The sequence below is a fragment of the Acinetobacter sp. 251-1 genome, assembly GCF_030329305.1.
In the GTDB taxonomy this organism is placed as follows: domain Bacteria; phylum Pseudomonadota; class Gammaproteobacteria; order Pseudomonadales; family Moraxellaceae; genus Acinetobacter; species Acinetobacter piscicola_A.
In genome coordinates, this window is sequence record NZ_JACANS010000003.1 from 57672 (window position 1) to 115342 (window position 57671).

At 36.9% G+C, this 57671-nt stretch carries 48 protein-coding genes and 2 pseudogenes (2 of these 50 cut by a window edge); 16 read left to right on the plus strand and 34 right to left on the minus strand.

From position 1 onward, the window contains the following. The 5 genes from HX129_RS02845 to rsfS all read left to right on the plus strand — a co-directional run. Positions 1–961: the final stretch of a GacS-like sensor histidine kinase gene (locus HX129_RS02845; protein ID WP_286433694.1), read on the plus strand. The gene continues 1844 nt to the left of window position 1, outside the view; 961 of the gene's 2805 nt are visible here — the last part of the coding sequence; the start codon falls outside the window, past its left edge; its stop codon occupies positions 959–961. A 115-nt stretch (positions 962–1076) separates the two neighbouring features. After that, entirely contained in the window at positions 1077–1865 is a 789-nt protein-coding gene (locus tag HX129_RS02850; protein ID WP_286433693.1) for a crotonase/enoyl-CoA hydratase family protein, read from the plus strand. A gap of 51 nt (positions 1866–1916) precedes the next feature. Further along, positions 1917–2786, plus strand: a complete 870-nt coding sequence (locus tag HX129_RS02855; RefSeq protein WP_174493715.1) for an NAD(P)-dependent oxidoreductase — start codon at positions 1917–1919, stop codon at positions 2784–2786. 45 nt (positions 2787–2831) lie between these two features. Then, positions 2832–3626, plus strand: coding sequence for a hydroxypyruvate isomerase family protein (locus tag HX129_RS02860; protein ID WP_174493716.1), 795 nt, complete (start codon positions 2832–2834; stop codon positions 3624–3626). Positions 3627–3727: 101 nt separating this feature from the next. Further along, a complete protein-coding gene (gene rsfS, locus HX129_RS02865; protein ID WP_130072033.1) occupies positions 3728–4126 on the plus strand; it encodes a ribosome silencing factor in 399 nt (132 codons plus the stop codon). 82 nt (positions 4127–4208) lie between these two features. Here the strand turns inward: rsfS and HX129_RS02870 are convergent, their stop codons facing one another. From HX129_RS02870 to HX129_RS02905, 8 genes are all read right to left on the minus strand, one after another. After that, positions 4209–5417: an ammonium transporter gene (locus tag HX129_RS02870; protein WP_174493717.1), complete on the minus strand. Its 1209-nt coding sequence runs from the start codon at positions 5415–5417 to the stop codon at positions 4209–4211. A gap of 349 nt (positions 5418–5766) precedes the next feature. Next, the gene (locus tag HX129_RS02875; RefSeq protein WP_286433692.1) at positions 5767–7065 is read right to left on the minus strand and encodes an MFS transporter; all 1299 of its coding nucleotides are present in this window, start codon (positions 7063–7065) and stop codon (positions 5767–5769) included. A gap of 60 nt (positions 7066–7125) precedes the next feature. Then, positions 7126–8265 (minus strand): tricarballylate utilization 4Fe-4S protein TcuB, encoded by a 1140-nt coding sequence (tcuB, locus tag HX129_RS02880; RefSeq protein ID WP_286435973.1) that lies wholly within the window; start codon positions 8263–8265, stop codon positions 7126–7128. Further along, positions 8266–9678: an FAD-dependent tricarballylate dehydrogenase TcuA gene (gene tcuA, locus HX129_RS02885; protein WP_286433690.1), complete on the minus strand. Its 1413-nt coding sequence runs from the start codon at positions 9676–9678 to the stop codon at positions 8266–8268. It lies immediately after the preceding gene. 113 nt (positions 9679–9791) lie between these two features. After that, positions 9792–10718, minus strand: coding sequence for a LysR family transcriptional regulator (locus HX129_RS02890; RefSeq protein WP_286435974.1), 927 nt, complete (start codon positions 10716–10718; stop codon positions 9792–9794). 208 nt (positions 10719–10926) lie between these two features. After that, positions 10927–12381, minus strand: a complete 1455-nt coding sequence (locus tag HX129_RS02895) for an NAD(P)(+) transhydrogenase (Re/Si-specific) subunit beta (protein WP_130072039.1) — start codon at positions 12379–12381, stop codon at positions 10927–10929. A 3-nt stretch (positions 12382–12384) separates the two neighbouring features. Beyond that, positions 12385–12705 (minus strand): proton-translocating transhydrogenase family protein, encoded by a 321-nt coding sequence (locus HX129_RS02900; protein ID WP_130072040.1) that lies wholly within the window; start codon positions 12703–12705, stop codon positions 12385–12387. 11 nt (positions 12706–12716) lie between these two features. Beyond that, positions 12717–13844, minus strand: coding sequence for a Re/Si-specific NAD(P)(+) transhydrogenase subunit alpha (locus HX129_RS02905; protein ID WP_286433688.1), 1128 nt, complete (start codon positions 13842–13844; stop codon positions 12717–12719). A gap of 881 nt (positions 13845–14725) precedes the next feature. On the opposite strand from HX129_RS02905, the gene HX129_RS02910 reads away from it, so the two are divergent. From HX129_RS02910 to HX129_RS02925, 4 genes and pseudogenes are all read left to right on the plus strand, one after another. Next, on the plus strand, positions 14726–15652 hold the full coding sequence (locus HX129_RS02910; RefSeq protein WP_286433687.1) for a DMT family transporter: 927 nt from the start codon (positions 14726–14728) through the stop codon (positions 15650–15652). Positions 15653–15676: 24 nt separating this feature from the next. Next, positions 15677–16558: a S66 peptidase family protein gene (locus tag HX129_RS02915; RefSeq protein WP_286433686.1), complete on the plus strand. Its 882-nt coding sequence runs from the start codon at positions 15677–15679 to the stop codon at positions 16556–16558. Positions 16559–16600: 42 nt separating this feature from the next. Further along, positions 16601–16982 (plus strand): annotated as a pseudogene (locus tag HX129_RS02920) (RidA family protein). Between the two features lie 18 nt (positions 16983–17000). Continuing rightward, a complete protein-coding gene (locus HX129_RS02925) occupies positions 17001–18188 on the plus strand; it encodes an MFS transporter (RefSeq protein ID WP_130072044.1) in 1188 nt (395 codons plus the stop codon). Positions 18189–18230: 42 nt separating this feature from the next. On the opposite strand, the gene HX129_RS02930 is transcribed toward HX129_RS02925, so the two are convergent. Further along, complete coding sequence (locus HX129_RS02930; RefSeq protein WP_286433684.1) at positions 18231–18875, minus strand: HEPN domain-containing protein; 645 nt, start codon at positions 18873–18875, stop codon at positions 18231–18233. 206 nt (positions 18876–19081) lie between these two features. On the opposite strand from HX129_RS02930, the gene HX129_RS02935 reads away from it, so the two are divergent. Next, positions 19082–19210 (plus strand): hypothetical protein, encoded by a 129-nt coding sequence (locus HX129_RS02935; RefSeq protein ID WP_286435975.1) that lies wholly within the window; start codon positions 19082–19084, stop codon positions 19208–19210. Positions 19211–19357: 147 nt separating this feature from the next. Here the strand turns inward: HX129_RS02935 and HX129_RS02940 are convergent, their stop codons facing one another. From HX129_RS02940 to HX129_RS02975, 8 genes are all read right to left on the minus strand, one after another. Beyond that, the gene (locus HX129_RS02940) at positions 19358–19537 is read right to left on the minus strand and encodes a hypothetical protein (protein ID WP_005218293.1); all 180 of its coding nucleotides are present in this window, start codon (positions 19535–19537) and stop codon (positions 19358–19360) included. A 64-nt stretch (positions 19538–19601) separates the two neighbouring features. Then, the gene (locus HX129_RS02945; RefSeq protein WP_286435976.1) at positions 19602–21620 is read right to left on the minus strand and encodes a GmrSD restriction endonuclease domain-containing protein; all 2019 of its coding nucleotides are present in this window, start codon (positions 21618–21620) and stop codon (positions 19602–19604) included. Positions 21621–21633: 13 nt separating this feature from the next. After that, positions 21634–23043, minus strand: coding sequence for a DUF262 domain-containing protein (locus HX129_RS02950; RefSeq protein WP_286435977.1), 1410 nt, complete (start codon positions 23041–23043; stop codon positions 21634–21636). Between the two features lie 43 nt (positions 23044–23086). Beyond that, on the minus strand, positions 23087–23299 hold the full coding sequence (locus HX129_RS02955; protein ID WP_286435978.1) for a DNA translocase FtsK: 213 nt from the start codon (positions 23297–23299) through the stop codon (positions 23087–23089). Between the two features lie 21 nt (positions 23300–23320). After that, complete coding sequence (locus HX129_RS02960; RefSeq protein WP_286435979.1) at positions 23321–24082, minus strand: PP2C family protein-serine/threonine phosphatase; 762 nt, start codon at positions 24080–24082, stop codon at positions 23321–23323. 187 nt (positions 24083–24269) lie between these two features. Continuing rightward, entirely contained in the window at positions 24270–25262 is a 993-nt protein-coding gene (locus HX129_RS02965) for a Fic family protein (protein ID WP_286435980.1), read from the minus strand. Between the two features lie 13 nt (positions 25263–25275). Beyond that, positions 25276–28704: a DEAD/DEAH box helicase family protein gene (locus HX129_RS02970; RefSeq protein ID WP_286435981.1), complete on the minus strand. Its 3429-nt coding sequence runs from the start codon at positions 28702–28704 to the stop codon at positions 25276–25278. A gap of 6 nt (positions 28705–28710) precedes the next feature. After that, a complete protein-coding gene (locus tag HX129_RS02975) occupies positions 28711–31800 on the minus strand; it encodes a site-specific DNA-methyltransferase (protein ID WP_286435982.1) in 3090 nt (1029 codons plus the stop codon). Between the two features lie 191 nt (positions 31801–31991). Between HX129_RS02975 and HX129_RS02980 the strand changes: the two genes are divergently transcribed. Beyond that, positions 31992–34121, plus strand: coding sequence for a nuclease-related domain-containing DEAD/DEAH box helicase (locus HX129_RS02980; RefSeq protein ID WP_286435983.1), 2130 nt, complete (start codon positions 31992–31994; stop codon positions 34119–34121). A 58-nt stretch (positions 34122–34179) separates the two neighbouring features. Here HX129_RS02980 and HX129_RS02985 read toward each other — a convergent pair whose 3' ends face one another. From HX129_RS02985 to HX129_RS03020, 8 genes are all read right to left on the minus strand, one after another. Continuing rightward, positions 34180–34452 (minus strand): hypothetical protein, encoded by a 273-nt coding sequence (locus HX129_RS02985; RefSeq protein WP_106439006.1) that lies wholly within the window; start codon positions 34450–34452, stop codon positions 34180–34182. Positions 34453–34494: 42 nt separating this feature from the next. Continuing rightward, positions 34495–37329, minus strand: a complete 2835-nt coding sequence (locus HX129_RS02990; RefSeq protein ID WP_286435984.1) for an SNF2-related protein — start codon at positions 37327–37329, stop codon at positions 34495–34497. A gap of 106 nt (positions 37330–37435) precedes the next feature. Further along, positions 37436–38377 (minus strand): recombination directionality factor, encoded by a 942-nt coding sequence (locus tag HX129_RS02995; protein ID WP_286435985.1) that lies wholly within the window; start codon positions 38375–38377, stop codon positions 37436–37438. Between the two features lie 192 nt (positions 38378–38569). Beyond that, entirely contained in the window at positions 38570–39610 is a 1041-nt protein-coding gene (locus tag HX129_RS03000; RefSeq protein WP_286435986.1) for a YqaJ viral recombinase family nuclease, read from the minus strand. A gap of 178 nt (positions 39611–39788) precedes the next feature. Then, positions 39789–40832, minus strand: coding sequence for a DUF932 domain-containing protein (locus HX129_RS03005; protein WP_286435987.1), 1044 nt, complete (start codon positions 40830–40832; stop codon positions 39789–39791). Positions 40833–40889: 57 nt separating this feature from the next. Then, entirely contained in the window at positions 40890–41177 is a 288-nt protein-coding gene (locus HX129_RS03010) for a hypothetical protein (protein WP_286435988.1), read from the minus strand. 135 nt (positions 41178–41312) lie between these two features. Then, the gene (locus HX129_RS03015) at positions 41313–41801 is read right to left on the minus strand and encodes a hypothetical protein (RefSeq protein ID WP_286435989.1); all 489 of its coding nucleotides are present in this window, start codon (positions 41799–41801) and stop codon (positions 41313–41315) included. A gap of 70 nt (positions 41802–41871) precedes the next feature. Beyond that, positions 41872–42495: a tetratricopeptide repeat protein gene (locus HX129_RS03020; RefSeq protein ID WP_004890103.1), complete on the minus strand. Its 624-nt coding sequence runs from the start codon at positions 42493–42495 to the stop codon at positions 41872–41874. 205 nt (positions 42496–42700) lie between these two features. Here HX129_RS03020 and HX129_RS03025 point away from each other — a divergent pair, with 205 nt between their 5' ends. Both HX129_RS03025 and HX129_RS03030 read left to right on the plus strand, forming a co-directional pair. After that, positions 42701–43420 (plus strand): DUF3944 domain-containing protein, encoded by a 720-nt coding sequence (locus HX129_RS03025; RefSeq protein ID WP_004890105.1) that lies wholly within the window; start codon positions 42701–42703, stop codon positions 43418–43420. A 9-nt stretch (positions 43421–43429) separates the two neighbouring features. Continuing rightward, a complete protein-coding gene (locus tag HX129_RS03030) occupies positions 43430–44353 on the plus strand; it encodes a hypothetical protein (RefSeq protein WP_286435990.1) in 924 nt (307 codons plus the stop codon). A gap of 179 nt (positions 44354–44532) precedes the next feature. On the opposite strand, the gene HX129_RS03035 is transcribed toward HX129_RS03030, so the two are convergent. Continuing rightward, the gene (locus HX129_RS03035; RefSeq protein WP_286435991.1) at positions 44533–45492 is read right to left on the minus strand and encodes a YagK/YfjJ domain-containing protein; all 960 of its coding nucleotides are present in this window, start codon (positions 45490–45492) and stop codon (positions 44533–44535) included. 394 nt (positions 45493–45886) lie between these two features. Further along, positions 45887–47578: a hypothetical protein gene (locus HX129_RS03040; protein ID WP_286435992.1), complete on the minus strand. Its 1692-nt coding sequence runs from the start codon at positions 47576–47578 to the stop codon at positions 45887–45889. Positions 47579–47744: 166 nt separating this feature from the next. Here HX129_RS03040 and HX129_RS03045 point away from each other — a divergent pair, with 166 nt between their 5' ends. After that, entirely contained in the window at positions 47745–48710 is a 966-nt protein-coding gene (locus HX129_RS03045) for an amino acid ABC transporter substrate-binding protein (protein WP_286435993.1), read from the plus strand. Here the strand turns inward: HX129_RS03045 and HX129_RS03050 are convergent. Beyond that, positions 48711–49601 (minus strand): annotated as a pseudogene (locus HX129_RS03050) (hypothetical protein). 128 nt (positions 49602–49729) lie between these two features. Between HX129_RS03050 and HX129_RS03055 the strand changes: the two are divergent. Then, entirely contained in the window at positions 49730–50005 is a 276-nt protein-coding gene (locus tag HX129_RS03055; RefSeq protein WP_004818949.1) for a pyocin activator PrtN family protein, read from the plus strand. On the opposite strand, the gene HX129_RS03060 is transcribed toward HX129_RS03055, so the two are convergent. Then, complete coding sequence (locus HX129_RS03060) at positions 49989–51131, minus strand: site-specific integrase (protein ID WP_286435994.1); 1143 nt, start codon at positions 51129–51131, stop codon at positions 49989–49991. The two genes, HX129_RS03055 and HX129_RS03060, sit on opposite strands and share 17 nt — an antisense overlap. A 135-nt stretch (positions 51132–51266) precedes the next feature. Here HX129_RS03060 and dusA point away from each other — a divergent pair, with 135 nt between their 5' ends. Further along, positions 51267–52283, plus strand: coding sequence for a tRNA dihydrouridine(20/20a) synthase DusA (gene dusA / locus HX129_RS03065; RefSeq protein ID WP_286435995.1), 1017 nt, complete (start codon positions 51267–51269; stop codon positions 52281–52283). Between the two features lie 46 nt (positions 52284–52329). Here the strand turns inward: dusA and HX129_RS03070 are convergent, their stop codons facing one another. From HX129_RS03070 to acnA, 5 genes are all read right to left on the minus strand, one after another. Next, positions 52330–52995 carry a CDP-alcohol phosphatidyltransferase family protein gene (locus HX129_RS03070; protein WP_286433682.1) on the minus strand — a complete coding sequence of 222 codons (666 nt, stop codon included), beginning with the start codon at positions 52993–52995 and terminating at the stop codon, positions 52330–52332. A 12-nt stretch (positions 52996–53007) separates the two neighbouring features. Continuing rightward, positions 53008–53412: a hypothetical protein gene (locus tag HX129_RS03075; protein WP_286433681.1), complete on the minus strand. Its 405-nt coding sequence runs from the start codon at positions 53410–53412 to the stop codon at positions 53008–53010. A gap of 144 nt (positions 53413–53556) precedes the next feature. Continuing rightward, entirely contained in the window at positions 53557–54201 is a 645-nt protein-coding gene (locus HX129_RS03080) for a hypothetical protein (RefSeq protein WP_286433679.1), read from the minus strand. A 344-nt stretch (positions 54202–54545) separates the two neighbouring features. After that, positions 54546–55322 (minus strand): tRNA threonylcarbamoyladenosine dehydratase, encoded by a 777-nt coding sequence (locus HX129_RS03085; protein WP_130072050.1) that lies wholly within the window; start codon positions 55320–55322, stop codon positions 54546–54548. Between the two features lie 169 nt (positions 55323–55491). Beyond that, a protein-coding gene (gene acnA, locus HX129_RS03090; protein WP_286433678.1) for an aconitate hydratase AcnA crosses the window boundary here: on the minus strand, positions 55492–57671 show its 3' portion. It continues 577 nt past the right edge of the window; the window shows 2180 of its 2757 coding nt (coding positions 578–2757); the start codon falls outside the window, past its right edge; its stop codon occupies positions 55492–55494.

Genomic DNA, 57671 nt, shown 5'->3' on the forward strand with positions numbered 1-57671 from the left:
CTATCAAATGTCATTAGAGCCAAATATGCTCAATGAATATCGTGCTCGTCCATTGTATCAACCGCTCAGTCGTACAGGCGTCATTCAACTCCTCAGCAATCAGCCAATTTTTGAACCTGAGCAACACCAAGATTTTAAAGCACGTGATCTGCATGTCTTGGCAGTCGATGACCATTTGCCCAACTTAATTGTACTTGAAGCCTTGCTTGCTGAGCTCAATGTCAAAACCACCAAAGCGCAAAGTGGTCAAGAAGCATTAACCATCATCCAACAAGGTATTGAACAAGGCTTAAAACCACATGATCTCGTGTTTATGGACATTCAAATGCCTGTCATGTCAGGTATTGATACCACCCGTGCCATTCGTTCTTTAGAGTCAACTTTGGATGGCATGCGCATGCCGATCATTGCGCTCACTGCTCATGCACTGGCAGATGAAAAACAAAAACTTCTAAAAGTAGGTATGGATGACTATGTCACCAAACCCATTCAGATTGATCAATTGATTCAAATCTTAACGCAATGGACATCTGATAACTTTGTTCAATCACAACAAGCTACTGAAAATACGGTCTATGTCGATGCACTCGACCCCGATATCTTAGATTGGAAACAAAGTCTTTCTTTAGCAGCCAATAAAGAAGATTTAGCACAAGATTTACTCAAAATGTTAGTCGATAGCTTCCCAACAGAATTAGATGAAATTTCACAATTGATTGAACTTGAAGATTTCCCACAGCTTGAACATGTATTACATCGTTTATATGGTGCAACACGTTATGTAGGTACACCAAAATTACAACGCGCTACAGGTGAGTTTGAACAGTTTGTATCGACTTTAAGAAAAGAACGCCGTAAAGCCGATGAACCATTTATTCAAGAAACTTTGCAACGTTTAGACCATTTACAATTAGTCATTCATGAAGTGGAGTCAGCCGCGCAGCAAGTGCTCAGTAGCTAATCTGTAGATCAGAACTATTGAGGTATCACTAATGACTACTTTCTGTGACTGCACTGTCATGTTCCCATGACATGCACATGCTATGCTAAATGACAAATCAAGAAGAGTAAAAAACATGTCGCTATTACGCATTGAAAAACAAAATGGCATTGCTACGGTATATCTCAACCGCCCAGAAAAACGCAATGCAATGAGCTTTGCTTTACTACGAGAGTTGGTCATTACTGCCCAAAAGATTAAAAAAGATCGTAGTATCCGTGCCGTCATTTTAACAGGCGAAGCCAATGTATTTAGTGCAGGCATTGATCTTGCTGATTTAAACAGCCCCAAAAATACAGCTTTTGCTGCTTGGGAGTTGTTAAAACCAGGACAAAGTTTATTTCAAAAAGCCTTTCTCATTTGGCAAGAACTCCCAGTTCCTGTCATTGCAGCACTAGAAGGTTTTTGCTTTGGCGCAGGGATGCAATTGGCGCTTGCAGCAGATATTCGAATCGCTCATCCTGATACGAAAATGTCAATCATGGAAAGTCGTTGGGGCTTAGTGCCTGATATGGGATTATCTCGCTCAATCAAAGGCGTTATTGGCTTAGATTTAGCAAAAGAGTTGACTTTAACTGCGCGTATTTTTGATGGCAATTACGCCAAAGAGATCGGCTTAGTCACTCATACTGATCGAGCGCCGCTTACAAAAGCTCAAGCCATTGCTGAAGAAATGTTACAACGCTCACCGGATGCGCTTGCAGCAGCAAAACGCGTGCTCGATGCAATGGAGCATGAACCTAAAAAGTCATTGCGTTTAGAAAAAATTTGGCAATTGAAATTACTTTTAGGTAAGAACAGTCAAATTGCACGTAAAAAAGATAAAAACCCAGACGTGGAGTTTTTACCTCGCCAATTTAAATAATAGATATGTGAAATCATTTAAATTTACAGGGAATAGTTTGAGATCGTGAATATGAGTTTTGATCGTAATACTAAAATTGCATTTCTTGGAATGGGATTGATGGGCAGCCGCATGGCAACGCGTTTAGTCCAAGCTGGTTTTCAAGTAGCGATATGGAATCGAACTGCGAGTGCATGTGAAAGCTTGATTGACATGGGAGCACATGCTCTTCAACTCGACAATATTGCAGACTATCCTGTTATTTTAAGCTGCCTTGCCGATGATCATGCCGTACAAAATGTGTTTGATCTCATCGCACCACATCTCAAACCTCAACAGGTCATTGTGGATTTTTCGAGTTTATCTGTGGATAAAACGCTGACACTTGCGGATAAAGCACAGCAACTTAGTGTCACTTGGATTGACTCGCCTGTATCAGGTGGAACAGCAGGTGCAGAAAATGGCACTTTGGTCATTTTTGCTGGGGGAGATGCCGAAACCATTGAGCATTTAAGCTTAATCTACAATGTTCTTTCGCAACGTGTCACACGCATGGGTGACTCAGGAACAGGACAAGCCACTAAAATCTGTAATCAACTTATTGTTGCCGCAAACAGTACACTGATTGCTGAAGCGGTTGCACTTGCACAACAAGCAGGTGTAGATACCACACTACTTGCGCCTGCGCTCGCAGGTGGTTTTGCTGACTCAAAACCTTTTCAAATTTTAACGCCTCGCATGGCAGCACATCACTTTGAGCCTGTGCAATGGAAAGTACAGACATTATCAAAAGATTTAAATAATGCAGTTCACTTGGCTGAAAAATTCCAACTCGATATTCCTGTAGCAAAAAAAGCATTGTCGCAGTTGCAAGCACACCAAAACAATGGTTATGCTGATTCAGATTTAGCAAGTGTAATTAAACACGTTGAAAATCAGTAAAACATTGAAAATTAATAATATGATACATCATCATGGAGCAGATATATGAGTAAACTCGCAGTAAATCTTTCAATGATTTTTACTGAAGTTCCCTTAATTGAACGCTTTGCTTTAGCACATCAGCACGGCTTCCAACACATTGAAATTCAGTTTCCTTATGAGCTCAGCATTAGAGAAATTCAAAATCAACTTGATCAATATGACTTAAAACTCTGCTTGATCAATGTCCCTGCGGGCGACTTAATGCATGGCGGTAATGGTTTAGCAGGCATTCCTGGCAAAGAGCTTGAATTTCATCAAGCGCTATTAACAGCAATTGAATATGCCACTGCGCTGAATGTCCCCAGTGTAAATATTCTTGCAGGTAAACAACCTCTAGATGCAGATCTACTTCCCTGCCTCAACACCCTATCTAAAAACTTAAAGCTTGCATGTCACCTGTGTTCGGAACATCACATTCAGCCTGTTTTTGAAATGATTAATGGCACAGATATGCCACGCTTTTTAGTGCAAAATATTGCACAAGCCCAAGAAATGCTCGAAGCCGTACAACATCCTGCTTTAAAAATACAATACGATTGTTACCACATGGCAATGATGGGCGAAAATATTTTGCTGGCACTACAGGAAAATATAAACTGGATTGGGCATATTCAATTTGCTGACTGCCCAGGGCGACATGAACCCGATACAGCTCAGATAAATTATGCAGAAATTTTCACATGGCTTGGACAAAGTTCATACACAGGCTATATCGCCGCAGAATACAAACCACAAGTTTATTCCAATCAATCATTTGCATGGAAAAGAAAATATTTTACCGACAACCACCAAGCTTAAACTGGAAAAAATATCCACAAGTCTTATTGTATAAATTTGAATTTATTCGATAAAGGCGCTATATTAGAGGATGAGTAATTGTCTGGAAAATATATTTTACCATGAATTTAGAACCATCGCCCAGCGCTTCTAATTCTCTTGAACTTGCAATGAATTCTCACAAACAAGATGTACAAAATTGCTTAAAAGTTGTACATGAAGCCCTACTAGATGTAAAAGCAAAAGATATTCTTGAACTTGATGTAAGCAGCATTAGCAACGTAGCAGATGCTATCGTCATCGCAAGTGGTACATCAACACGTCATGTTAAAGCGCTTGCTGATAATGTTGCTGAAGAAGCACGTAAAGCTGGCTTCCGCCCGATCGGGGTAGAAGGTGAGCGTGATGCAGAATGGATCCTGATTGATTTAGGATTGGTTGTTGTACATGTCATGCTACCGACAGCTCGTAAATTTTATGATTTAGAAAGCTTATGGCGTGTAACTCCTGAAGTTGCCTAAAGCTCATTTATAAAATGAGAAACTTAAAAAGCGACGTATTTGTCGCTTTTTTTGTCACTATTATTTGATTTTTTGGGAATTTTTATAAAAAATTCATTTTGGATAACTGCTTAAAGACAAGATAACCTAGCCCGAAACTCCAAACAAAATTAACCAAAACACCAAAACTTTGAACAACAAAAGCTTCTGCTATAGAAAGTCCCATTGAACTTTCAACCATGGCAACTGCCAAAGTCCCCCACACACCACACATTCCATGTACTGCAATCACATCTCTAACATGTCGAGATGTTACTCGATGAATCAATGTTCGGGGTACATAAACGGTTAGTAAACCTGCTACTGCGCCAATCAGTGTTGCTGTGAAATAATCAACAAATCCACAGCTTGCAGTGATAGCTACCAATCCACCGAGTGCAGATTTAATTAATTCATTCCAAGAGATCATCCGACGATCAAATGCTGAAACTAAAATCAGGGGAGCAATGAAGGCTGTGAACAGCGCAATAAAAGCATTGCTCACAACTACACTAACATCGACTGGAATCGCAGTGATATAAACAACATTCAATCCTGACCACGCGAGCCAAAGAATAAAACCTGCAACTGCAAATGATAAAATTCGATAATCTTCAAAGATTAAATTCTTCTTCTTTTCTTCTTCTTTTCCAGCAGACTTCAATGTCAAATAACCTGCAAGAAGCACCCATGCTGCCGCAGAATGAACAACGGTAGAACCTGCAAAATCAATAAATCCAATATTTTTTAGCCAGCCACCACCCCATAAAATATTGCCCCAAACCCAACTACTAAAGAAAGGAAAAATAATTGCAGAAATGGTTAAACCCACTCCCCAACTCATGATAAGTGAACTTTTATTAGGAATAATTCGCCCTACAACTGTAGTAATTGTAGTTGCCATAAGTATATAGAAAAACAATAAATTCCTATGCCAACCAGAATAAAAATATGGCTTATCATTGGGGTGATCTATTACGCCAAAATGAATCCCCCCCACACACAATAAGCCAAAAAGCACAGCACCTAAAATTGAAGATAAATAACTGATCAACAGCGCAAAAATAGACTTAAGATTAAACTGGTATCCACCTTCAACTATAGCAAAACCAGCTTGAACAAAAATCACGAATACCCCACCAAAAAACAGTAATCGGTAGTCAGTTATGAGATTAAATGCAGCAATATCTTGATCTAAATTCGAAGCAAATACACAGCATGGGACAAGCAACATGAATAAAGCAAGATACTTAGCGTACTTCCAATTCAGCATGAATTCCTCTATCCCATTGTTTAAATGATATTTTATTTATTTTAAAAAAATCACAATTAATAATACGAATGTTACATAGTTATCAATTCTTTTGAATTATAAAGTGATTTTGTCTTTTAAAAAACAACTTTTCACGTTTTCTCATTTTTTATACTATTTATCAAACAGTAATTTTAATTAGATGTTTAAAGCAAATCATTTAAATTTATTGAACTTGCCTTACTGCATGTAATAAATATTATTTAAAACTTAGTCAAGCTTTTAATCCAGTTCCAAAATTTGAAATTCAATTAATGGCTAAATATCTCTTCAGTCACAATAAAAAACCACCCGAAGGTGGTTTGGAAAACTAAATCTGACTTTCTTGATATTGAATTTTTCGATTCGGTAATTGCTTACATAGATATAAACTGGCTAATAGACTACAAGTTGCAGCAAACATTAACCATGCTGCTGGCATACTCGGATCCGCTGTTTTTTCAATAATAAAAGTACTCATCATTGGCGTTACACCACCAAAGAGTGCGGTCGCCAAGCTAAATGCCAATGAAAAACCAACTGTTCGTACACGGGCTGGCATACATTCGGCCAAAGTCGCCACCATACTACCGTTGTACATGCCAAAAAAGAATGAAAAATACAGCAATACAATAAGCAAGTTGCCAAAACTAATATGGTTAACCAACCAGCTTAAGGCAGGATATGCGGTAAAAATTGCGAGAACACTAATTCCAACCAGAACAGGTCGACGCCCCACACGGTCAGAAATTGCACCACCGATAGGCAGCCAAATAAAATTAGATAATCCAACAATGACAGCAGCTAAAAGACTTTCACCTGTTGAAAGTTCAAGTGCACGCTTCGCATAAATAGGCGTATATACTGTAATAAAATAGAAAGTCGTCGTCGTCATTGCACTCATCAACATACCTGCAATCACAACTTTCCAATTACTGACCATGGTTTGGAAAATTTCTTTACCAGTAGGATGTGTTTTTTGTGCTTTAAATGCTTCAGTTTCTTCAAGGTTCCGACGTAAAAAGAAGATCAATGGAATAATGAGACAACCAACGAAAAATGGTATTCTCCAACCCCAATCACCAATTTGCGCTACAGTCAAAATTTGATTTAAACCAAAGCCTAAAATCGCCGCAGCAACCACAGCAACTTGTTGACTTGCAGATTGCCAACTGGTAATAAACCCACGGTTTTTATCTGTAGCAATTTCAGCAAGATATACTGATACCCCACCCATTTCCACACCAGCTGAAAAGCCTTGTAGCAAACGACCAATTACGACCAGGATGGGTGCAATAATGCCTATTTGCTCATAACCTGGAACAAATGTAATCAATATCGTACCGAGTGCCATCAAACTTAATGTAACAATCAATCCCTTACGTCGCCCAATTCGGTCTACATAAGCACCTAAAAAAATAGCACCGAGTGGCCGCATCAGAAAGCCTGCGGCAAACACGGTAAATGTCATCATCAAAGAGACATATTCATTATCCGAATGGAAAAATTTAGCTGCGATATACGTGGCGTAAAATCCGAATAAGAAAAAATCATATTGTTCTAAAAAATTACCACTCGTGACATTTAAAATTTTCCTTAAATTGCCACTGCTCTTGCTTCCTACAGACATAGCAAACCTCCCTGGCTATATTCCAAGCTGTAAATAAAATGCATAAACTTATGTATGAAATTAAGATTTAGTTTTTTTACTACGACGTTCTTCTACTGCGAACTTCAACAAGGCCGCACTGCGGTAAAAGCCATGGGCAAATTTGCCAAAAGGTATCGTCAGGAAAAAACTCATTACCGTTGCCAAATGTGCAATCAGCAATACGGCCATCCATGCACTATCTCGAAGTGCTAACAACCCAAGACCTGTCACACTAATCATCAGTAAAAGAAAAATGAAGCCACGATCCATTGGTTTTTGTTTTGCATCGCCATGCAACGGATCGCGTTTAATATTCAGATATAGCAAACCACTAGGACCAATAATTAAGCCCAAACCGCCTAATGTTCCTAAAATCACAGGAGCACTGCTTACAGGATATGGGGCGTGTATTCCCAATAAATAATGATATGCCGTTGCAACAATGGTGGCTAAAAAGCACAGTAAAAAACCATACATTGTAAAGTGGTGAAAACGACGGCGGATCAAGGTATAACGGTCATCTTGCTCATTACAGCCTTTACCATGCCCACCATCTAAATATTTCAATGTCAGTACATTTTTAGTGGCTTGTAAAATATCTGGTTGCTCAACACCACCAAGTACAACTTCTGAAGTTTGATTCCAGAACTTTCGAACGCCTAGCCCCAATAAAATAAAGGCAATAACAAAAACCGATCCAAAAAGTACTGCTAAAAAATTATGTGGGAAAATGGCGTAAAAGTTGCCTTGGTGTAAACCGAATAATTGATTTCCACGCATCAAAGATGCGGCCAGCATGAATAGAATTAGTGTAATCGTCAGCGCACTCACCAAAGTAATGCCGGCTTTTTGATATAGCTTGCCAAAGCTCACGGGTACTGCAAATTTTTGATAGGTTTCAAGGCGTACTTGAGCCATTGCTTGTGGAATATTGACCCCGAATTCATGCGGAGGAGCATATTGACAGGCATGTAGACATGCACCGCAGTTATGACAAAGATTGGCTAAATAATGTATATCTGCTTCATTAAATTCTAAACGCTTGGTCATTGCAGGGAAAACAGCACAAAAACTTTCACAATAACGACAGGCATTACAAATCTGCAGAGCTTGTTTGACCTGTTCTTCGCTGTCGGTAAGCTGAACGATTGGAATTAAATTTTTCGCTTGAACATTCATTTATACAGCCTCCTTATGCAAAGCACTTTTATTCAATGCTGCTAATGCTGCATTTTTCCCTGCGATTCGACCAAATGTCGTTCCTATCGACATCCCTACACCTGCGGTATAACCTTGCCCAAGCACATTGCCCGCCATCATTTCACCCGCGACATATAAATTTGGACTTGGAACATTGTTAAAGCGCACAGCGGCATCCTTTTCGACTTTCATTCCCAGATAAGTGAAAGTAATTCCTGGTCTCAAGGCATAGGCATAATATGGAGGTGAATCGAGTGGTACGGCCCAGTGGGTTTTTGCAGGGCTTAAATTTTCCGTATGACAGTTATCCAAAACCGTATGGTTAAATTCACCTTTGACACAAGACTGATTAAAATCTTGTACGGTTTTTTCTAATGTGTCTGGATCTAAGTCCATCAATACGGCTAATTCACGGATGCTGTTGGCTTTTTTACCTTCAAAAACGGGAGGCATAAAACGCCCAACAGATTTTGCGTCGATAATTGAAAAGCCAATTTGACCCGGTTGCTTCGCAACCAATCGCCCCCAAATTGCATAACGTTTTGGCCAAAAGTCTTCACCTTCATCATAAAAACGCTCTGCTTGGTTATTCACTACAATTCCAAGTGATACACAATCGATACGAGTGCAAATACCACCATCATACAGAGGAGCTCTTGCATCTACAGCAACACAATGCGATTGCGAAGGATCACCGATCACATCAGCGCCTTGATCAATCATAAATTTTAATAAATTACCTTGATTAAAGCGTGTCCCACGTATGATGAAATTATCTGCAGGCCATTCTCCACGCTCATTCTGTCCCCAAGCTTCACGAAGCCATTCTAAGTTTGATTCGAAACCACCTGCAGCAAGCACACATGCCTTGGCTTCATAACGCTGACCATTTTCCGCAATTGCAGCTTTAAACTGGCCATTCTGAATATCTAAACTCGCGATTTTAGTATCGTACTGAACCACAACCCCTTGATTTTGCGCACTGCGATAGTAAGCATTCACCAATGCTTTACCACCGCCCATAAAAAAAGCATTCGTCCTTGCGACATGCAAAGCACCTGATAATGGTGGTTGGAAATTCACACCTTGCTTTTTCATCCATTCACGGCATGTTTCAGTACTACGAATCACCAAGCGCGCTAACTCTTCGTTGGTCTTACCACCTGTGACTTTTAAAAGATCTTGCCAATATTCTTCTTCTGGATAAGCATCAACCAAAACATCCTGAGGCTGATTGTGCATACAACGTAAATTGCGCGTATGTTGAGAGTTTCCCCCACGCCACTCTTTCGGCGCAGCTTCCAACAATAAAACAGATGCGCCTTCCTCACGTGCCATAATTGCTGCACATAGCGCGGCATTACCGCCGCCAATAACAAGTACATCGTACATGTATTTCATCCTTTACTCTTTGCAGAGACTTTAAAGGATGATAGATATGTAGAGTGAGAGGCTGATGTAGATGGGGTATTTAATTATTTTAAAGACTTAAGCGGATCATTTATTTAAACCAATTTTGCACTTGGCCAAGCTTGTTGTTGAATCAACTCTGTAAGACATGAACGAATAACAGCTTTTGCAGCCAAACTCGCTGGTGACAGTTCATCTTCAGGGTAACTGATTAAATAATTGGTTCGGTCAATAGATGGACTACATATTTTTAAAAAATTTAAATGCTGATGACTTAAATTCATAAATGCACTCCCGGGTTGAATCGTCCCAACGCATAGATTTGCAACCGCATTCATCAACAAACTCAAGCCATCAATTTCATAACTAACATTAAGTTCATAATGTTGCTGTTCCATCAATTTTCTTAAACCATGACTCGCACTAGGTAATGCCAAGGGTAAATTTTCGAGAACTTTTAAAGGGATCTTACCTTGTGTTAGATAATCATCTAGATGATAAATTTTAAAGAATTCATCATTTCCAATCAAAAACATAGATTCCGATACTAAGGGCTGAATCGACCAATTCTTAGCAATATCTTGACTAAAGATAATCGCAATATCGAGCTGTCTTGAGCTCATCATTTGCACTAAATTTCCAGATAAACTCTCCACCAAATGAACTTTGATATCTGGATAGCGTTCAGCCATCATTTTAGTAAAAGGAACTCCCAAAATAGATGCTGTACTCGGCGGAAATCCTACACTCACATAACCTGCTAATCTTGAAGATTGTGCAGCTTCGATAGCTTGATTGGCATACCTTAAAACCAATTGAGCTTGTTTGAGAAAAGCCATACCCGCAGGCGTAGGCGTCACACCTAAGGCAGATCTTTGTAATAGACGAGTTGAAAGTTCTGATTCTAATTTTGAAACTTGCTGACTTAATGCAGATGTACCAATTTCAAGTTTTTGCGCGGCTTTACCAATACTGCCCTGTTCCACAATCATAACAAACGATTGTAATTGTCGAAGTTCCATTGGCTCATCATCCACGTGAATTGGCTAGGGATCGGTTTAATGCATAACATTGCATAAATAAGTGACTGAAACAAATCAAGTCGTCATCAGTTCGAAAGCATAGCAAAAATTCAGTATAAATTAATAGCACAACAAAAAAACCACCCGAAGGTGGTTTTTTAATCGCCCTATGTCCCTCATTTCAATAGAGAGACTTTAGAAGCATAGATTAGTGACCGCCGCCATTAATCGCTTTCGTCATATCTTCAACGACTTTCTTCGCATCACCGAAGATCATCATGGTTTTTTCATTGTAGAACAAATCGTTGTCTAAGCCAGCATAACCTGTTGCCATAGAACGCTTGATCACCATGATGGTACGTGCTTTATGCGCTTCAAGAATTGGCATACCGTAAATCGGTGAGCTTGGATCATCTTTCGCAGCAGGGTTCACTACGTCGTTCGCACCAATCACAAGTACCACGTCTGTTGCAGGAAAATCTGAGTTAATCTCATCCATTTCTAGGATGTCTTCATAAGCAACATCAGCTTCAGCTAAAAGTACGTTCATGTGACCTGGCATACGACCAGCAACTGGGTGAATCGCAAAACGAACCGTTACACCTTGTTCTTTCAAGATTTCACACAACTCTTTCACAGCATTTTGCGCACGACCTTGCGCCATACCATAACCTGGTACAATCACAACGCTATCCGCATTTGACATCAAGAAGCCAGCATCATCCGCAGAACCTGAACGATAATTACGTTGAACTTGCTCACCTTTGTCAGCAGATGCAACTGCAGCACCGCCCATCGCACCACCAAACAGTACGTTGATGATTGAACGGTTCATCGCTTTACACATGATGTAAGACAGAATCGCACCTGATGAACCTACAAGCGAACCTGCAACGATCAACATGTTGTTTTCAAGTGTAAAACCAATCCCTGCAGCAGCCCATCCTGAGAATGAGTTAAGAAGAGATACCACCACTGGCATATCACCGCCACCAACTGGTGCAATCCATACCCAACCGAACGCAAGTGCAAGTGCTGTCATTGCCCAGAATGCCTGCATGTTACCTGTGGTAAAGAAGTAAATACCACATGCCAACATTGCAATGAAAATAATTGCTTGAACAGGTTTAACCCATCCACCAGAAATGGTTTTTGCCCATTTCTTCGCAGCCAATTTACCGTAAGCAAATACCGAAGCTGTGAAGGTAATCGCACCAACGAAACAACCTACAAATAATTCAAATAAATGAACTTTGCTCATGTGTGCATGTTGTACACCTGCAGCAGTCAAAGCAGCTTCATTTTCAGCAAATAATGCTGTGAGCTGGTTATTGTGTAAAATTGCAGCAATCGCAATCAATACCGCAGCCAAACCCACCAATGAGTGCATTAACGCAACAGTTTCAGGCATTTGTGTCATTGGCACTGTACGAGCACGCGCAATACCCACAATCGCACCCAACACCATCGCCCCACCAATCATCCAAACAACAGGATGATCTGCCACGAAGAAAGTTGTAATGACAGCGATTGCCATCGCAACCATACCGTAACGGTTACCTTGGATCGCAGTTTTAGGACCCGAAAGACCACGTAAAGTTAAGATAAAAAGGACAGCACCGACTAGGTAGAACCAATCCGCATATTCTTTAATGAATTCCATGGATTAGCCCTCTTTTTTCTTTTGTTTAGGCTTAAACATTTCAAGCATACGCGCAGTGACTGCGAAACCACCAAAAATGTTAATACTTGCCAAGAACACTGCAACTGCACCAAGTACACTCACAGCATTGATTGATTGGAATTGTACATTTGCATCAACAACACCTGGGATACCAACAGTTTGTAGCATCGCACCCACGATAATGATTGATGACAAAGCATTGGTTACCGCCATTAACGGCGTATGCAATGCAGGTGTTACACCCCAAACCACGTAGTAACCAACAAAGATGGCTAAGACGAAAATAGTAATAGTTTCAACCATGATGACTCTCCTTAACCACGCTTCAGCAGTACTTGACCGCCATGAGTTACTAGAAGTGCTTTTTGAATTTCGTCTTCTTGGTTGATGGCAAAGTTTTTATCTTTATCAAACAACGTTTCTACGAAATTGAAAACGTTACGTGCATACAACGCCGAAGCTTCTGTCGAAACAGTTGCAGGAATATTTGGGATACCCAAAATAGTCACGCCATTATCTGTTACAACATTTTCACCACATTTCGAGCCTTCAACGTTACCGCCTGTTTCAACCGCCATATCAAGGATGATTGAACCTGGTTTCATTTTGGCAACAGTTTCAGCTTTAATCAGACGCGGTGCATCACGACCTGGTAATAATGCCGTCGTAATTACGATATCCGCATTTGAAACTGCTTTATCGACGATAATGGCTTGGTCTTTGATGTATTGCTCACCTGGCATCCATCCATAACCATTTTTTGCAGCATCTGCAGCTTTTTGTTTTTCTTCATCAGACATTGGTACGTCTAACCACTTACCACCAAGTGATTCTACTTGGTCACGTGCAGTTGGACGTAAATCTGTGGCTTCAACCACAGCACCTAGACGTTTTGCAGTCGCAATCGCTTGAAGACCTGCAACACCAACCCCCATGATCACGACACGAGCTGGTTTCACAGTACCAGCAGCCGTCATGAGCATTGGGAACATACGTTGATATTCTGCAGCAGCTAAAAGTACAGATTTATAACCTGCAAGGTTCGCTTGAGAAGACAATACGTCCATGTTCTGCGCACGAGAAAGTGTACGAGGCAAAAGCTCTAATGCAAATGCAGATACCTGTTGTGACGCAAACTGATCAAGGTCAGGATTACGATAGGGATCAAACATAGCAACCACTGTTGTGCCCGCAGCAAGTTTTTGAATTTCATCATTCTTAGGTGCACGAACTTTCAAAATCAATTGACTACCAGTGTAGGCATCATCCGTAATTTTTGCACCGACCTGTTCGTAAGCACTGTCAATATAAGCAGCTTTTTTACCTGCTCCACGTTCAATGACTACGTTATGACCAGCGCTGATCAACTTTTTTACTGTCTCAGGTGTAGCAGCTACACGACTTTCTCCGACGACAGTTTCGGTTGGGATTCCGATCTGCATGAGCGTTCCTCAAGCTAATTTTTCTTCAAGCAAACATCGTGTAAACGATGTCTCCCCCTAGGATGCGTTTTCTTCTAATTTTTGGATTCTAATTGAACTTTTTTAAAATACTACCCAATATTTATTTAATAAATGTGATTATTTTGAACTCAAGATTCACTTTTATAAATTAAAAACATATGCAACATTTATTTAAAGTAATAGCACCTATGCTATTCAAGCCTATTTTTTAATCAAAATAAAAAAATTAAAGTGATTTATGAAGCATTTGAGCTTGTTAAATCACGGTTGTGATATCGAACATCACATTTAAATTGGCTTTTACTACACTTAGACTTAGAAAATTCGTCTTAATCACTTTTAGATATTTATTTAGAAAACAAGCTTTTTAGCTGCATAATTTTCTAAATTCGCCTTTCTGACAATTTTATCGTTTTACCTCTCTTGTTTTATTGACTTAATTTCATACAAAAAATGTCAATTATGCAAGAATGTTATCATTACTTTTTTTAATTTCATTAATAAATAAAAGTACTTGGGTAAAATATCTTAAATTGCCTTTTTTACCATAATTTAAAATGCAAAAATTTTTTAATTTTTTTATTCGCCATTTTGCCAAATGATGACCAAACGGCATTATTGAAACACTTTGGCATAATATGCACATTTTTAGTGCATTTTTAAACAAACTCGTTTGGTGTGCTTAAATGACATCATCTCGCTTTGATCTCAATAAACAGCTTCATATAACACTTGCATAGATATTGCATTCCATCTTTTGATGGAATTGATTCTTTTTTTGCATTTCATCTCTAAATTAAGAGCCTTTATACTGAAAATGCATATATCGAAAGCCCTCATTTTTAAATTGTGATCAATCCATGACATTTTCTTTATCTAGCACACAATTAGGTTCTTTGTTTGCTTTGGGTGCTGCATTTTTGTTTAGTACCAAAGCTATTTTCATTAAACAAGCCTATGCACTATCACCTTTGGTCGATGGCACAGTACTGATGGCATTGCGTATGGCAAGTGCTTTGCCATTTTTTCTCTTGTTGTGTTGGTTAAACCGTAAACATAGTCAAAATATTACACTGAAAGATTGGGGGCTGTTAGTTTTTGCAGGTTTACTTGGTTATTACTTTTCAAGTTGGTTAGACTTTTCAGGGTTAATGTATATCAGTGCATCCTTGGAAAGAATTATTTTATTTTTATATCCAACTTTAACAGTCTTGGCATCTTGTGCGATCTATAAACAAAAACTCAGCGTCAAAAGTCTTATTGCTATTGCTTTAAGCTACGGTGGTACTGTAATTGTGATGTTACAAGAGCAAAGTACCGTTGCACATGAAGGTAATTTTTGGCTCGGGGTCAGTTTGGTATTTGCAAGTGCAATCAGTTTTGCAGCCTATTTGCTCTTAACCCCTCGTTTAATCGTGCGTTTTGGTTCGTGGAACTTTACAGGTTTAGCACTCAGTGTTGCATGTATAGGGACATTGACCCATTTTCTGATTGCGACCCCACAACCTTTGACTTTACTTGCTCAGTTACCGCGTGAAATTATTGGGTATGGCATTGCTTTGGGTTTATTGGTCACGGTTTTACCCACCATTTTAATTGCACAAAGTATTTCCCGTTTAGGTGCAGCACAATCTGCAATGATTGGCTCTATTGGACCAATTTTAACCATTATTTTAGCTGTTGCTTTATTGGGCGAGCAGATGAATAGTATTCAATGGTTTGGTTGCATCTTAAATATCATTGGTGTCATGATGATCACATTATCCAAGAAGAAACTTGCAAGTTAAACCGTATAAAATTTTGGAATAAATATGCATTTTAGAATTGTTTCGCCTAGCGCATGTGTAGATGTTGAAAATATTAAATTAGCTCAAACTCAGCTTGAACAACTGGGTCATCAAGTCAGTTTAGGCACTCATGTTTTTGCTCAATATCGCTATTTGGCAGGTACAGTCGAACAACGTCTTTCAGACTTAAAAATGGCGTGTTTAGATCCTGAAGTCGATGCTATTTGGTTGGCACGCGGTGGCTCTGGAGCAGCCATGCTCGTGCCTTATCTAGAAAACTGGATATTAAACAAACCGATTATTGGCTATTCAGATGCAACCGTGTTGCTAAACTATGTTGCAATGCATCACGGTCAAGCGTTACATGCACCTGTATTTTCTGAAATTGCTGTAAAAAATTTAGCTCAGCATACGCTTTCACCCGATGCCCAATCTGTTATTCAACTGCTTGATGCTCAACGTTTAGCTTTAACGTCAGAAAATGTTTATCCACTCACGCAGATTTATTCAAATCATGCTCAAGCCTGTTCAGGTCAACTCAAAGTGTTAGGGGGAAATCTTACCGTATTGTGCAGTCTACAAGGGACAAGTAATGCATTGAAATTAGAGCAACCGAGTATGCTCTTACTCGAAGACGTTGGTGAACCCTATTACCGTATTGAGCGTGCATTGACACAGCTATTACAAAGCCTTGATCTCTCGAACTTAAAAGCATTGGTCCTCGGTGATTTCTATGCATGCCCTCAAAAAAATGTTCCTCAAAGTATTGGAGAAATTGTTGCCGAACATTTAGAGCCATTAAACATTCCACTTTATCAATGTGATTGGTTTGGGCACGGTGCGAGTAACCAGCCATTTTGGATTGGAAAAACCGGGAATATTTCAGCATCACAGTTGATTATCTAATGTTCTAGGTCATCACTTTCAAGTATCCAAGCCTTCACCTGAATTAACCCAAACACACTTTATAATCCACGTGCATTTGCGTATAGTCACATCACTGAAGTGAAGCATTTTTTAAGAATTCTGTATATTTCAGGACAAGATGGTGAAACACGACAGGGGCAATTATCAAGTGATTTTGCAGTACGAACCCATCAGGCTTTTGCAAACTTACAACTGGCCTTGGCTGATGTAGATGCATCACTCTTTGATATTGCCGTCTTACGAATTTTAGTGGTAGATCATTCTGCAAAGAAGCATCAAAGCTTAATTCAAGAAATGCAACATTTATGGAAAAATCACGTTTTCCCTGCATGTATATTGATTCCTATGTCTTGTACTGTCCGCAATGCAGTTTGACATTGAAGCAGCAGCCTATTGTTTATAAACCCCATACGGAGCTTTTATGCAACCTCAACTCGATATTAGCCAAAATAAAGGATTATTGTGGCTGATGGCGATCTCCTGTGGTTTATGTGCAGGTGCGAACTATTATTGCCAACCTTTAGTGCATTCGATTCAACAATATTTTCAAGTCCCTGAATCACAGGTAGCACTGACTGTGACTTTTGCACAAGTGTCCTATGCTTTAGGTCTATTATTCATTGTGCCTGTTGGCGATATTGTAAATAAAACTAAGTTTATTCCTTTATTGATGTTTTTTGCCGCAATCGGTTTATTACTTTGTGCTTTTGCTGTGAATTTACCCATGCTTTGGCTCGGTACAGTCATCGCAGGATTATTTTCTGTGGCTGCACAAGTTTTGATTCCCTTGGCAACGATGGCAGTCAAGCCTGAAAAAACGGGTGAAGTCATTGGCTTTTTAATGAGTGGTTTATTGGTTGGATTATTACTTTCGACCAGTTTGGCAGGTTTACTCTCTAACTTATTTCACTGGAAAGTGATCTATGCCCTAAGTTCTATATTGATGTTAATTTTAGCATTTTTATTAAGAACTCGTTTGCCTGCAGTACCTACATTTAAGATGAGTTATCGTAAAATTTTTCAGTCGATGGCCACGTTGATTGTTGAAGAAAAACGTTTAGTCTATCGCTCATTGATTGGCGGTTTTGCCTTTGCTGCAATGAGTATTTTATTTTCAACCATTGCCGTTCTACTCACTTCAAAACCTTTTGAACTCCCCGATGTCATGGTGGGCGTTGCTACGCTCATCGGTGTCTTTGGCGCACTCAGTACTACAAAAATCGGTAAAATCGCAGACAAAGGCTATACCAATCGTTTAACCCTCATCGGTGTGATTATTTTAGCCTGTAGTTGGGTATTTTTATATTTTGGTGGCACATCACTCTTCAGTTATATCATCGGGTATGGTGTGATTAGCCTTGGTTTAGCCATCGTGCACAGTAGTAACCAAAACATTATTTTCCGTTTACGCCCTGATGCAAAATCTCGTATTAATTCAATTTATATGACGGCTTATTTTACGGGTGGTGCGTGTGGGTCAGCACTTGGTGTTTATGCTTGGCATCATGGTGGTTGGACAATGACTTGTCTCGTTGGTTTGTGTTTAGTCCTTTGTTCAGCATTTTTTGCACTGCTAGACCGCTTATTTTTAAATAAAATCCAAGCTTAAAACCCATGCAAAATCCCACAATATTTGAGGGATTTTTTTTGCTTAAGACACCTGAACTACAGGGTAAAAGGGTTTACCTAAATCTATAATCTTTTCATTTTCCAATAAGATATGCATAAATGTAGGCAACACTGCGGTTAAAATATGACATGCATCCTGAATCTGTGCACGATTCACTGAGCTGTTATACGTCGAACCACCATGCATAATTTGGTTACGTAAGGTATAGAGCCGATTAAAAATCACATATAGCACTTCCACGCTGTCTTTTTGTTGCAAAGCTTGATGTACTTTATTTTTATCTTTCTCAAAACTTATTTTCCACTCTTGTTGGCTGATTTTTTGGTTTTGATAATCCCAAAAAGGTTGAAAAGTATAAGGATTATCAAGCAATATACGTATTGAATGACTGTATTTCGTCCAAATTAAATAATAAATTTTATGTTCAGTATCCGCCTGACACAGTTCCAATAAAAACCGTCTAAATTGCTGTCGATCTTTGATGTCATCACCGTCTTGCGCATAAATTGCGTTGAATGCAACCCATAAACTGATAAATTTTAAATCTAAACTTTTATCTAATAATATGGCTTGTTTCAACCAACTCAAACTACGATGAATTCTTAAATTAAATTGGTCTGAATTTTGCGCTTTCTTACTTTTGTAAGTTTCTTCTAAAACCAACATAGTTTATCACTCCATTCTTTATATTTATAAAATTACATTACTGAAGTTTAAGCGATGCATCAAGCTTAAACATTTAATTTTATTTAAAATAAATAAAACACGAGCAATAAAATTGCGACAAAAATTATGCATTATCACAGTACTGTAGATTTATAACTAAAACCCGTATAATTTGCCCTTTCGTTTTGCTCCTTGTGGATTATGTTATGTCTGATCTCCATTCTTTACAGCCTCGCATTTCGGTTGCCCCGATGATGGATTGGACAAGTGAGTTTTTATTTATATTTCAAATCAAAAACTTATTACAAAATTTTAAAATTTTAGGCGTAAAATAGGCGCAAATAACGTCCACATTTTGTCCAATTTTGCTGTTCTATTATTTTAATTTTATTTGACCATTATTTAACCAAAAAAACTTTAATTCACTATACTTCTAAAGGTTTCATCATGAACAGCGTTTACAAATGTCGAATTGATAGTATTCATTTATAAGCTAACTCTTGAATTTCTTTCTTATGTTGTTGAATGACACGTTTTGCACTATGCATTACAACACGCTTTGTTGCCTCGTTGTCATCAAACGGAATTGATAATAGTTGACCAGCCATTGCTGAACGTGGCTTTCTATTTTCAATTTTAAAATCACTTAAACGTTTAGTCATAGTCCTCTTCCTAGCAGGTGTTTCTATATACATTCATTTTAACATTGAATAGACTAACCGACACTCATTTCACAAAGTCTTGGTAATCTAACTCAAACAAATCAAGCATCTTTTTCTCGTGATCTAGGATTTGTTCTTTTTTCCAAACTTTTTCTTCTTCAAGCGTTTGAATCATCAAATACAATTTAAGGGTATCAATTTTACCCTTCCTTATCTCAGGCATAAAATAATCACGTTTAGCACTTGGCAAGCGATTCCCTATGCTTGAATTTTTACTTGAACTAATGAGACACAAGTTCCCAAAGCGATGTAAATTTTCATGATCTAATTTATCACGCTCTCCCTCTATCTGTTGTGCATAAAAATGCTCAACCGAACTCCGTTGCGTAAATTTAAAGTTTTTGATTACCTTATCATTGCTATTTTCTGCATCACAATAAATCAAGAAATCCAAATAGTTAAAGACAAAATTATTTTCAATATTGCCAAAGCTTAGTTTGGATTGATCAATTTTAAAATCATCAATTGTCTGATTGCCATAAATCAAATCAAAATAATCAATCTGTTTTTCATTTAGATACCGCTGAAAAATAAACTTTCTCGCTAAATGTTGTAATGCATTAAAATAGTCAGACTCAGATTTATCTGTATTTTGATAAAGCCAATACAGCACACCATTTAACCAATACTTATAAGACAAGGTAGGCGTGGAAACATGAAATGCTGTCATCAATAATAGAATTTTTTGGGTAATTTCAGAACTATCTCCATCCAATGTATTCACATACGAACTACTATCTTTATATCGTTTAAGCCGCTTTATACTCCAATCATCATGATCCGTAGAATAATCCCGCTTAACGATGTATTGATCAAATATAAATTTGCACTTCAGCAGGGTAAACATAAAACCTTTTACATTCTCAATAACCCTTTCATGCTCTTGGTTTCCCTGTCCTTTTAACAGAATATATTTTTCAAATTGATCAATCAGTTGCTTATCATCCAATGCCACTTTTTCATTACGGTTCGTTTGACTTAGCCAAATTTGTAAAACCTGTAACAAGAAATTCGGAAAATTGATAATACTGTTGAATCGTTCAGGCTTTTCTTCTTTTGTATCTTTATTTTTAATAGGCTCAGGCACTCGTTTTAACATTTCAGAAATAGATTTAAAATTGCTTTTCGAACTTGTTTGTTCTTTTGATTCTACATTTCTGCTAAAAATTTCGAGCAAGCTAGAAGCATTTTCAGGAACAAAATCACCCCAATCCTTTCCAAAAATCACATCACGATATATTGTAGAAAAACCATATTGAACGTAACGCTCCATATTGGCAGTCGCGTTCCAAATACTCGTAAATAGTGTCATGCTTGATGTTTTATCTGCTTCATCTTTGATTTGATTCAATACGCTCATCAATCTCGCTTTTAAAATTTCATGCTTTTCTAATTGTTCACCACGGTTATTCATAACCTCAAAATAATGATTGAGATCAGTATCTTTCGGAACTAAAACTTGTGTGATGACTACATTTTCAAATAAATATTTGCAAAAAACACTCAAACCGCCTTGATTGATGATTTTTTCCATTGCTCGTTGTAGCAACTCAAACCCCTGAACTAAATCGGCGTTATATTCGGATGATTTTAAATGTTGTAGATGATCGCCTCTAAGTAAAGCCTGAAAGGTTAAAGAAGACTTTGGACGACTTTCAAAATCAAGATTGAATTGATTAAACCAAGACATATCAAGAACAATTTTTTCTTCTTTGGATAATCGTTTCAGGCAAATCGCTAACAAGGTTAAAGTGGTAAATCGTTGCTGACCATCGATAATTTCATAAGTGCCATCGCTACGCTCAAAAACAACCAACGTTCCAATATAATATTTTTTACTTCCTTGAGTCTGCCCTTGATTTAACTGATCAGATTGCTTTTGATAATCTTGAATATCCAAAATTAACTGATCAATTTCTTTCTCACCCCAAGCATAATTACGCTGATACATCGGGATAATATAAGTCTGTTTATTCTCGAACAGGGCCTGAACCTTAAGCGCTTGGATTGACTCATTTTTCATTCTGATCTTCCTGTTAGAGATAATTTAGTTCTTTAAATAATTCAACTAAAGGCACAACATTAGTGCCTTGCTGTTTATCGACTATGGGGAGCGACCATCCGATGAGTTCACTTGGTGATTGAGCATATTTCAGTAAACTGAATATGTTCTTTTCTAAGACATAATTATCTATCGTTGCCAATTGCACCGAATATTGACTAATGCGACAGCGATATGCCCAAATAAAAATCTTTTCAATCGCTTCAGATAACCGATCTGTAGCAAATTTATCGATATAAAAAATCAATGCAGAATCAAACAAGGTTCGCACATAACGATCCCCATCCCTATTTCTTGCATCATATGAATTCAATATTTTGATAATTCTATTCGCTCGATCCTGTAGTGTCGCACCAAATATAGAAATCTTCTCAGACTGATCTTGATGATCCACTACTTTACTGATCTGTTTTTCATAGTGTTCAACCATTTCAAAAAAACGACGACCGTTAATGATCATTTGATCTAGCTGAAATGGGAAACTCATTTCTTGTCGATCTATTTGCCGTTGATATTGTGCGTTATAGTCATCAATAAAATAATGCGCTATGCGTAATGGTTCTAAATATGGATGATGGTCTGATTGCCCAAGATGAATACCTTTAAAAAGATGCACATGATCTTTATTGAAAAATCTTGCGGACTTTCCTCTTGACCAAAGACGAATACGGAATAGATAGTTCGAAAATAACTTTGCCAAATGATCCGAATCTAAACTTTCCCAATGCGCAACAGTTTGGGCTTTTAAATGTTGCTCCTGTTCAGAAAATTCTCGTAGATGATAAGCTTTTAAAAGATCATGTGGTTCTAAATCACGGCCACGTGCATTTTGTGAATCAAAAAACTGAAATGCCTCTGAAATATCATCTAAAATAAAAACCGCAACCTGACAATTATTGAGTAAAAAATCAATATCTTGTTCCGAAAAGTTTACTGAAACGATCCGTTTAGCGGCATTAAAATTCTGATAAATATTGTAATGGCTAATATCACTATTAAATTCTTGCACATCCATAAAGACATTAATTTGATTCGATATTTCATTCAAAGCTGTTTTCAGATCCTCTCGTTCTAAATCTAATTCTTGCTTCTGAATAACCGCCCAAACAAGGAGTATTAAAGTTAAAGTTCGTTGTTGTCCATCCACAATATTTATATTTTTAAGGCTCGTATTATTTTTATCACGGTGTAATACGATCGTACCTAGTCGATATGCAGATTTATCTTTATGTTCCTGTATATCATTGACGAGGGCATTTAAATTTTTTTCTGTCCATTTGTAAGGACGCTGATAATCAGGAATTCTGAGTTGATCTAAAATGAAGAGTAATTCTTTTACCGACCAAATCCCTGTCTTTAATTGATCAACTTGATGCTGAGCCATAAAAAATTATCCTAAAAATAAATTTTTTTAATTGTTAAAGTTATTATTTCATACCTTGATGCAATTTATAGCCATACCCATAATCTGGAATAAAAGTTTTTGTAGATTCACAAATACTTCCTTTAATTAACTGGTTAAGTAGTTGTTCTGCCTGAGAATACCCAATTAAAAAATGGTGTTGTAAACTCGATACAGAAACGACACCCACTTCCTCTGTGAATAATTTGGCACGTTCAAAAATATCATCTGATTGCATAATTTCCCCATTCTCAATGAATTAAATTTTTGCTCGTACTAAGACCATGCTGACATTGTCATACGCCTGTTTTGAATCTAATGACGCTTTCATATTGAGTAACCATGTTTGAAGCTCCACATCTGCTTTTAAAGGAAGCCATTCCCCACACTCCATCACATCATGCACACCATCTGTACAAACCAATAAGGCATCATTCTCAGTCAAATATTCTTCTGCTCTTGTAAAATCCATCACTTCATGCAAAGGATCAGCACAAAAGTATTGTAATAATGCACCATAAATACTGGCATAGTTTTCTCCTACTCTTAGCTCGCCACTTTCTCTTAACTGTTCAAGATAATTGTGATCTCTAGTCAGGCAATGCCACTTTTGATCATGTTGGCTAAACAAATAAACTCGACTATCGCCAAGATGTTGAATGGTCACAAAACCTTGATCGCCATCATTTTGAATGAATGCGAGTGTTGAACTTGCGCCAAAACTATTTTTCTGATGTGCTAATTGATCAACAAGATACTGCTGAATGGTAAATGCTTGACAAGGTTCTATCTTTTTATTTTGCATTAAAGCTTTTAAGACCGTATAGGATGCTTGCTCAGCTGCTGGACTATTGCTAATCCCATCCGCTACAGCAACACACCACTGTTCTTTATCAGAATGGCTATATAGTTTAGTGATGAGTCCATCATGTTGAATAACTTTATTTTCAATCAAAATGGCATCTTGTTGGCACTTTGACCTTGCCTTCCATGTCAGACCTTGCATTTCAAAAGTACTCATCACACCGATCTCATACTTGATAGTGATTTTCTTTTTACCAAAATCAGATAACACAATCAAGAGAAATTTTATTTAAATTACTGATTAATAATAAATTATTTATTAAAAAACTTACTTTACGCTTTTTAATTCTCATTCATGTCTAACTATTTAAGTAAAAATGTAACAAAATATTTTTCAAGCTAAATCATGATTTAAGACGATACCTTTGCTTCGGACTTTTCGGCTTATCTGGAATAGTACGCTCAATCAAACCAGCTTCTATTGCTGGATTCAAATAATTCTTTTGGAATGTTGCTCGATGAGTTAATCCGACCAATTGCATTAACTCAGCTAAGGTATAATCGCCTTGCCCCAATAAAGAAATTAAACGCTGTACATGATCGCTAGCTTGAGCGATAGCATGATCGCTAACTTGAGCGGTGTCATTTGAGCTGAGGATTGCATCTAAAATCATCTGCAAAATAAATTCTATAAACGGAGCTGAATCTGTTCGATCAGTACTGGCTTGCAAAGCCTCATAATAGGCTTTTTGATTTTGATAGATTAGGCTTTCAACTGGAATGTTTGCAAAGATTGGATTCCATCGACTCAGAATTAAAGTTTGCCATAGTCTCCCCATCCGACCATTGCCATCTGCAAATGGATGAATAAATTCAAACTCATAATGGAATACTGAGCTTTGAATCAGTGGATGCACATCACTGTCATTCAACCAATCGAGCAAATCAACCATCAAGCGGTTGATCTGATTCGCAGGTGGAGCCATATGCACCACTCGATCACCTGACATCACACCGACACCACCATGACGATACTGACCAACTTCATCAATCAAACCTGTCATTAAAATTTGATGAGCTTGTAGTAAGTCCGACTCTTGACTTGGTTGCCACTGCTGAAAGGCTTCATAGGCTTTAATCGCATTACGTACTTCCTGAACTTCTTTTGGAGGTGCAATTACGGTCTTACCATTTAGAATCGCCGTGATTTGCTCAGTGCTGAGGGTGTTACCTTCTATCGCTAGTGAGCCTTGAATTGTTCGGATACGATTGGCTTTACGTAGTTTTAGACTATCTTGGATTTCCTCTAAAACAGTCAAACGCCCTATGTTCTCACTAATCTGTGCAATCAAATGAATGATTTTTGAAGTGATGCTATAGGGCGGTTGGTATTTCATTTTCCAATATATCCTACGCTGTCTTATTCAAGATTTTCTTTAACATCTGCCCAAGATAAGCCGTTCCATTACCTACCATAAATAAAACATTTTTATCAGCAAATTCCTCTTTAGAAAGAGCGTTATTCAAAATATCTTTCATTGGTGTAATAGATAAAATAAAACTGTTCAACGTTAAATCAGAATGGTCAAGCTTAGCCTCAATATTTTTAATCTCTTTATAGAACTCTATTTTAGCATCGTCGTGATTCATGTTTCGGATGCCTTTAGGATCAACTAAAGTTAAATATTGCTGCTCTGTTTGTTTATTCACTAGCCACAATAAAAAATCAGGGTAAAAATTACCTGCCAAGGCGAAACCTAGTCCACGATACTTATTATCAGCATTACGCAACAAATAGAGTTCATGATCTTTCAGGAGTTCATTGGCATCTGGTGTATTGATAAAAGCCTGTAAATCTACAACAAACTTTACTTCACTACTTTGCGTGTGACTCGTATAGTCAAATAGCATTGGTGACCATGTAAACGGAAGACTTTCATCCTTTTTATCTAACAACGGATAGAACAAATGACGATCAAACGTAATCGCCCTAAAGCTACCATCTTCTTTCCAAGGCGCTAATTTATCCACATCACCTTTGGCAACTAAGTCTTTCAAAGTTTCTAATCTATCAAATACTTCTTGAGCTTCGTTATTTTTACCTTCTTTTGCTGTGAGCGTATATTGCTCACAAATTTGTACAGGTAAATCTTTATCATCTAAGCTAAATTCAGTCACCTCATAAAACTGCCCTTCATAGGCATTCTTAATCGCATGATAGAACTTATCCATATAGGATTGTAAAAGCTCCGTTAAAATCGCTTGCTGTTTTTTAATTCCACCTACATCACTAGATAATTCTGATCCATCGACCAAAAGCTTATACCAGTCATCCGCAGACGATTTGATATTTCTTAGACAAAACTTTTGTAAATCATCAACGTTCAACTGTAGGTTGCTATATCCACGCTGGAACTTATATTGCTGAAGTTGCAAGTAAATTTCATCAAAATCAAACATACACATGATTTTTGGTGAAATTTCATGCTCTTGACGCTTGTCTTTAACATCTGTTTGACGCTTTGACTTATCGGTATGGAATGCCTGTAAACGAGGATACAAATCCAAAACAATAAAAGGTTTTTTAATTTTACCTTCGTACTGTTTTGGAATTTTAAACATCGAAAGCTTTAACTGAGCCTTAAAACCATTGGCTTGATTATCTTTATAGCCATCTTTTAAGGTCAGTGTTTTTAAGCTCGGCGCTTTAATTTTATTGATTGGAAAATCCAAGGTAACTAAATCTTGATTCAGGATAATTCCTTCATCATTCAAGTAATCACGGAATTTTTCCATATAGTCAGCACGTAAACCAAAAATATTAATGGTTTGCATTAAATCTAAATGCAGACCTTTATATTCAGCCTTACTATAAATCTCTCTCGGTGTTCTTTTTAAAGAAAAATTCTCACCTTTTAAACGCACACCACGACCAAAGAGCTGAATAATCTGTGCGCCTTCACCAGTCCCCATGTTCAATAAGCCCATGGTCGAGACACGCCAGCTACTCCAACCTTCGGTAAATTTACGTGAACCGATTAGAAGATGTGTTTCACTATCATCATTATTTAATGTCGGAAATAATGACTCTGCAAAATCATCGGTACGAGCATTGATGTAATGCGTTTGACTTGAGTTCTCACAATTATCGTATAGGCCTTTTTCATCACCTACATTAATAACAGCAAAAGGCGTACTTTCCCCCACCTGTAAACGCAACTCACCTTTATTCGCCGTGATACGCACTACGTTCAAACGTTGATTGGTTGTAGCGTTAAAAAAGCTTTTTAAAATATCTTGGTAAAGATCAGTTGCATTTTGACCATGTAAAGGTGCAAATCGATTGGCAAAAATATTAATACCATTGGTATCGACCAAGCGCGATGTATTGGTGATCAAATCATTGAGCCAACCAATCACCTTGCTCTTACGAGAGGCATCTAAAAAGTCAGCCAAGAATTTCACAATAGCTAAAATATCGGAATCATCATCATTGACTTTATTTCCGACAAATACCCAGAGTGGTTTTTCAATATTAAACTTGGCAAGTTTTGCCTGATTCTTTTTAAACAAATACTGTTGTTGGTAAAATGAAAGTAGGCAAGCTGTAAGATATAGATTGCGCTCATCATCTTCATGATATTCTTTCATGTTCAGAATATTGACTTCTTTACGATAGCCATCTGCATAGAAGTATTTGTACGAGTAATCGAACAAAATACTTTTAGCATACACTTCTCGAAGCGCTTCCCGACGATATTTTTGCTGTTCCAAATCATCAAGCTGAATATTTTTTTTCTGTTCTTCGGTTAGCTTATTTATCGCCACACCATACAGCATTTTGGCTTTCTGTTTTTTGGCATCTTCAAAGCGTTTATAGACGTTGTCTGCCTTACTCACGGCTTGACCAAAGGTAGCCGAGTACTCAAAACTAAAGCCATCTTTAGTGAGAATATCTCGACGCTCCATCCAAGCACCAGCAGTACTACTTGTACCACGGTGTCCCTCATCAATCAGAACAAGATTCTTACCTTCCAAGCTCATGGTCGCAACGGTTTTATCACCATCCGTTTCACTCAGCTTATTCATATCGATGATTTGAATTTCATCTCGATACAAGCTATTTCGACTCTTCTGCTTATCGAACAGGGTCGCTTGAAAACCTGAGTCCGTGAGTTCTTGCAAATGCTGTTCACTCAAACCTTCATTCGGTGTAAGTAAAATGATTTGGTCTGGATAAGTACTATCGCCATTTTGATTTTGGAAATAATCCAAATACTGCAAAATATTGACATGCATAAGCAGTGTTTTACCACTGCCAGTTGCATTCCAATAACCAATTTTATTTAGGTCTTCAGGTAAATATTGCTGAAATTGCTCTGCGTCACTTTTCTGATCATGGTTATATTGTTCAAGCTCAACATTCAGCTCATTGAGCATATCCGCTTGATGATTAAAATATTGATCTAAATACAGTTCTGTAAAAAGCAATGAAAGGTATTGGAAGTATTTTAGATTTAAAATATGCCCTTCTATTTCATTACGTTGTTCCGTGATTTTTTGCCAGTGCTTCACAATGTTTAAGTCATAGCGACGTAGAACATCGATATCTACAACCTGTTTGTTAAACAAGGTATTGCTAATCACACTAAAGAATTTCGTTTGCCCTGCATTATCGCCTTCATGCTCGATCCCCTCAAACTGAGGATAATCAAGCCGTTGCTTCATACCTTCCAAACGATTCGGATTAAACTTCGACCATAACCATTTATTTAAAATCAATTGCTCGTGAAAATTAACTTTAACCGCTTTCGTTTTTGCTTTAGGAGCCTTTGCCACAGTGCATTACTCCTCAAACATATTTTTTAAGAAGGTTTGTTCAATCGAACGGACTTTGAGTTGCTTTTCTTCACCCTCTTTGGTGATGTATTTGCTTGCTACGTTGTGATCACCGTTGATATAAATCAATTGGTATTCACCATCATTTGGATTAATTTTAAGTTTTGCCAGTAATTGATCGAGTTCTGCATAGCCAATCTTTTCACAGTCACGCCATAGAACAGTTGTGTATTCACCTGTACGCAATTTACCTGTGATTTGTACATAGCCTTTGTCTAACTGATAATCTACTTCTTGAACATTCATTCCAATGAGATAGTTAAAGGTTTCAACCAAGTCAATATTTTTACGTTCAAATGCACCAGCGCTATCCGTGGTGATATTCATTTGATAGCTAAATGGTTTGAGAAAGTCTTTAACATTCAGTAATGAATCTTTGCTTTCTAGCTCAAGCATATAGTGCATGAGATAGTCACTATAGGCATTTTGATCTTCAGGCTTAGTTGATGTTTGTTGCTCTGCTAAAAGTGTCTGTTGAGCACCTTTGCGCACCAACTCTAAGTTATTTAGCGTATCTTCATAACTTTCAAGTTTCACAACTTTTAAGCAATGGCTAATACCAGACTCAGGATTGGTTGGTTTTCCTTCTTTCCAGTCTGCTGAATACACTACTTTTTGGATACGTGGCTTAATGACAGTATCGAAATATTCCCCTTGTTCTACAAGGATATATTTTCGATTTCCATGATCTTCACGGTTTAAAGCAATAGTTGCATGTGCTGTTGTACCTGAACCAGCAAAACAATCCAACAATATTGCTTCATGGTCAGCACTTAAATTAAAAATTTTTTCAACAAAGGAAATAGGCTTAGGTTTTATATTATTAATTAACGCTCTTGAGACAAGATCACTACCTTCAAATAATCCTAATAACATTTTTGTCGCATCTGTAGTGGTCTTTACATCATCCCATAAGGTTGTTGAAACTTTTCCCTTGCCTTGAGCTTCACTTAAAAATCTTTTAAAAGCAGGTCGCCCAGTACCAGTTCTTCCAAAAATGATCCGACCTTCTTTTAAATATCTAGCTACATCATCCTTTTCAAACCTCCAGCATCTACCTCTTGGCGGATAGAATATTTCTCCTGATATTGGATTCTGTATTCCATATGACAGATTAGCTCGTTCGTTAGGTGCATCCATAGGATCCAGTTTCCACAAACCACGAGGATCATTATCAGGATTAGTAAATCCCTCACCAGTTTCTGGCAATCTAAATTTCCCCTTATTATTATCAAAGTATGTTTTATTTTTACAAAATACAGTTGTATGATTTGTAGCAATCGAAATTAAAGCATCATTTGATACAGACTTTCGACTATTCCAAATTACATCGGCTAAAAAATTTCTATTACCGTATAGCTGATTCATCATTAACTTTAAATTGGCATATTCTCCATCATCATTACTAATCCATATAGTACTCATATCTTTTTGAAGAGTATGTAATTTACTTAATCTATTATTTAAGAAAGTGACCCAACTAGAGCTTTGAAATGAGTCTTTGTATAAAAAATCATTATCTGAACCCGTATTGTAGGGAGGGTCAATATATATACAGTCTATAGATTGATTGTATTGCTTATCTAAAAAATTCAATGCCTGAAAATTATCACTATGAATAATTAATCCATCTGTTTGAGCATCTAAGTTATCAATTCGTTTTAAAAGCTTTGCTTTGAACTCTAAGCTAAATAATGACGTATCCACCATCAAAGCTTGGTGCTGTTTTAAATACTCAATCGCTCCCCAACCTGCATCTGTACCTTTAAAACCTAAATCTTCCCATTGTTGCCACTGCGCTGTATTTTCTGCAATTTCAGCATACAAAGACTCATCTACTCGGTCTAAAGTAATACAATACTCAGCACTGACGACAAACTTTTTCTTTAGCCACAACTTTTTCTGAAAATCTTCAAGCGAAGCCAAGAAGCTAATGATTTCTAAACCAATTTGACGTAAACATTTGATAATACTGAGCTGACGTTCAATTTGAATAAACTGATCTACGCTCACTACATCATCCAAATGCATTACTTCATTTTTGATATAAAAATCAAGCTCATGACGCAAGAATTTACCCAAGTCTTTATGAATAAAATAATCTGCTGTATTTTTTTGCGTATAGGTACTTAAATGCTTCTGTAATACTGTACGTTTTGGATCTTTTTCTGTCGGTGCAAGTTGTACTAAATCATTTAGCCAGTCAGTAGTTAAAACTTCGGCATTCAAAATTTTATTATACGATTCAGTATTTAATATTTCTTGCTTCGAGCCTTTAGGTAAGGTTGCATATTCAAAAAGAATAGTCAGCTCGTTATTTTGAATAGAAAATGGAACAATCGTTTCTTCAAACTCTTCACCTTCTTCATCTATACGAGTAAAGGTTTTAGGTTCTGTGACAATAATAAAGCGACGGTCTTTGTCATTATCTTTACGGTTTTCACGCGCTGTATCTGCACTCACCAAACGGAATAAAACTGAACGCTCATCGTTCAACTTAAAACGATAGTTGCTAAACATCTCCCCAGACTTGGTGTAGTACTGGTCTTTGTTTGCCCAATGCAACATGACTTCCTCACCAGAGTAAGGAATAGCGTAGGTATCACCCTTATAACGACGTTGGCTAATAAAGTCACCATCATCATAATAACGACTAAAGAATGTGAGTAAATGACTATACACTTGTGACTGATCTGTCATTTCATGTGCATCAGCTTGGGTTAGAGCAATATATTTTTGACCTAATACACTTTCAATTGCTTCAGCATCAATGAGTTGTCCTTGCTCATTAAAAGCACGTTTACCAAATTCTGCTTTCAGCTCAGACTCTAATTCTTTTATGGCATTTTCATCCAGACTTGACTTTGCTTCACCAAGATATTGTTCTACTTTGGTTTTTAAACGCTTATCCAAGAATTCTGAAATTTCTGCACTACGTGCATTTAAAATACGATAAACTCCAAAATCCAAATCAGGACGATTGATTTGAAAAATTTCTTTGAGTTTAGAAACAAGTGCAGAAAACTGAGTACTCATGAATATTTCCTATTTTTCAAAACCTTATGACAAATAGGTTCTGGTGAAACGAGTTAAATTTGCAAAAGCAAAATTGGCGAGTATTTTATAGTATTTTTAGATGTTCAACCACAGTTTTAAAGTTGCCAAATCATTGATAAAAATAAAAATAAATGTTATATATTAACATTTTACACCAAATAAACACTCATATGGCTAATTTTTTCCCAAGCTTAGAAATTATTGATCAACTCACAGTCAAGCCAACTGAAGGTGAATCATTTCTTTTAAATAGGCTTGCACAAGAATTAGATGACACATTTGATGTTTATTTCAATCCTTATCTTGATGGAGATCGTCCCGACTTCTTGATTTTAAAAAAAGGGCATGGTGCAATAATTATTGAAGTCAAAGACTGGGATATGTCAAATTATTTTATCGATAAAAATAATCATTGGCGCACAACTCACAATCCAAAAATAAGAACCAGCGCACCAATGCAACAAGCATTCAAATATAAGTCACATTTATTTGAACTCCATATACCCTCATTAGGTTTTTCAAATTTATTAAATTCTAACTTTTATAAAACAATTCAATGCTTTGTATATTTACATACTACAACAAAAGATAGATTATCTGCACTTTATGACCGTCCTATAAATGAAGTAAAACACCTTATAAATTCAACAAATGAGCAAAGATACAGTTCAAAAAAATATCAACTTGAACGGGACAGATTTAATACCTTTGCTCAAGACAATATCTCTAGTTTAATAACAAAAATAAATAACCTTAAAAAAAATCCAATATTTCAAGATCATATTTATGATGATTTTACGAAAATTTTAATTCCCCCAAAGCACTTAGAAGAACAAGGTCATTACTACACATTTGATAAATATCAAAATAAATTACTTGATAGTATTCCAAATACAAAAATGAAAATTCGAGGTGTAGCTGGTAGCGGAAAAACAACATTACTAGCCGAAAAAGCTGCTCGTGCATTTAAGCGACACAATAGTACTGTGCTAGTGTTGACATATAACTTAGCTCTTCGAAACCTAATACGTGATAAAATAAAAAAAGCATTTCGCTTTAATGATTTAGAATTTGACAATAAATCAATTGAAATCAGCAACTATCATTATTTTTTTAAATCCCAACTTAACAATTTAGGCATTCCTTTTCCAACATCAGGTGATCAAGATGAAGATCTTGAAAACTTTGAAAATAATGAAATTTTTGACTTAGACTTTCAAGAAAAATCAAATGCTGAAATTATTGGTTTATCAAGCAAAGATTTATTTGAAATTGAAAAAAATGCCCGAGATGAAAAACTAGTTTTAGATGATTTTTTTGAAAAAGTATTTAAAACAGATCTGTTTAAAGAAGCGAATGAAAAACCAATAAAGTACCAAACTATTTTTATTGATGAAGTTCAAGATTTTGAAGTAGAGTGGTTAGAAATCATAATTTCCAACTTCTTAGCAGAAGATGGGGAGATGGTATTATTTGGTGATCAAAATCAAAATATTTATAATAGACTAATTAATAAGCAGGATTATCCTGTTACACGTGGATTTGGTCATTGGAAAAATTTAAAAATCTCACATAGACAAGATGATAAAGCTTTTGCTGATCTCTGTAATGCATATAAAGATACTTTTCTAAAGGAATATCCAGACCAATTAGAGCATGACATTATTGAAAACCTAACTTTTTCATTTTCAGATAAAAAGTATTTACAAATTCCTCTGGCAGATAGCGTTCAAGCAACCTATGACTTTATTGTTCAGACATTTCAAACGTTAAGTATAAGTCCAAACGATATTGCTATCCTTTCTTCAAAAATTGATTTTTTAAGAAATCTACAAAATAATTTTAAGTTTCAGAGAACGGATAGCACTTTTGAGACACCTAGTGAATATGAAATGATTCAAAAAAATTTTGATGGAAAAGTTGAAACTTTTCTAAAAAAGAAAGCTCAATTAGAAGAAAAACTACATTCTTGTCATCCATCTGATATTAACCATATTCGCTCTGATATCCAAAAATTAACCAGTTATATGAAAAATACAGCAAGACAGAAATTAAATGCCCTAGATGAGTTTCGTAAACTCAAAAAAAGACATTTTAATGCCAATTCTGGTTTAATGAAGATTGCAACCACTCATAGCTTTAAAGGTTTTGAAGCTGATACTACTTTTTTGATCATTCAACCTAATGATAGTCCAGAAATTGTTTATGCTGGACTGACAAGAGCAGCAAATAACTTATATGTCATTGATTTAGATACTAGCAACGTGTATAAAAACTTCTTTGAGAAACAACTTTCTTAAAACGTATAGAGCGAATAGAATTTTTTGGAATTCTATTCGCTTTTAGTTAAATTAAATTTTAATTCTGTTTATTTCGCTCTAACTCTAATAAATCTGCATATTCGGGACGATCTTTAAAGAAGTCAAAAATTGTTGTTTCTTCAATACCTACTTCTTTCTGTTTTTTATTGATTTCAATCAGTTGATCTTTAATTTTATAAAAATCCTTAACTCGTTCTTCTTCAGCATAGTTTTTAGCATTTTCAGCCAGCTTTGCTGTTTTTTCTTCAAGTTTAGAAGATAATTCATTACATGTAGTTGCAAAGTTATGCAACTTATCCCAAATACCCATTTCCACTATCTACCTTAAAATTATCAATAATTTAACTATACTTTAAATAACTTTCCACTTAACTACAAATAAGTTTTCAGCTTTACTTGAGCGATGTAGTCTTTGCTCCAATGCATCAATCATTGCATCACGCTTATCTGCGATTTCATCTTCAACATCAAAAACCTGCTGTCGCATGCGTCGTTTTTCTTTTTCAGTTTTTTGTATTTCTTCTTGCAATTTCTTTTCTGTCTCAATATCAGGTGCTTTGCGAGATTCTCGTTTAAGACTGGATATTTTTAACTTCACATCCTCAAGCATTTTCTCCACAGCAAGCAAACTATCCTCTGCCCACTGTTCTAGTTTGTCCCGTTCCTTTTTGAAAAACTCATCATTCAACTCCAAAGCATGGCTCAATGCAACTTGATACTGTTTATCAATATTTGCCTGAAATAACTCAGGAATCTGCTCTACCACATCAGCCAATACTGTTGCATTGACTTGAAGCAAACGCTCACACAAATCTACATCTAAAACCTTACCATCATCAGTCATTGCTGTGATCACAATATGTTCTTCTTCTTGAAAAGAATCCAGACTCAAGACCGTAATAGATAACCAACCTTGTTGTCCTTTTAAATTCTCTAGTAGCGTTACCTTTTGACCATATTGGCTATAGTCAAACTGAATAAATTGTTTCGGTGTTTGTAATCCTTTGGCATTATCTAAAACAAATTCACCAAGCGGATGAGTCAAACGATAGATAAAAGTATTTTCAGGAATTCGCTCACCTTTTCGTATAAGCTGATATTTCCCTGAAGGTGCATTCAGAATTGGAGATTTGGTTAAGTCAAAACTTAAATCGTGGTCGTGAAAGTTAGCAAATTTACCAAGAATATATTTTGTAGATTGCCAAAACAAACGACTAATTTTATCTAGTTGAAGTTCAGCTCGTTCTTTTTGAACTTTTAATAAATCATGAATATCTGCATCAAAATGTTCAAGTAACAGCTCTTGTGTCCTTTTCATTTTATCGTTAATTTGTTCTTCAAGCTCATCTCTTAATTGCTTAAAGCTTTGTTCTATTTCCTCCGAACTACGACACTGATCATAGATTTCAGAAATCCGTTTTTCAAAATTTATACCACTTTCGACTGTTCCTAAAATATCATTCGACGCACCAAAAACACCATCAAACAATTGGAATTTATCTTTAAGCAACTCCAAAACTCGCTGATCTGCTTCATTCCTTTCATTTAAGAAATTAACGACAACAACATCAAATTCCTGCCCATAACGATGGCAACGACCTATTCGTTGTTCCACACGTTGCGGATTCCATGGTAAATCATAGTTAATGACCAAGGAACAAAATTGTAAATTCACACCTTCTGCTGCTTCTGTCGCAATTAATATTTCTGCATCATTCTTAAAGAAATCGATTAAAGCCGTGCGTCGATCAATTGCTGGTGAGCCCGTGACATGTGGAGTCCCTAAATATTTACCCAACCACTTTTGATAAATACCCGTATTTGTTGCAGATGTATTACTTCCATTAAATCCTATTACTTTTCCGTTGTATCCTCGTGCTTCCAAGAATGCGATCAAGTATTCCTGAGTACGCTTAGATTCAGTAAAAATAACAGCCTTTCGTTTCGCTCCCATTTCAAACATACGAGCAAAGCCTTGTTCAATAGCAGAAAGTAAAGCGAAAGTCTTACTATCATCTTTAATTTTATAAGCCTGCTGTATATAACGTTCAATTTCAGCTATTTCAGATTTAATTAAACTAACATCTATTTGTCTATGACTGACTTCCTCATCAAAATCATCCAATAATTCTTCATCCATATCCTCATCAACAATAAAATTACTGAGCCAATCTTCATCTAAACTCTGCTGTTCAAGCAATTTTTTCAATCGCTGTTGAATAGCTTCTAAAGTTGCAACTACAGCAGGAGTTGATGATGCTAAAAGCTTTCTTAAAACAATTGAAATTAAATGTTTTTGTTGTTGGGGAAATGCATAACTTACTTCTCGCTGCAAATACTCACTGATTGAATTGTATAGGCTTTGCTCATCATCGGTAGGCTTAAAGGGAACTGTTAAAGCATGACGATTGGTGTAAGGAACATATTCCAAAACATCTTTACGCAAAGTCCTTTGCATAAATTGTTGGATTCTTTTTTTTAACGATTGAATATCACCATCAACCACATATCTAGAACGAAATGCTTTCTCATCACCAAATAAGTGCTCATCTATAATCGTACTTAGACCATAAAGCTCCATTAAAGTGTTCTGTAACGGTGTCGCTGTTAATAACAACTTTTTCTTGCCTATCAATGAGCGTTTAAGACTATTCCCAATTTTGTTACTTGAGCGATGAGCATTCCGTAATTTATGTGCTTCGTCTATCACCACCAAATCCCAGGGAATTTGTGCCAAAGCATGTTCCATTCGATTGGCAAAAGGATAAGAGATTATAGAAATCTTCCCATTTTTAAATGGATCATAAACACCATCTTTACGAGCCATATTCCAAGTTTTTAAATCTAAAACTTGCGTAGGCAAGTTAAATTTATCTTGTAGTTCTTGCGCCCATTGTTTTCGTAAAGATGCTGGGCAAATAATCAATAAATTTCGACGTCGTTCTGCCCAGTACTGACAAAGCACCAACGCTGCTTCAATCGTTTTACCTAAGCCAACTTCATCAGCAAGAATTACACCTTTACTTAATGGATTATTTAAAGCAAAAAGTGCTGCTTCAATTTGATGAGGATTCACATCTACTTGGGCATCAAACAATGACTGAGATAAACGGTCAACATCACTTGCTGAACGCTTTTTAGTTATTTCCCATGCAAAATATTTTATTTGGTGGTTAGTATAGAGCATTGTTCTAAAAATAAATTTAATGATAAATCAATATATCAAGTAAATTGAGAAAAGAGCAAAAAAAAGGAAGCTAAAACTTCCTAAAATGAAATGAATCAATTTTCACTCAATTCACCGCCCTCACACTCCCCTGTAACCCCTTCTGCATATCCTGTACAAATCCCTCACTTTGATTCGGCTGCGGCTTTGCCTTGGTTCTCGTCGTGGTTGCAGGCTGTGTCTGTTCAACCTCTTGATTTTCCATTTCATCCGTATAAAACTCCTCCACCAAATCCATACCCTCCTCGGTATTCACCTCAAACTGTGCATTGGCAAAACATTGTCTCGCCATCTGATCTAAAGCCATTTGGTTAAATCCCATCGCTTTGCTTTGTTGATCAATCTCTTGTGCCATTTGAATGGCTTGTTGCAGATTGACGCCATCTCTTAAAGTTAAATCTACATAGTACACAGGGGTACGATAACTTTGTGTGGTGGACTTGCCTCTCAAGGTCAATTGAAGTGGTAGGCATGACAGCAAGCCATTCGATGTTGCATGATAATAACTCACTCGTGCTGCTAAAGTTCGGATACTGTTAAAACCTGTGGTTCTAAAAATAAATGTACCGAGTTCATCCGATTCATCTAAGTTGACATGCAAGCGTCCAAAAGGTTTACAGTTCCCTCCTTGTGCCAATGGACATAAATCAGGTGATGGGCATGGATGTTGTTCAACACCTTGATTGGTTCGCCTTTGGCAGGTTTCACCATTGCCGATACAGACAGGTCGCCCAGTCTGACGGTCAAATAAAGTGTACTCAGCTCTAAGATTCAGTTCAGGATCGTTGAAGATCATCCGTATTGGAATAGAGCGTAGTTTTTGGTTTTGAGCTTTGGCTCTGAGCTGTTCATCAAGTGGATGTTTCACCCAACCCTCCTTGCTTTGGATTTGACTAGTGATAGTAAATTGATCATCCTTTTCAGGGAGTCGTTTACCGTTCTTTTCAACGACTTTACCGATACTAATACGTCCAAGGATCGGTGGTGTAATGGCTAGACCTTTGATCATGTTGTTTGTCCTATAAGTAAAATTTTACTGAATACCCTTTGTTATGTAAGTAAACAGAAATATGAAAAAGCTACGACTTTGCAAAAACCGCCATTGTTGGTCTACCGCTCCTTCGGGAGTCGGTAGATCGGAGGTGGTTTTTTGCGCTTTTTGAGAGAACGGATATTTCATAGATATATAGCCGTGATGCATTCAGTCATCGCTATAAATCTGAAAACGTCGTGTCCCGACTTTGTTTTGAGGAAATTGCTCAATCAATTCAGGGTGAAGTTTCAGCACAGCCTTCGTATCTAAGCCAATCGAATCTTTAGATCGCTTCCACGTCACCGAACCCTTATTAAAGGTGGCTCGTTCTGCATCCTTCATTAACATCTGAATTTGATGCTTGGTTTCATCAAATTTATTTTGATGGGCTTCAATGTGATGTTTCTCTTGGACCAGCTGTGTGAACAATTGATTAGCATGTTCATTTTGACTAAGGTCTTCCACCGTTAAAGGAATATGTTGGGGATAGAGTTGCTGAATCGCTTTGGCTGCCGATTCACTTGCATCGACTGATGGAGGCGTGTCATTTTCCACACATTCCCAAAAGTAGCGTTCTGCATTGACGATGTGTTGAATAACCGATTCACTGCGAACCACTTTATAGATACATGTTTCGTGACCACAGATCAGTACACAGATATGTGCTGCCTTTTTACCCGTGACTGCCAATTGATGTTGTACCTGACACAGTACATATAACGGCACACCGTCTCGCCATAATTTTGCGCCATATTCACCTGCGGTTTTACATTCTAAAATCTGTACTTCATCACTACCCACCACGGAGTAATCCAAATTAGCCAGCATAAAATGCTTATCCGCTTCGGGATGTTGCAGTACAGCATTGATACGACGAACTTTATTATTGGTATGCATGCTGTAGTATTCAGCGACCAAAGGTTCAAGTTGCTTGCCCCAATATAAAGGTGCATGTCCTGCAATTTCATCTTCAATAGATTGTTGGATTCGACCTGTTTTAATCATCCACAGTTCGAGCATCGACATATAAGGATTAAGCCCACAGGCTGCTGCACAATCGCTACTACCAATTCCCTTGCGTCGAACTTCAAGCCATTCTGCCTGAGTCATATTTTTGGTATTGACCAATCGTTTTGCAGTAAAGAATTTGGGTGCAATAAATGGGGTACTTGCTTGTTGAATTGTAGGATCTAATATTGCTGTATTCATCTTGAATTCCTGATTTTTAATTGAGTTTTTTGAAGCCATTTTGATCGAAATGACAAATTTCGGGCATAAAAAAACCACAGCCGAAGCTATGATTTTAATAATTTTTAAAATATGAATGATTGTGAAATTACATATAGATAGGTCTAACTTTCCATGAGTGAAAAATGTATTTTCAACACTATGCGATCATGTTAAGTGCCTGTTCCAATCCTCGTTGTTTGATTGATGCACCTGCGCCAAACCACGCTGAATCGAGTCGGTGATCGGTACTCATCGCCCTGCGTTCATGATCTATAAATTCTGTGATTGAACACAGTAATCCATAGGCAGTTCCTTTGGCAGAACCCAGCTCCGCACCTCGTCCTTGACCATTAAACATTTCCATAGCTCGACTCATCGCTTTGCCATTTGGTTCAGCCTTATCCTTGCCATTGGCTTGGGCTTGTGAGGCTACATCACGGTAGAATTGAATGATGTTATCCTCCTGATCTAATACATTGTTCATAGTGCTGTTATTGAATACAGCATCAAAATAAGCTGAGGCTTCCATCTGACTAACCTTACGCTGTGTCAGTTGTTTCATCTCATACATATGGTCTTCCCATGCACGGACTGAAATACCCAATTGCTGTTTAATCTTGTCTGCATCGAACTTGGTACTGTGGGGAACTTTGACCACACCTGCACTGCTGTTCTGTCCTTTTAAGGCAATCGCTAAAGTGTTGTTACACACCACTCGGATCGAGGTAAATTGTGCGGTGGTAGCAAGGGTTCCGTCACATGCTGTTGCCAAGAGCATATAGCCATTACTGACATCTTTACCTTTTAAAGCTGATGTTTGTCCTGTACGTGCCAGTGCCCAGAATTTCTTGCCACCTTTGAGTACGCCTGCGGTTTCTAGTTCAAAACCTGATTGCTCAGTGAGATCGCGATAAAATTCTAAAATCTCTCTAGGTTGAACTTCCTGAAAGCGTTGACTGACGACGGACAGTGGAGCATGGGTATCAGAACGATAAAGCACTCGTTGTTCTTCATAGGGCATGATGATGCTTTGCCCTCGTTCATTTTGAGCCATGTAACTGACATTGGAGGATTCAATGCGCCAGTCCATACCTGCCTGTTGTGCCCAGACTTCTATCGGTTGATTTTGGGTAAGTTGATTCCCTAGCCCATGCCAAGGGGTTTCTCCAACATACGCCATTTGTTCAAGTTGATGTGCCATGGTTGTATTCCTTTTAAATTAAACTGAAATTTGAATCTGTGTTAATACTGACTTTATTTAGTGCAGAAGATACGTTGGAAATTTTTGGTAGCAATTGTGGCAAAAACACAAATTCTGCGGTGGTGGTGCACTAGTTTCGGTGAATGAATTCAATACACTGCCTATTACTGTTCCTGCGATCCCACCGATGATCGGTGGTAGATTAAATGTCTTTGCGACTGTTGTTCCCAATGCACCTAATGTAGTGGGTGTAACCAGACTAGATAAGGTGTTATTGGAATGTTGTGTACTTGTGTCAACCAACATGACTTCAGTTGAATGACAAAAGGGGCAGCTCAAGCTCATGGCTCGACTCCTTAAATTTTGGGCATAAAAAAGCCTGCTCGAAAGCAGGCTTTGTTTTCATATTTTCATGAATGGCTCAAAAGAGCTTCATGATTCTCATTAGGATGTTATGTATGTGAAATTATTTAGAGTCATTTAATTCCATGTATCTTTTAATTCAGTATGTCTACAATTAATACATTCCACTACAATCTTAGACCCTTGCGTGCCTCTTCTTATAAAGCTGTGGTGCTTGCCATTTTTACGTTCTGTATGACAACGAGCACATTTTTCAACATTATTACAATAACCATCTACCCCTTTAGAATTCCAATGCTCGTGCACTGTAACTGTTTCAACGGCATCACAATACTCACACTTTAAACGCTTTTCACATGAACGATTGCTATGATATTTGGCATCCGATTTGCTTGGAAACTTATGTTTTTGTTTAATAATTAGCTGATTACACTTATCACAAGTATATTCCATATAACATTGAGGCTGCCCTTCAATATGCTGAGGTTTACCTGAATGCACACCCACTTTGCATCCAACATTTGAAGCTGTTTCTTTGATTGCTGCCCAACTTTCTGATTCAGCAATTTTATTAGCTGATTCTTTAACTTTATCCCAAAATCCCATACGATTCCCCCTGTGGTTAATTAAATATTAATTTATATAAACTTATATCTTAAATGAGTTTATTGAAAATTTATAAATTGCCTTCAGCATATAGCAAACCTAATTCAATATTGGCTTGTTCTTCACCCTGAGCCGCAGCTTTTTTAAATAGTGAAGCTGCGATTTCATAGTTTTTAGGTACACCGACACCAAACTTAAAAATCATACCTAAATGTAGCTGCCCTTTAGCATCTCCATCTTCGGCAGCCTCCCCAAAATACTTTGCAGCTAGTTTAGGATCTTTATCAAAGAATATCCCCTTAGCATACATAAGACCTAATTCAACTTTTGCTTCGCTATAACCATGATCAGCTGCTTCTATTAACAAAGCTGCTGCAATGTCACAATCTTCATCTACCCCTAATCCATATAAAAATAGTTTTGCCAATTCAATGTTTGCTTCTATATATCCTTGCTGTACGGCTTGATTAAAATAATATCCAGCTTCCTCAAAATCCTGATCAATACCTTGCCCGTAACGGTTCATTAAACCATACATATATTGTGCTTCAGCATGCCCCCCGGTAGCTGCCTCTGCAAACATAGATGCAGCTGTTTCACTATCTTCTTCTACACCCTCTCCAACTAGAAAGCATTGCCCCAATGTAAAAAGTGCCTCTATATCACCATTTTGAGCTTTATTAAATAAACTCATCAAATCATCTCTATCCATCTTTTCAACTATGCTTTTTCTAATTCAATCCTTTTGAATATTAAATTAATTTTAATAATTTTTTAATGATACACTTAAATCAAGTTTCTAATATTATTAGTATGGTAGATCAATTTTATCGCCTAAATTAAAAAATTGCCCACCCTAATAGCTTTACTTAAATTTTGTAATAAAGAGAACACTTCATATGGCAACAGAAGCAAAATTTCGCGAAGATCCTGATCTAGCATTTCTACAATATTGTGATTTTCAAGATCTTAAGTTATTGTCAAACACTCTAATCGCTGATAGTGAAGGTACAGAACAATGGACAGGGGGGCTAAAAAGCACACTTGTTAAAAACATGAGCATGTACTCAACTGAAGACGATTTATATAAAAATAGCTGGAAAGCAATTGCTGCTGAAATTCAACTATTTGGCGGAGATACAGTAGTCAACCTTGTCAGAGGAAAAGGGGTTGTATATCGTGAACTACTAGAAGATGTTGCAAAAAAAACAGGTGTAGATTTCCATAAAGATACTTCTGATATCAGTCTTCTTGAAGAAAAAGTACTAAGAACCCTTTTTGGTCGAATCACTCAACTTAATGAGCTGGACTTCATTAATAAAAAATTGAAAGAAAAAGGATACTTAGGACTAACCTCAATTAAAGAAAGCCCTCTTAAAACGATTAAAAATAGTCTTGGAGGTGGAACCGCTTCAGGTACAGCTGGTGGACTTTTAGCTGGATTAAATATGGCTAAAAATTTTATTAAAGTAAATCCATTCGTTGCAGCCGCAACATTACCTCTAACTGCAAAAGATATTACGGCTCCAGCTTATCGCGTTACAATACCTGCTGCTTGTATTGTTGCGATGATGAGGATTAAGCATGAAGAAAATAAAAATAACTACAATGAGTTTTAAGGTATCAGCATGTTAGATAAAGTATTTAGTTACGACATTGAAAAATTTTCAAAAGAGCTTTTAGAAGCTATAGCAAATGACCAGGTGATTTTTAGAGATGGTGTTGCCTACTGGAAAAAGGGGCTCGAACATGTAGGCATTATTCAACATATTCCTTTAAAAGAAGTCAGTTCTGTAGGTGTTGAAACTTTTGTTCAAGGATTAAGCTCTTTGCAATCAACATTGCAAACCACAATTGTTTCAGCTCAAGCTATTTCTACTGCGACGTTAATGGTAGCAATGGTAATCCAAACTCAAATTTTAAGTAAAAAAATTGAGGTTGTAAAACAGTGCGTCTTGAAGGTTTCTCAGGATATCAGAGAACAAAACATTTTATTTTATACAGACAAAACGAGCGAGTATTTAGCTTTATTACAGACTTTTAAACTATTACTAGACAACAGAACCTCACTTACAGATGTTAATCAGTTAGCCAATAATACTTTGTCATCCTCTATACAGCTTAAAAACCATTTAATCTCCTTTATTGGAAACCTACTAAGTTTAGTGCAAACCCAAAAAATTAGTTCACAGCAACATGTTGAGCTAATTATGCAATTTATCCAACAAATGATGGAAATATTACCTATTGGAATGCATCTAGAATTTATTCTTTCACATCGCCTAAATCAAAATGAGTTTTCTCAAATTTTGATTGAAGATAGCCATCGCCAATATTTAGGCTTGATGAGTCAGTACCGCAATTATCTCAATGAGATTAACAATGGTCTGAAAGAGTTTCGGATAAAGCAAGATCAAGTTCCATTTTTTGAGAAAATCAGACTACCTGCAAAAAACTTGTTCCAATATTCAATACATGTAGAGTTACTTGAAAAGCCTGCGAAAGAAAGAATCACATATATGAAATTACAAACTAGCTTGATTAAGACTTAAAAAAATTTTGAGCTATAGTAGCTCCACCGTTTCCTATTTACTCAGATACCCTTGTGATCAGGTACTCGAAGCTGAAATGATTACAGATCAAGGCAATGTAAATTTATCATTTTAATCTCAAACCCGACCCTATAGAGAACACTGCTAATAGTTGTGTTCTCTATTGAAAAGTCAATAATTTATAAACCTCTTCGATTTTTTGAATCGACTACCCCTCTGCCAAAGCTACGCATATTGACTGAATCTTTCACTCGAGGATGCTGCTGCTCTTTCTCACCATTCACCAGATAAGGAACTACATAATTCAGAAAATTATTAATCTTCTTTTCATCATGACGATGAATCACTCCAATGCCTAAAGTTCCCATCAATTCATAGATCGCCATATAGTCAGGATGGTTACAATTAAAAATATAACCATATCCATGAGTAATCTGCTTCCAGCACTCACCGACCCACTGCCCCATCATAAAACCTTCTTGATGTATATTTCCATCGTATATAAGCAATAAATGGCAGTGATAGCCTTTGCTTACACCATGCTCTAATGCCCATGCATAACCATGTAAACCACTAAAGCAAGAATCCTGATCTGCGATACGACGAAGCAAGACCTCTAAGGCTTGGTTAAATGCCTGAATGTTGTATAAGGCTTGATATTCTTTCTTGATAGATAGATCCACTCGAACAACCAGCATTCTCGCATAATGATGAATGAGTGTGGATGCATATTCAAAAAGGCTTTGCTGATTCTTTAATTCACGTTTTTGAAAATCGATTAGTTGTTGTTGAACACAGCCTGACAATGACTGGATATAAGTCAAAATATGCCATACAGTCATTTCATCAAAATCTTTAATAGATTCATAATTTGCCTGTAGCATTTGGCTCAGTGTGTAATCAACGGTCTTCACAACCTCAATGAAAATCAGTACTGTATTGCAATAGTATAAATGAGCGCTATAGATTGGCTTAAATGACTGAACTAATTTTTCAAGGTCTATCATGAAGTTTTGATGATATAGATCATAACTACCCAAGCAAACCTCTTGGATGAAATGGTCTACTCCTGCCAGCACTTCGGCTTCATGGTAAAGCTGATCATATGGATTATTTTGAAATTGAACATTTTGGTACATTTAGGTTCTCACTGAAATATAAGGTTCATATCTAAGTGAGAGATGTAAAATTTTACTGATCATGATTCTGTAGCAGGATGTTATGATCATCCTGCTTAGCTGAATATGCTCATAGACTTTGGAACATACTATAGGGTTAGTTCTGAATATTTTAATACTGTGTTATTGATACATAGTCTATAGCCCATTTGAGTATGGGCTATACTGAGTTAAGTGACTCACAGCCACTCACCTAACTAGATAAGATATTGTTTATGTTTAATATATTATTTATATATTACTTATAGCTAATAATATATATTACCTGTTAAGCAAGTCATTCTGATCTGACTATTACACCGCAGCCCCATACAGCGAGAACAACGAAAATATGGGAATGTTGCAGAAGCTAAAGTTACGCCTTAGTTTTGATTTTATTTCTAGAAATAGCAAAGTGATCTAAAGCTAGGCAGTTCTCAGGCAGCAAGCCAAAATCCTGTAGTTCTTTGAGGCTCGGTTGAATGGATTCACTAAAAAAATGATTACGCCTTTCATCCTGAAAAATTGCTTGCTTAGATACAAATGCAAGGTTTTTATCTAAAGTAATTTTGGTAAATTGATTCGAGATTTGACTTGGAAATGGCATAAAAATACAAATATATTGTGTTTGCTTCGCATGACGTGGAACAATACAAAATTGACTGAATTGTTCTTTTAAGCCTAAATACGTTAAAAATGGATAAAGCTGATTCTTCGCGATCAAGGTCATCATCAGACCTAACATTGATAAAAGATTACTGTTACTCCGAGCAATACGATCAGATTTTTCAAATGGATCATCTTCAGCAAATTTCAACATAATATTCAATCGCAATCGATCTGCCATCTTTTTCAAATCATGTAAATCTACAGAGTCTCCACCTCTAGATAATGTCTGAGCTCTAGACAGATCATTGTAAATCTGGGCACACCATTGTTCTAAATAGCACTGAAGAAATCCTAATAAAGAAATTCCCCCATTCAAATGTGTCTTTGAATTTTTTTCTGGGAAAAACTCAATTAAATCTCTAAGCCATTGACTGCTATCATGATCATTTGGCATCTCAAGAAAAAGTGACAACAGATGTATTATAAAACGATATTCAAAACGTTCATATTCAGATATTGAAGAATCCTCCTTAGCCATCTCAATCGTCAATCCCTTTGTAGCAGCGATCAAGTCTGGCATTCTTGTGAAAAGGTTTACATAAATCTGATAAGTATCGTTAATCGTTAAAATCCTTGCCAACGTAGATTTCTTGCTCTCGAAAAATTGCAGTAAACTTGCAACCTGCTGCACCTCAAAGTAGTGTGGTTCTGGATATTGAATTATGAAATACCGTCCATAAGTTGCTTTTTCCTGCCAGATTTCATGTGATAAATTCAGCATATAAAATGGATTAGACACTCTTATAATTTTACTGGAAAGCACACCGTCAACTCGTGTTCTAATCACACCATGAATTTCTAGCGTTTTGATGCATCTAAAAATGGCATCTTTAGACATACCTGTTTTGTGCTTTATTTTGTGGATTCCACACTGATTGATAACTCCAAATTGATTACTATTTCTAACCAATACCATGAGCACTAAAGCAGACTTAAAATCCAAGATCCCTGACAATCTAGATGACGTATGTTGCAAATGATGCATATAAAAATCATCTAGTCTGGTTTCAACAAGATGTTGAAAAAGCCCTATAAAAGGAAAATTATCTGCTCTTGCTGTTTGATGAAACCACTTTTCTAATGTCAGTGGTTTAATTTTTTTTGCATTCATACAAGCCAAGAATAGACTGTAATCGATATAACTCTTTTTTTCAGAAGTTAGTTCATCTTTTCTTTGGATTAAAATTCTGTGGGTTTCCAACTCAGTAATACATTCCTTAATTTTTTTTTCATTGATATGAAAAGTCTTTGCCATTTTTTTTATGGATGGAATAGCTTCTCCCATTTTTAATTCAGCTATGACTTTAAGTAATAGCCACCTTGCTTGAGGACTTAAAATAATCGATGAATAGTCATGAATCAGCAAAAGAAATGCAATTTTAGATTCAGCTGAATTCATTCTCTCTCCCCTAATTTTGCCCACGGCTCTAGCCAATAAAAGTCAGTACTTAAGCAAAAGACACTACTATTAATATTAGTTTTAATATTAACTTAAAATTTTATTTAACATTAATATAATGTTAAGTTAATATCAATCAAGTCAATAATTTCCTACAGACAAGAATATGGCAAGACCCTACGAGCACCTTTCTATCTGGATTCAAAATGATCGAGAGCTTAAAGAAGAATTCATACTACAGAATAAGAATGAGTGGCTTAAAATTTATCCCAATGAATTTTCTGTTTCAGTGACTCAGCACAATAATTTAGGCCTATATACTGAAGTAGCTGTACTAAGCACAAAGGAAGTAATGACCATTTCAAAACGGTTATATGAAATCATTCGTAAAAAATTCAGAGAGTTTAAATACCGGAAAAATCACAAATCAAAGGGGCATTTGCAAGCAAGAATAAGTAAGAACACCAAATTAAAGTTAGACAACATCAAAAGAAAGTTGGAACACGGAAATGCCTCTACAACACTTGAGCATATGATTAAAAATTTTGATGAAGACAAATTTAAACTAAAATTGCAGGTTGACGATTTACAAGAACAACTTAAAGTGGCAAAAAGTAATGAAGCATTACTTACAAAACGATCAGAAAATACATTAAAAATGCAGCAAGCTTATGACAACCAAATTCAAGAGTATTTATTCAACCAATGTGTGGCTATCACACTAAAACTGAAAATGCTTGATCAATACATTTCCTTTAAAGAGGATATTGATAGCATCTACGAGTCTTTTGATAAAATTGAAAAAGAAGCAGCACAAGCTGAAATTATTACTAAACTAAAATCTAGACTTGAAGATAAAATGCTCAACATCAAAGCTTCTTTGAAACCAGCCTCTGATGAAGTAGTCCCACTTAATGTAAGTACCGACCTAGACTCTCATAAAAATACTACCATCTCCACTAAGCCTTCAAGTTATGCAAAAGGCTTATCAACTCACCATGACTCCCCTGTCTCTGAGAATCCACCTAAAGACCTCTCTGATACTGAGCATCCCACCATAAAAAGTAATGCTAGATCTTCACATTTACGTGAAGATCTATTTAATCCATTCAAAAAAAATACTAAGAATTGATCAAAGTATTATTTCCGACAAGATAGTAGGCTGATTTCGGAGCTCATGAATAATGGTTTCGGCAATATACCCACCACTATATGGCATCTTATATTTGAGTTTTTCCATCTCTTTAGACGGGTATTTTGCCTTGAGTATCTGATTCAACCCATTAAGTTCTTTCTTTAAATCTATTATTTTTTTAGAAGTTAAAGCTGTTCTTGGTTTTCTGCGTATACCGTCTTGATCAGCTTTATCTTGCTTCACTGATGACAACTCTCGTTCTAACTTTATGAGCATTTCTTGCTTAAGCACGAGTTCAGACTTAATCCACTGAATATCGTATTCCTCAAAAGCTTTGACCAGATCATCAAGCACAAAATTAACTGCTTGATTTAAATTTTTCCATTTACCACGATGTGCCACTTATTCCCGTAAAATACGATATATAATTTCACGTCTTGGGTATAAATGCTTGTCGTAACGAGCTTTGACTGCAATGATAGCCTTTGCACTTTTGGCAAGTGTAGGGTTCTGAATAAACTCCAATCCACCAAGCATTTGTACGGAGGCAATTAAGATATCTGAATATTGCCTTTGAAAAATTTTGGCAGGTAAGGTATTCACTTCAACCCTTAATGTATTAAGTTGTATTAAAAGCTCAGCGAGCTGAGATGGTTTGAAGGAAATATTCAAATCAGCCCCCATCATTTCAGCAAAAGAAATTCTCTCCTCATTTACTGAAAAATCATTCTGCTGCATTCTCTTTATAATTTTTTCTTTTTTATCTATGTATGATTGATTCTCCTTTGCTATTAATTCATCATCTAACTCACACTGATAGTAGTAGCAAAAATTAGACCATATATCCTGTTCAAGCATATCTAAATTTAGTAATTTTTTATCATTCATAATTTATTAGAATACAAATAATTAGATAGCATAATACTACTATATTTTTAGATGCATGTACTGCTCTACTTTTTAAATTCCATTAAATTTACTGTAAGCACATCAACCGAAATAATAGGAATTAATTCATGAATAGTGCTTTACAGCTTTCCACATCCGACTACTTATTTATGCGCTACCGCAGCACAACAGTTAAACTAGATGACGTAGTCAAGGATTACTACCCTCATCTCAGTAAAGTAAAAATGTTAGAAAAAGCGAGAAATCAGGATTTTCCATTTTCTTGCTTCCGACTAGATAAAAGCCAAAAAGCGCCATACTTTGTTCATGTAAAAGATTTAGCTAATGTCCTAGATCAACAGTATAAATATGCTGCTCAAGATCATGTTACTCTTCACCAATGAGGGGTAACACCTCATCCAACTCTATTGTCTTTTTCCTTTTTTTCACAGATACATATCTTTCCAAACTTCCCCATGAATCATGTAGACTCACTTGCTGAATTTGAGGAATTGTAAGTCCTTGCTCAGCAAGACGAGTACACCCCTCATGCCTTAAATCATGGAAACGTAAATCTTCGATTCCTAAAATTTTACAAGCATTTCTAAATTCACCACCAATCGTTTTAGGACTTAGAGGAATGAGCAAATCCTTGTCATATCCTCGATTCAACATACGTTTTCTTGTACTTTTCACTTGTAAAAGTTCAATTATTTTTCGGCAGGGCTCTAACACAGTAAATTCTTTATGGTTACCCTTTGAGCCATTCGGATTTTTTAAATCCCGTACTTTCCACACTTCATTATCCTCGTCGTAATCAGCCAATAACATTTCAGTAATTTCTGACTCACGACGACATGAAAATATTGCAAACCACATAATCAAATGCATGGGATAGCTATAAACAGGCTTTTGCCATTTTCGATAAAAGTACTCTGTGAGTTTTTTTAACTCTGCTGTTGTAGGCAAGCGATCACGCTTACCACTCGAAGATATTTGTCGAGTCTTGCGTAATTGCGCCGTTGCTTTATCAAAGCCCGCCAAATCAACATTTACATCCCACATGACTGAAGCATGAGACAATACGCCACGAATGTGCAATAACTCATGTTGCAACGTACTTGTCGCTATTGGTTTTAAATCCAATTTTGCATAACCACCCTTACGCAAAGCGACATGTTCTGAAATATCGGCTGGCTTAATTTTTGTGATAATATATTGCGCTATTGGAAATTTCTGGATGAGGCGAAGACAATAGGTTTTTGTACGACCATATTCATTGCCAACTTCATCAAGATATTTATCTATGGCATTGGCTAAAGTGATATTCGTCACATCCGATCTGCCTAACAAAATATCTGGATTTTCTTCGATTTCCTCTTCACGCATTGCAAGCCACTTTTGAGCTAGTCGCATAGAACTAAACGTCTTACTTTCCTTGAAATTTGCAAACCCTTTACGGCTTATTCTAATTTCAGCCCGAAAGCGTATGGTTCCATCGGCTAATTTACGCTGTGAAATTGTTCCCATGATTTACGCCTTATTGTTTTATTAAGGCTATAATGGCGTAATTTGGCGTAAATATCAAAAATAATAGTGCGAAATGAGGCGTAAAAAATCGAAATAGATTAAAATCAGCAACACTGTAAAGGTATGTTTTTTAATATGATTACTGAAAAAACCATTGATAACACTAAAGAACCTCGCATCAGTGTTGCCCCGATGATGGATTGGACAACTAAGGATTACCGTTTTTTTGCACGTCTATTTAATCCAAACGTGATTTTATATACCGAGATGGTCACGACAGGTGCAATCATCTACGGTGGTGCAAATCGTCATTTAGACTATAACCATGAAGAGCATCCAATTGTTTTACAACTGGGTGGATCAAATCCTAAAGACCTTGCAACTTGTACTAAAATGGCGCAAGACTGGGGTTATGATGAAGTCAATTTAAATGTCGGCTGTCCAAGTGACCGTGTACAGAATAATAAAATCGGGGCTTGTTTAATGGCAGAGCCAGAACTTGTAGCGGAATGTATTGCTGAAATGCGTCATGCAGTCAATATTCCTGTGACCGTGAAGCATCGTATCGGCATTGACGACATGCAGTCTTATGAAGAGATGTTGCATTTTGTGGACACTGTAGCTAAAACAGGCTGTCATAATTTTATCGTACATGCACGCATTGCACTACTCAAAGGTCTATCCCCCAAAGAAAATCGCGATGTGCCACCGCTACGCTATGAAGATGTTTATCGTTTAAAACAAGAACGTCCAGATTTACTCATCGAGATCAATGGCGGCATCAAAACTTTCGCTGAAACGCAAGAACACCTTAAACATGTCGATGGTGTAATGATTGGTCGTGAAGCCTATCACAATCCTTACCTTTTGGCTGAATTGGGTCAATTGTGGAATTTAGACTTGCCTAACCGTTTTGACATTATAGATCAGATGATGCCTTATATTGCTAAACGTATGGAAGAAGGTGCACCCCTGTCCATTATCACGCGTCATATTTTAGGTTTATTTCAAAATCTTCCAGGTGCACGTAAATGGCGTCAGGCTTTAAGTGGTGGTAATGCCAAAACTTTTGCTGATGTTGAAAATGCAATAATCAATATCAAAGAAGCCATGAAACGCACTGAAGAATACATTTTAGAAAAGCAAAACTAAAAAATAAGCTCCCAAATCGGGAGCTTATTTACATGGAATATTTCAGCTACTTATTCTCTAAAAAGCGATATGCAAATGCAGCCCTACGCCACGTAGTGACAGCTGCCCCTAGATTTAACAATACCAATGCAAACAACATGACAAAATCATGTTGCCAAATCCATTGTTCCACTGCACTCGCCACACAGGCAACGGTTAATAATGCCATACGATGTTGTTTTGCCATTGGCCCCATGAAATTCGCAGGTGCACCAATCGATACCGCCAATGTTCGTACATATGCGGTTAATACTGCGAGCAGTGCCCCACACCATCCCAAAATATCACCATAACTCACACAACCAATAGAATATCCTGCGGCAATAATAATCAACGGATCTGAAATTCGATCTGGAATATCGTTAAACAGTTCACCTGAAGCTGTAGACTTTCCACCCTCGATCGCCACCAATCCATCAAACAAATTGCACAGCAAGCGCCCTTGAATAAACAATGCAGCTAAAAGGTACAATGTAAGTTGCAGCATACCCTCGTAATATGGAACAGCAAATAAACATGCTGCAGCAAATGCAGCAAAAACAATACTGAGCAATGAAATGTGATTCGGCGTGATTGACTTTTGACTTAACCATTTGGCAAATTGATTAACCGAACCTACACCTCGTACTTTCAACGGGCGGCGGTTTTCAGGTGAATTATTTTCCTGTGACATCCTATATTTCCCTCACAATTCAACATTTTGATATTGCTTATAAAGTTTTAAATTAGTGAAAAATGCAAAAATAAATGCAACTGTTAATGCAGGTGCAACTGTTTTAAAAATATTGGGGGTATGAATAAGATGATGTACCAAGACCAATATGCTCCCTGTAAAAAGAATTGTGCAAACCGGTGGAAGTAGTAATTTCAACCCTTTTATTTGATAAAAATTAAATTGTTTTTCAATTAGGTGTGTAATGAGCAGCGTAATGATAAAACTACAGATGCCTTGTGCAAGCCCTGAAATGATGCCTGCTTTCAAATTACCTTGAGTCATGTTGATGTAAAATGACCATGAGCCCCAAAGTAGAAAAGCAAAAAAAGCCGACAAAAAATTATAACGTTGTGTATTTTTAATTTTATTGTTCATTTTGAAACATTTTAGTAAGTACAATTTCTTTTACTTTAGTGGAATCATGAATATCAATCAATGTGAATAATTTATATTTTTTATATACTCAGCTTCAAAATAAGTTGGACGAAACTTTTTAAACGCTACTCAAATTTTAAGCCTTTATTTTACTTGCTCCTGAATAGCAGCTTTATAGAGATTTTTAGATTCTAAATGCTCCACATCCATCCCAACTTTATTTTTTTGCTCCAAATTCTCAGCCACTTCTGAAGATTTTAAGGATCGATCTTCCACATTTAAAAGCGCAGTTGATAAATTTACTCCATCTTCAAGGATTTCTGATGCAGAAGAAGTCTCTGCTGCAAACATCTCAGCGACATTTTCTGCAGAACTCGCAGCATTTAGATTAGGATTGACATATGAAAGTCGATCATTATCGGTAATGGTGATTGCATTTAGTTTTGCATCTAAATCATGCTGATATTTTTCAAGCTGTATTTGTTTTACAAAAGCAAAATTTTCCGCAGGAATCCGCCAAACAAGCTCATCACCATTTCTCATGATTTTTACGGTCATTTTGTGAGTTTGACCTTGATATTCAACAGTGGCTAAACCCGTATATTGATTTAAACTTTCATCAATAATTTTTAAATCAATAATTTTAAAATGATAATCCTTAAAATTTGTTTTTAAATCAAAAGCTTTCTGAATTTGAGCCTTAACATCATTTTCAACTTGTTGAGTCGTCTTAAAATAAGAGCATCCAACACTCAACATAAGAAATAAAACCAAAAATAATGTTTTCACCTGCTAACCTTTGATTCTCGCCATTCATCATTAACGCTATGAATCAAATAGAATAAGATTCATAAAGAAGACGTTAAACAATCTCTATTCCAAGTTCAATGGTTTTTATTTTATATTTTTAAAGCTCAATCATACCTTGAATGAAGTCATCTATCTTGATCAAAACACCCCTCAAATACATCGAGTGACTCTACATACGGTAAAATAAGATAATTTTGTTCAGCTAAATGTTTCGTAAAATACGCAAAGATATCGCTATTAAAAGTATAAATCTTAGCAACAACATCTAATGGTTTTTGTATATTTGAGGATTTTTATGTTGGTAGATGCTAATCTTAACCCTCTTAACCTCTCTGTTTAGACTTTATTTGATCCAACTTTTTCAATACTTCCGCCACAGCCACCATGGCAAAACTTGAGGTCACCACAACAGCTGAGCCATAGCCACCGCAACGTAAACCTGCACTTGCACAAACATCAGCACTCGAAAATGGATTATCAATAGAATAAACACAGGTAATGCCAAATTTATCTTTCGGTTTTTTGCAAATGCCCATACCACGCAGTTGTGTACGCAACTTGGCTAACATCGGATCTTGTTCCGTTTTTGATAAATCAGCCACTCGAATTTTTAGTGGATCTAATTTACCCCCTGCACCACCCGATACAATCAAGGGAATTTTATTAAAACGACAATGTAACATTAACGCCAATTTGGCTTTGACATCATCAATACAATCTAAAATTAAATCAGGAGCATCTGCCAAAATTTCTTTGATATTTTCAGCACTGAGATAATCATCCACTAAATTGATTTTAATTCTCGGGTTAATCGAACGACAACGCTCTGCCATCACTTCAATTTTTTCTTGTCCCAATGTTGCAGTCATGGCAGGCAATTGGCGGTTAATGTTGGAGGCTGCAATCGAGTCCATGTCAACCAAGGTCAACTCACCAACACCTGTACGTGCCAAAGCTTCAACCGCCCACGAACCTACTCCCCCAATTCCAATTACCATGACATGGCTTTTTTCATAATATTGAAATGCATCTTCTCCATAAATTTTGGCAACACCAGCAAAACGGCGGTCATATTCATCATTTTGAAGTACATCAGTCATGGCAAAAATCTAAAATTGATAAAATCCTGTCCATTTTAACAAACTCCACTGCCAAATCGAAAATTTTCCATTTCCTCTTGCTTGAATCACTCGATTGAGCGCAGATTATTTTAAATCTATGAATAAAAAAAGCCCTACATTCTAGGTAGGGCTTGGAGAACTGAATTTTTTAAGCAGCAATCAGATGACGTAATACATAATGTAAAATACCACCTGCTTTAAAATATTCTACTTCATTCAAAGTATCAATACGGCACAACACTTTAAATTGCTCAATTGAACCATCTGTACGTTTTAACTCCACATCTAAAGTTTGATGGGGTTGTAATTCATCTGACAGCCCTCTAATCGACAACTGCTCGTGCCCTGTTAAGTTTAAACTTTGACGACTTTGATTATTCACAAACTGCAAAGGTAATACCCCCATTCCGACCAAGTTTGAACGGTGAATACGCTCAAAACTTTCTGCAATGACCGCTTTCACCCCAAGTAAATTGGTTCCTTTCGCTGCCCAATCTCGGGATGAACCTGTACCATATTCTTTCCCTGCAATAATCACCAATGGCGTTTGTGTGCTTTGATATTTCATAGCAGCATCATAGATTGCCAACTTCTCACCTGTCGGAATATAAAGCGTGTTGCCACCTTCTTCACCACCTAACATTTCATTTTTAATCCGAATATTGGCAAATGTGCCTCGCATCATTACTTCATGATTACCACGGCGTGAACCATAGGAGTTAAAGTCTTTTTGTGCCACGCCTTGAGCCTGTAAATATCTGCCCGCTGGGCTATCTGCTTTAATATTTCCTGCAGGTGAAATATGATCTGTCGTCACCGAATCACCCAGCACAGCTAAAATATTAGCACTCAGAATATTGGCTATCGGTTTTGCAGGCTGATCAATGCCTTCAAAAAATGGGGGATGACGAATATAAGTCGATTGTGCATTCCATTCATAGGTTTTGCTATTAGGAATTGAAATAGCTTGCCATTTTTCATCACCGTTAAATACCGCTGCATATTCTTTATGATACATCTCGGTATTTAATTTTTGTAAAACCGCATCAATTTCTGTTTGGCTCGGCCAAATATCTTTTAAATAGACATTATTCCCTTGTAAATCCACACCTAAAGGCTCTTGGGTAATGTCTTTGCGAATCGTCCCCATAAGCCCAAATGCAATCACCAAAGGGGGGGATGCTAACCAATTGGTTTTCACCAAAGGATGTACACGTCCCTCAAAGTTTCGGTTACCCGAAAGTACCGAAGCAACATTTAAGTCATAGCATTGAATTGCATCTTCAATCGGCTGAGGTAAAGGCCCAGAATTACCAATACAGGTGGTACATCCATAACCCACTAAGTTATAACCCAATTGATCTAAATACGGGGTTAAACCTGCCGCAGCCAAATAATCTGTCACCACTTTTGAACCTGGTGCCAGAGAGCTTTTTACCCACGGTTTACGATGCAGTCCCTTTTCAACTGCCTTTTTCGCCAAAAGCCCTGCTGCAAGCATGACACTTGGATTAGAGGTATTGGTACATGAAGTAATTGCTGAAATCACCACATCACCATCCACCAATGGATAACGCTTACCCTCAATCACACAGTGCGGCTCATCATTTTGTACCGCAGATTGTTTAGCATCAACAGCTGCACCTGCACCACCTTCATTGACCAAACGCTCTTTGTCTTCTTTGGCAGGTTTAAGATCAAGTGCCATCAACGCATCAAATACGTGTGGAATATCCGCCAAAAGTACTCGATCTTGTGGGCGTTTTGGCCCAGCAACACTCGCTTGTACTGTGCTCATATCTAAGCTTAATACATCCGTAAAAATCGGTTCATCACCTGCATTGCGCCATAAACCTTGCTCTTTACAATAGGCTTCCACCAAGGCAATTCGCTCGGCTTTACGCCCAGTCAGTCTTAAATAGTCTAAAGTAATTTCATCGACAGGGAAAAAACCACAGGTTGCACCATACTCAGGTGCCATATTGGCAATGGTGGCACGATCTGCCAAAGGTAAATCCGCTAAACCATCGCCATAAAATTCTACAAATTTTCCAACCACGCCTTTTTGACGCAACATTTGTGTAATGGTTAATACCAAATCTGTGGCAGTAATGCCTTCTTTTAATTTGCCTGTGAGCTTAAAGCCAATGACTTCGGGAATCAGCATGGAAATGGGCTGCCCTAACATTGCCGCTTCAGCTTCGATTCCTCCCACCCCCCAACCCAAAACACCTAAACCATTAATCATGGTGGTGTGCGAGTCTGTCCCGACCAAGGTATCTGGAAATGCAAAAGTATCGCCTTCACTTTCACCTAGCCATACCGCTT

Coding starts and splice junctions, on each gene's coding strand:
- HX129_RS02850 (WP_286433693.1), top strand. CDS start 1,077: ATGTCGCTATTACGCATTGAAAAACAAAATGGCATTGCTACGGTATAT.
- HX129_RS02855 (WP_174493715.1), top strand. CDS start 1,917: ATGAGTTTTGATCGTAATACTAAAATTGCATTTCTTGGAATGGGATTG.
- HX129_RS02860 (WP_174493716.1), top strand. CDS start 2,832: ATGAGTAAACTCGCAGTAAATCTTTCAATGATTTTTACTGAAGTTCCC.
- rsfS (WP_130072033.1), top strand. CDS start 3,728: ATGAATTTAGAACCATCGCCCAGCGCTTCTAATTCTCTTGAACTTGCA.
- HX129_RS02870 (WP_174493717.1), bottom strand. CDS start 5,417: ATGCTGAATTGGAAGTACGCTAAGTATCTTGCTTTATTCATGTTGCTT.
- HX129_RS02875 (WP_286433692.1), bottom strand. CDS start 7,065: ATGTCTGTAGGAAGCAAGAGCAGTGGCAATTTAAGGAAAATTTTAAAT.
- tcuB (WP_286435973.1), bottom strand. CDS start 8,265: ATGAATGTTCAAGCGAAAAATTTAATTCCAATCGTTCAGCTTACCGAC.
- tcuA (WP_286433690.1), bottom strand. CDS start 9,678: ATGTACGATGTACTTGTTATTGGCGGCGGTAATGCCGCGCTATGTGCA.
- HX129_RS02890 (WP_286435974.1), bottom strand. CDS start 10,718: ATGGAACTTCGACAATTACAATCGTTTGTTATGATTGTGGAACAGGGC.
- HX129_RS02895 (WP_130072039.1), bottom strand. CDS start 12,381: ATGGAATTCATTAAAGAATATGCGGATTGGTTCTACCTAGTCGGTGCT.
- HX129_RS02900 (WP_130072040.1), bottom strand. CDS start 12,705: ATGGTTGAAACTATTACTATTTTCGTCTTAGCCATCTTTGTTGGTTAC.
- HX129_RS02905 (WP_286433688.1), bottom strand. CDS start 13,844: ATGCAGATCGGAATCCCAACCGAAACTGTCGTCGGAGAAAGTCGTGTA.
- HX129_RS02910 (WP_286433687.1), top strand. CDS start 14,726: ATGACATTTTCTTTATCTAGCACACAATTAGGTTCTTTGTTTGCTTTG.
- HX129_RS02915 (WP_286433686.1), top strand. CDS start 15,677: ATGCATTTTAGAATTGTTTCGCCTAGCGCATGTGTAGATGTTGAAAAT.
- HX129_RS02925 (WP_130072044.1), top strand. CDS start 17,001: ATGCAACCTCAACTCGATATTAGCCAAAATAAAGGATTATTGTGGCTG.
- HX129_RS02930 (WP_286433684.1), bottom strand. CDS start 18,875: ATGTTGGTTTTAGAAGAAACTTACAAAAGTAAGAAAGCGCAAAATTCA.
- HX129_RS02935 (WP_286435975.1), top strand. CDS start 19,082: ATGTCTGATCTCCATTCTTTACAGCCTCGCATTTCGGTTGCCCCGATG.
- HX129_RS02940 (WP_005218293.1), bottom strand. CDS start 19,537: ATGACTAAACGTTTAAGTGATTTTAAAATTGAAAATAGAAAGCCACGT.
- HX129_RS02945 (WP_286435976.1), bottom strand. CDS start 21,620: ATGAAAAATGAGTCAATCCAAGCGCTTAAGGTTCAGGCCCTGTTCGAG.
- HX129_RS02950 (WP_286435977.1), bottom strand. CDS start 23,043: ATGGCTCAGCATCAAGTTGATCAATTAAAGACAGGGATTTGGTCGGTA.
- HX129_RS02955 (WP_286435978.1), bottom strand. CDS start 23,299: ATGCAATCAGATGATATTTTTGAACGTGCCAAATTATTCACAGAGGAA.
- HX129_RS02960 (WP_286435979.1), bottom strand. CDS start 24,082: ATGAGTACTTTTGAAATGCAAGGTCTGACATGGAAGGCAAGGTCAAAG.
- HX129_RS02965 (WP_286435980.1), bottom strand. CDS start 25,262: ATGAAATACCAACCGCCCTATAGCATCACTTCAAAAATCATTCATTTG.
- HX129_RS02975 (WP_286435982.1), bottom strand. CDS start 31,800: ATGAGTACTCAGTTTTCTGCACTTGTTTCTAAACTCAAAGAAATTTTT.
- HX129_RS02980 (WP_286435983.1), top strand. CDS start 31,992: ATGGCTAATTTTTTCCCAAGCTTAGAAATTATTGATCAACTCACAGTC.
- HX129_RS02985 (WP_106439006.1), bottom strand. CDS start 34,452: ATGGGTATTTGGGATAAGTTGCATAACTTTGCAACTACATGTAATGAA.
- HX129_RS02990 (WP_286435984.1), bottom strand. CDS start 37,329: ATGCTCTATACTAACCACCAAATAAAATATTTTGCATGGGAAATAACT.
- HX129_RS02995 (WP_286435985.1), bottom strand. CDS start 38,377: ATGATCAAAGGTCTAGCCATTACACCACCGATCCTTGGACGTATTAGT.
- HX129_RS03000 (WP_286435986.1), bottom strand. CDS start 39,610: ATGAATACAGCAATATTAGATCCTACAATTCAACAAGCAAGTACCCCA.
- HX129_RS03005 (WP_286435987.1), bottom strand. CDS start 40,832: ATGGCACATCAACTTGAACAAATGGCGTATGTTGGAGAAACCCCTTGG.
- HX129_RS03010 (WP_286435988.1), bottom strand. CDS start 41,177: ATGAGCTTGAGCTGCCCCTTTTGTCATTCAACTGAAGTCATGTTGGTT.
- HX129_RS03015 (WP_286435989.1), bottom strand. CDS start 41,801: ATGGGATTTTGGGATAAAGTTAAAGAATCAGCTAATAAAATTGCTGAA.
- HX129_RS03020 (WP_004890103.1), bottom strand. CDS start 42,495: ATGAGTTTATTTAATAAAGCTCAAAATGGTGATATAGAGGCACTTTTT.
- HX129_RS03025 (WP_004890105.1), top strand. CDS start 42,701: ATGGCAACAGAAGCAAAATTTCGCGAAGATCCTGATCTAGCATTTCTA.
- HX129_RS03030 (WP_286435990.1), top strand. CDS start 43,430: ATGTTAGATAAAGTATTTAGTTACGACATTGAAAAATTTTCAAAAGAG.
- HX129_RS03035 (WP_286435991.1), bottom strand. CDS start 45,492: ATGTACCAAAATGTTCAATTTCAAAATAATCCATATGATCAGCTTTAC.
- HX129_RS03040 (WP_286435992.1), bottom strand. CDS start 47,578: ATGAATTCAGCTGAATCTAAAATTGCATTTCTTTTGCTGATTCATGAC.
- HX129_RS03045 (WP_286435993.1), top strand. CDS start 47,745: ATGGCAAGACCCTACGAGCACCTTTCTATCTGGATTCAAAATGATCGA.
- HX129_RS03055 (WP_004818949.1), top strand. CDS start 49,730: ATGAATAGTGCTTTACAGCTTTCCACATCCGACTACTTATTTATGCGC.
- HX129_RS03060 (WP_286435994.1), bottom strand. CDS start 51,131: ATGGGAACAATTTCACAGCGTAAATTAGCCGATGGAACCATACGCTTT.
- dusA (WP_286435995.1), top strand. CDS start 51,267: ATGATTACTGAAAAAACCATTGATAACACTAAAGAACCTCGCATCAGT.
- HX129_RS03070 (WP_286433682.1), bottom strand. CDS start 52,995: ATGTCACAGGAAAATAATTCACCTGAAAACCGCCGCCCGTTGAAAGTA.
- HX129_RS03075 (WP_286433681.1), bottom strand. CDS start 53,412: ATGAACAATAAAATTAAAAATACACAACGTTATAATTTTTTGTCGGCT.
- HX129_RS03085 (WP_130072050.1), bottom strand. CDS start 55,322: ATGACTGATGTACTTCAAAATGATGAATATGACCGCCGTTTTGCTGGT.